The sequence below is a fragment of the Agilicoccus flavus genome (assembly GCF_014857905.1).
Classification (GTDB): Bacteria; Actinomycetota; Actinomycetes; order Actinomycetales; family Dermatophilaceae; genus Agilicoccus; species Agilicoccus flavus.
The window spans coordinates 1-56,772 of the sequence record NZ_JACYXE010000006.1 but is presented as its reverse complement, the minus strand read 5'-3'; the positions used below and the strand labels follow the sequence as shown (position 1 = coordinate 56,772).

Sequence of the window (56,772 nt, the reverse complement as noted above, 5' to 3'; positions counted from 1 at the left end):
ACGGGTACGGCGCCCCCAACGCTCCCGTCCGCCTCGCGACGCAGCACGCGCTGTTCGTCCGACCCGATCACGACGCCGGCCCCCCGACCGCGTCGCCCACCCCGCCCGGCTGACCCGCGACCGGAACACGAGAAAGGAACCGACGTGGAGGAATCCTTCGACCACGCGCACGTCGTCACGTCCTCGGACTCGGCAACGAGCACGCAGAACGAGATGACGGCCCAGATCGAGGCCCTGCACCGCGCCTACCGCGAGGGCGTCGCGGCCGGGGCGCGCGTGGAGGACAAGCCGCGCATCGACTTCGCCCCCTACCGCAGCAGCGTGCTGCGGCACCCGACGAAGGACCTGCGCCACGCCGACCCCGAGACGATCGAGCTGACGTCGCCCGCGTTCGGCACCCGCGACGTCCACCCGCTCGAGGCCGACCTGACCATCCAGCACGGCGGCGAGCCGATCGGCGAGCGGATGATCGTCACCGGCCGCGTCGTCGACGGGTCCGGCCGGCCGCTGGCGGGCCAGCTCGTCGAGATCTGGCAGGCCAACGCCTCGGGCCGGTACGTGCACAAGCGCGATCAGCACCCGGCGCCGTTGGACCCGAACTTCAGCGGGGTGGGGCGCTGCCTCACGGACGCCGACGGGAACTACTCGTTCACGACGATCCGCCCCGGGCCCTACCCCTGGAAGAACCACCACAACGCGTGGCGGCCCGCGCACATCCACTTCTCGCTGTTCGGGACCGCGTTCACCCAGCGGCTCGTCACGCAGATGTACTTCCCGGGCGACCCGCTCTTCCCCCTCGACCCGATCTACCAGGCGATCGTCGACGAGGACGCCCGGCGCCGGCTGGTGGCCACCTACGACCACGACGTCACCCGGCACGAGTGGTGCACGGGCTACCGCTGGGACATCGTGCTCTCCGGCCGCGGGCGCACGCTCTTCGAGAACGACCTCGGCGCGGACCACGACGACGACCACGAGAACGGAGACCACCGATGACCGCGACGCCCGACCTCACGCCGACCCCGGGCCAGACCGTCGGCCCGTTCTTCGGCTTCGCGCTGCCGTACGAGCGCGGCGGACAGCTCGTCGACCAGGCCCACCCCGGCGCGGTGCGGCTCTACGGGACCGTCCTCGACGGCCACGGCGACCCCGTCCCCGACGCGCTGCTCGAGATCTGGCAGGCCGACGAGGACGGCAACGTCTCCACCGAGACGGGGTCCCTCGTGCGCGACGGCTGGACGTTCACCGGGTTCGGCCGGGCCGCGGTCGACAACGTGGGCCGCTACACGTTCACGACGGTCGAGCCGGGCCCCACGCGCGAGGGCGGCGCCCGCTTCATCCACGTCTGCGTCTTCGCCCGCGGCCTGCTCGACAAGCTGCACACGCGGGTCTACCTGCCGGAGGCCGACCAGCCCGAGGGCGCCCTCGCCCACGACCGGCTGCTCGCGTCGCTGCCCGAGGCCGAGCGCGCCACCCTCCTCGCGACCCGCGACGGCCAGGGCGGACTGAGCTTCGACATCCGCCTGCAGGGCGAGGGCGAGACCGTGTTCCTCGACGTCGAGGAGCGCTGAGGCGCCCTGTGACCTCCGCCGACGCCGCCCGGTCGGCCCCCGCCGGGGCCGGCCTCGACCTCGGCCTGCTCGCGCCCGTCCGGGCGGGGGCGGCCGGGGCCGGGCTCGACGACGCCGCCGTCGCGCAGGCGCTGCTCGACGTCGAACGCGCCTGGCTGGACGTGTGCGTCGACGCCGGGTTGGCCCCGGCCGACGCCCGCGCGGCCTCCCGTCTCGGGTCGGGGGCCGACCACCGGTCGTCCGCCTGGTCCGTGGACCGGTACGACCTCGCCGGCGTGGCGGACCGGACGGCGCTCGGGGGGAACGCGCTCATCCCCCTGCTCGGCGACCTGCGGGCGGCCCTGCGCGAGGACGGTCACCCCGCGGCGGCGGCCGCGGTCCATCTCGGCGCGACGAGCCAGGACATCGTCGACACGGCCCTGGCGATGCTCGCCGCGCGCACGATCGACGAGGCGATCCCGCGGCTGGTCTCCGCGTGCGACGGGCTCGCCGCGCTCGCCGCACGCCACGCCGACGACGTGTGCGTGGCCCGCTCCCTGGGCCAGCACGCGTTGCCGACGACGTTCGGCGCCCGCGCCGCCGCCTGGCTCGAGTCGCTGTCGGCGGCGAGCGCCGACCTCGCGCAGGTCCGCGGCGAGCTGCCCGTGCAGTGGGCCGGCGCGGCGGGCACGTCCGCCGCGCTGCTCACCCGGCGCTCGCTCGCCGGATCGGAGGCGACCGACGGCCCCGGCGACCCCCTCGACGCCGACGACCTGCGCGCCGCGCTCGCCGACCGGCTGGGCCTGAGCACCGCGCCCGGCTGGCACACGTCCCGTCGGCCGATCTGGCGCCTGGGCGCGGCGATCGGCGGGGTGCTCGCGGCGGCGGGCACGTTCGGCGGCGACGTCGTCACCGGATCGCGCCGGGAGATCGGCGAGCTCGCCGAGCCGACGGCGCCCGGGCGCGGCGGCTCGTCGGCCATGCCCCATAAGCGCAACCCCGTGCTCTCCGTGCTTCTGCGGAGCGCCGCGATCGCCGCGCCGGGGCACGTCGCCACCCTCTTCGCCGCCGGCGGCGACGCCGACGACGAGCGGCCCACCGGCGCCTGGCACGCCGAGTGGGCGGCGGTGCGCGAGCTCCTGCGCCTGCTCGCCGGGGCCGCGCGCGTCGCCGAGGAGCTGGGCGCCGGCCTCTCGGTCGACCCGGCCGCCGGGCGCGCCAACCTCGACCTGTCCGTCCCGGCCGTGCTCAGCGAGCGGATCGTCCTCGTGCTGAAACCCCTCGTCGACGACGTCGCCGCCCTGCGGGCGTGCGTCGACGACGCCCTCGCCCAGGGGGTGGGGACCGACGCCGCCGAGGCGACCGCCGTGCTCCGGCGGGCCCTGCGCGGCCTGCTCGACGAGGCGGTCCTGCCCGACGCCGACCTCGACGACCTCCTCGACCCCGCCGGCTACGTCGGCGACGCCCCCCGGCAGGTGCGCGTCGCCGTCGCGGCCCACCGGGCCCGCTTCCCCGCCGACGCGACCCACACCACCGACCTCCCGGAGGACCGATGACATCCCCCCGCCTCAGCCTCGTGCGGCTGACCTCCCCCCTCCCCGACGCGACGCCCGCGCCCCTCCTGCTCGTCGGGCCGTCCCTCGGCACCTCGGTCGAGACGCTGTGGGCCCCCACCGCCGCGCTCCTCGACGGGCGGGTCGAGGTGATCGGCTGGGACCTGCCCGGCCACGGCGACTCCCCCGCCCCCGACGGGCCGTTCACCGTCGCCGACCTCGCCGCGGGCGTCGCCGACGTCCTGCGCAAGCTGCGCGACGACCGACCGGCGGACGTCACGGTGGCCTACGCGGGCGTGTCCGTCGGCGGAGCGACGGGCCTCGAGGTCGGCGTGAACCACCCCGGCGCGGCCGACGGCATCGTCGTCGTCTGCTCCGGCGCCGCGCTCGGCACGCCCGACGGGTGGCGCGAGCGCGCCGCGGCCGTGCGCGCCGACGGAACGGCCTCGATGGTCGAGGGCAGCCGCGGGCGGTGGTTCGCCCCGGGCTGGGCCGACGCCCACCCGGAGCTCGCGACCGCGCTGCTCGACTCGCTCGTCGACGCCGACGACGAGGGCTACGCCGCCACGTGCGAGGCCCTGGCCTCCTACGACGTCCGCGCCGACCTCGGGCGGATCACCGACCCCCTGCTGACCATCAACGGCGAGGCCGACCAGGTGGCGCCGCCGGAGCTCGGCCGCGCCGTCGCGGACGGCGTCGCCGCCGGGCGGGCGATCGCGCTGCCCGGTGTCGCCCACCTCGCCCCGAGCGAGGACCCGGCTGCCACCGCCGACGCCCTGCTGCGCTTCGTCACCGCCCTGCCGCAGGGGTGGCACGGGCAGGCGGCCGAGCCCACCCCGGCGGACGGGTCCGAACCCGATACCCGCGCGCAGATCCACGAGGCCGGGATGGCGGTGCGGCGGGAGGTGCTCGGCGACGCGCACGTCGACCGCGCCAACGCGAAGATCGACGACTTCACTGCGGAGTTCCAGGACCTCATCACCCGCTACGCGTGGGGGACGATCTGGACCCGGCCGGGCCTCGACCGCGTCACCCGCAGCGCGATCACGCTGACGGCCCTGATCGGCGGCGGCCACCACGACGAGCTCGCCATGCACGTGCGCGCCGCGATGCGCAACGGCATGACGCGCGACCAGCTCCGCGAGGTGCTCCTGCAGAGCGCGATCTACTGCTCCGTCCCCTCCGCCAACTCCGCGTTCCGCATCGCGCAGGAGACCCTCGCCCAGCTCGACGCCGAGACGCCCGAGCCGAACCAGCCGCAGACCACCCCGACGCCACCGACCCAGGCGCGACCAGGAGACCGACCATGACGCAGACCTTCCTCTACGACGCGATCCGGACCCCGTTCGGACGGTACGGCGGCGCGCTCGCCGGCATCCGGCCCGACGACCTCGGCGCCCACGTGGTGCGCACCCTGCTCGAGCGCACCCCCGACCTCGACCCCGAGCGCATCGACGAGGTGTGCTTCGGCAACGCCAACGGCGCCGGCGAGGAGAACCGCAACGTCGCCCGGATGGTGACGCTGCTCGCCGGCCTGCCCGTGACCGTCCCCGGCTCGACGATCAACCGGTTGTGCGGGTCGAGCCTCGACGCGGCCATCGCGTCGTCGCGACAGATCGACACGGGCGAGGCCGACCTCGTCCTCGTCGGCGGCGTCGAGTCGATGAGCCGCGCGCCCTGGGTGCTGCCCAAGACCGAACGGGCCTACCCCGCGGGCGATCTCACCGCCGTGAACACCGCGCTCGGGTGGCGCCTGGTCAACCCGGACATGCCCGCGGAGTGGACCGTGTCGCTCGGCGAGGCCACCGAACAGCTCCGCGAGAAGTACGGCATCGACCGGGAGCGGCAGGACGAGTTCGCCGCCCGCAGCCACCACCTCGCCGCCGCCGCGTGGGACGCCGGGCGTTACGACGACCTCGTCGTCGCCGGGCCGGCGCCGCGCGAGGGCGAGCCGCTCGTCCGGGACGAGGGCATCCGCCCCGAGTCCACGCCCGAGACGCTCGGCGCGCTCAAGACCGTCTTCCGCAAGACCGACGGCACCGTGACGGCCGGGAACGCCTCGCCGCTGTCCGACGGCGCGTCCGCCCTGTGGCTCGGCAGCGAGAAGGCGTCCGGTCTGCTCGGCCGGGAGCCGCTCGCCCGGGTGGCGGGCCGCGGCGCCGCCGCGAACGAGCCCCAGTACTTCGGCCACGCCCCCGTCGAGGCGGCGAACCTCGCCCTGCGCCGGGCGGGCCTCTCGTGGTCCGACGTCGACGCCGTCGAACTCAACGAGGCGTTCGCCGCGCAGTCGCTCGCGTGCCTCGACGCGTGGGACGTCGACCCGCAGATCGTCAACGCGTGGGGCGGGGCCATCGCCATCGGCCACCCGCTCGGCGCCTCCGGCGGCCGCATCCTCGGCACCCTCGCCCGGCGCCTCGTCGCCGAGGGCGGCCGGTACGGCGTCGCCGCCATCTGCATCGGCGTGGGCCAGGGCCTCGCCGTCGTCCTCGAGAACGTCACCACCACCGAAGGGAGCGACCGCTGATGGCCCGCTTCACCGACTCCGCCGCGCAGGCCGTCGCCGACGTGAAGGACGGCGCGACCGTCCTCATCGGCGGCTTCGGCGCGGCCGGCCAGCCCGTCGAGCTCATCGAGGCCCTCCTCGAGCAGGGCTCGACCGGCCTCACCGTCGTCAACAACAACGCCGGCAACGGCGAGGTCGGCCTCGCCGCCCTCATCGGGGCCGGCCGGGTCGCGAAGATGATCTGCAGCTTCCCGCGGCAGAGCGACAGCCAGATCTTCGACGCCGCCTACCGGGCCGGCAAGGTGCAGCTCGAGCTCGTCCCCCAGGGCACGCTCGCCGAGCGCATCCGCGCCGGCGGCGCCGGCATCGGCGGCTTTTTCACCCCCACCGGGTACGGCACGCCGCTCGCGGAGGGCAAGGAGACGCGCGTCATCGACGGCCGGGGCCAGGTGTTCGAGTCGCCGATCCGCGCCGACGTGGCCCTCGTCAAGGCGCTCACCGCCGACCGGCTCGGCAACCTCGTCTACCGCAAGACCGCGCGCAACTTCGGCCCCGTCATGGCCGCGGCCGCCGAGCACGCCATCGTGCAGGTCAGCAACGTCGTCGACGTCGGCGGCCTCGACCCCGAGGTCATCGTCACCCCCGGCATCTACGTCGACACCGTCGTCGAGATCCCCCACCCGTCCGCTCCCGTGAGCGCGTGAAGGAGACCGCACCGATGAACTCCACCGACACCCCCCTGGCCAAGGCGGACCTCGCCGCCCTCGTCGCGGGCGACATCGAGACCGGCTCCTTCGTCAACCTCGGCATCGGCCAGCCGACCCTGGTCGCCGACCACCTCACCCCCGAGCAGCACGTCACCCTCCACACCGAGAACGGGATGCTCGGGATGGGGCGCGCCGCGGTCGGCGACGAGATCGACCCGGATCTCATCAACGCCGGGAAGATCCCGGTCGTCGAGAACCCCGGCGCCGCCTACTTCCACCACGCCGACAGCTTCGCGATGATGCGCGGCGGTCACCTCGACGTGTGCGTCCTCGGCGCCTTCCAGGTGTCGGTGCGCGGCGACCTCGCCAACTGGTCGACCGGCGCGCCCGACGCCATCCCGGCCGTGGGCGGCGCGATGGATCTCGCCATCGGGGCCCGTCAGACGTGGGTGATGATGACGCTGTTCGGCAAGGACGGCACGCCGAAGATTGTCACCGACCTGACCTACCCCGCCACCGGGGTGACCTGCGTGAGCCGCGTCTACACCCCGGAGGCCGTCTTCCTCGTGGACCCCGAGACCGGGCTGTCGGTGCGGGAGACACACGGCCCGAGCATCGACGAACTGTCGGAGCGCATGGGGCTGGAGCTGCGTCCGACATGACCACGCGGGCGGGGGCCGACGCCGGCGACCGCGAGGCCCCGGGCGAGGGCTACGTGCAGTCCCTCGCCCGGGGCCTCGCGGTCCTGCGCGCCTTTGACGGCGACCACCCGCGCATGACGCTCAGCGACGTGGCCCGACGCACGGACCTGTCGCGGGCCGCGGCCCGGCGGTTCCTGCTCACCCTCGAGGCCCTCGGATACGTGCGCACCGACGGCCGGGAGTTCTTCCTCACGCCGCGGGTCATGCGGATCGGCTTCGCCTACCTCGCGAGCCAGTCCCTGCCCGACGTGGCGCAGCCGCACCTGCAGGCGCTGTCGGTGGCGATCGGCGAGTCGACGTCGGTCGCCGTGCTCGACGGCGACGAGATCGTCTACGTCGCCCGGCGCGCGACGAGCCGCATCATGGCCGTCTCCATCCGGGTGGGCACCCGCTTCCCGGCGTACGCGACGTCGATGGGCCGGGTGCTGCTGGCCGGGCTGCCCGACGCCGAGATCGAGGCCTACCTGGCGCGGGTCGAGCTGTCCCCGCTGACCGCGCACACCCAGACCGACCCGGGACGGCTGCGCGAGACGCTCCGCGCCGTGCGGGCCGACGGGCACGCCCTCGTCGAGGGGGAGCTCGAGCTGGGCCTGCGGTCGCTGGCGGTCCCGATCCGCGACCCCGCCGGCACGGTCGTCGCCGCCGCGAACGTCAGCTCCGACACGATCTCGTCGAGCGCGGAGGACCTGCTGGGCCACCTGGCCGCGCTGCGCGCCACCGCCGACGCCATCGAGGCGGACCTCGGCGACCAGGCGCGTTGAGGTGCCGATGTCCCGATGGCTCAGACGACGCCCATGCGGCGGGCGACGTCGATCATCCACGGCGGGGAGGTCTTGCCCTGGCGCTCGTTGATGACGACCTTCACGGCGATCGCGGCCGCGTCGCCGCGGTCGAGGCGGATGACCTTGGCGCCGTCGCCCGCGGGCTCGGGCGCGTTCGTCGGCTCGGCCGCCCCGGAGGACGCCGAGGACGTGGTGGGGGACGACGTGGGGGCCGCTCTGGGCGCGGTGGCGCGGCGCGAGGGCAGGGCCCGACCGTCGCGGGGAACCGACGCTGCAGCACTCACGTGTTCTCAGCCTCCTCCGCCGGCCCCGCGCTGGAGCGGCCCACGTCGCCCGGATCGTCGTCGGGAGGATCGAGCCCGACGGGCTCCTCGTCGTCGGTGATGACGACGGTGACATCCGCCATCGTACCGTCGGCCGGCTCGTACTCCACCCTGGCGAGGATCGAATCGGGCAGGGCGAGCAGCAGTGCGAGGTCGTCGTCGGTGGCGAGGTCGCTCTTGGCGAGGTGGGCGACGGCGAGCTGACCGATCATCCGGCCCCGCACGTTCTCGCCCATCGACCGCTCGAGCGCCCACTGCGCCCGCGACCACCACGCGGCCCGGGCGTCGGCGATCCGCTTCTGCTGCACGGTGACCACCCCGACGTTGAGGGCGACGAGCGCGGTCACGGCCGTCGCGACGGGCCCCAGCTCGCCGAGCGTCGGCGCCCGGCCCGCCGAGAACCCGAGGACGGCGAGCCCGCCCACGATGACCACGTCGATGGTGGTGAGCCCGACGTAGGTGCGCCACGACCGCAGCCGGGCCCGCGGCGGCCTCCGCCCCGCCTCGGCCGCCATGTCCGTCATCCGCCCCCACCCCTGCCCCTCGTCGATCCCGCTGCGGCGACCCTACGAGGACCCACCGACAAGGTCGCGGTGATCGGATGTGTTCTGCGACAACCTGATCCGGCCGGCGCGACGGAGACACGATCGAGATTCTCGACGTCGTACTTCTCGGAGCACGGGGGAATCTAGACTCGGACGTATGAGCGCACCGGGGGCGGACGACGTCGATCGCATCGTCGCCGCCTGGCGACGGCAGGCCCCCGGCCTGGACGTCGCCCCGTTGGAGGTGCTCTCGCGCGTCTCGCGGCTGTCCCGCCGCCTCGACCTCGCGCGGAAGGCGGCGTTCGCCGGCCACCTCCTGGAGCCGTGGGAGTTCGACGTGATGTCGGCGCTGCGCCGGGTCGGCGAGCCGTACGAGCTCTCCCCCGGCGCCCTGGTCACCGAGACGCTCTCGACGTCGGGGACGATGACGAACCGCATCGACCGGCTGACCCAGCGCGGTTTCGTGGCGCGCCGGCCCGACCCGGCCGACCGCCGCGGCATCAAGGTCCGGCTCACCCCGGCGGGTCTCGAGCGGGTCGACGCCGCGATGGCCGAACTCCTCGACCGCGAGTCGGCCCTGCTGTCGGTGCTCCCCGACGACGACCGTGACCGCCTCGCGGACCTCCTGCGGCGGCTCCTCGCCGGCTTCTGACACCGGCGCCTCCCGCCGGCGTCCCGACCCCGGCCGTCCGACGACGGCCCGGGTGACCCGGGCGTCGCGGCGGCGCAGCGCCCGGCGGCCGATACGCTCGAACCGTGGTCACCAGCCTGTACATCGCGTCCGCCGAACCCCGCGCCGGCAAGGCCGCCATCGCGCTGGGGGTGCTCGACGAGTTCGGCCGACGCCTCGGCCGCGTCGCCGTCTTCCGCCCCGTCGTCCGCAGCCGCGACGAGCGCGACAGCGTCCTCGAGCTGCTCCTCGCCCACGGCGGTGGGCAGACGACCTACGAGGAGTCGGCGGGCGTCACGTACGAGGACGTCCACGAGGACCCGGAGGGGGCGCTGTCGCGGATCGTCGCCCAGTTCCACGCCCTCGCCGCGGGACACGACGCCGTCCTCGTCGTCGGCAGCGACTACACGGACGTCGCCCAGCCCACCGAGCTCGCCCTCAACGCCCGGATCGCCGCGAACATCGGCGCGCCGGTCGTGCTCGTCGTCGGTGCCGCCTCCCGCACCCCCGACCAGGTGGCCGACGCCGTCGACATCGCCGCCGGTGAGGTCGAGGCGGGCCACGCGCGCATCATGGCGATCATCGCGAACAAGGCCGACCCGCGCTCCCTGCCCGACGTCGTCGAGGAGGTCCGGCGCCACGTCGAGCGCCGCTACGGGGGCTCCGAGCGTGCGGGTGGCCCGCCGAGCGTCTCCGCCCTGCCCGCCGACCCCCTGCTCGGCGCGCCCACCGTCCGCCAGCTCGCGGACGCCGTCGGCGCCGAGGACATCGTCGGCACCCCCGAGCAGCTCGCCGGGGAGTCGTTCGGCATCGTCGTCGCGGCCATGACCCTCCCCCGCGTCCTCGAACGCCTCTTTGAGGGCGCGACGGTCGTGTCGCCCGCAGACCGCTCGGACGTCATCCTCGGCGTGCTCGGCGCCCACGCGTCGCAGACGTTCCCGTCGCTGTCCGCGCTCGTGCTCAACGGTGACTTCGGCCTCGAGCCGCCCGTCGCGACCCTCATCGAGGGCATGGGCTCGACGCTGCCGATCTTCTCCTCGCCCTACGGCACCTACGAGACGACGCACCGCCTCGACGACGTCCGCGGTCGGGTCACGGCGGGGGCGACCCGCAAGATCGAGCGGGCCCTGCAGCTCGCTCGCGCGCACCTCGACTGCGCCGACCTCATCGACCGGCTCGAGGCGGCCACCCCCGACGTCGTCACCCCGATGATGTTCGAGCACGCCCTCATGCAGCGGGCACGCGCGCACCGGGCCCGCATCGTCCTCCCGGAGGGCACCGAGCCGCGCATCCTGCGGGCGGTCGAGATCCTCGTGGCGCGCGACGTCGTCGACCTCGTCCTGCTCGGCAAGCCCGACGAGATCGCCGCCGCGGCGGGCCCGCTGGGGGTCGACCTGTCGGGCGTGACCCTCATCGACCCGGAGGACCCGGAGCTCGTCGAGGAGTTCGCCGCCGAGTACGCACAGCGGCGCTCCCACCGCGGCGTGACGCTCGACGCGGCACGCGACCGCGTCGTCGACGTCAGCTACTTCGGGACGATGCTCGTGCTCACGGGGCGCGCCGACGGGATGGTGTCGGGCGCGGTGCACACGACGGCCCACACGATCCGCCCGGCCATCGAGCTGCTGCGCGACCCGGAACGCGTGAAGACCGTCTCGAGCGCGTTCTTCATGTGCCTGCCCGACCGCGTCCTCGTCTTCGCGGACTGCGCGATCGTGCCCTCCCCCAAGGCGGCCGAGCTCGCCGACATCGCCGTCTCGTCGGCGCAGACGGCGACGAGGTTCGGCATCGACCCGCGCGTGGCGCTGCTCTCGTACTCGACGGGCAGCTCCGGCGCGGGCAGCGACGTCGAGAAGGTCATCGAGGCCACGGCGCTGGTCCGCGAGCGCGACCCCGAGATGCTCGTGGAGGGACCGCTGCAGTACGACGCGGCGGTCGACCCGGGCGTGGCGGCGACGAAGCTGCCCGACTCCGACGTGGCCGGCCGGGCGACGGTGCTGATCTTCCCGGACCTCAACACGGGCAACAACACGTACAAGGCCGTGCAGCGCAGCGCGAACGCGGTCGCCGTGGGCCCGGTCCTGCAGGGCCTCAAGGCGCCGGTCAACGACCTGTCGCGCGGGGCGACGGTCGGAGACATCGTCACCACGGTCGTCATGACGGCCGTCCAGAGCCAACCGGCCGGCGACGCCGCCTGAGCGACCTGCCGTCCGGGGGCGACCTCGGAGAGCAGGCGCGTCGACGGACGGTCGGCCGGGTGGCCCCTGCGTCAGCCCGCGATCTCGGCGGCCTCGAGCCACTCGAGCTCGAGGGTCTCGCGCTCGTCGACGAGCTCGCGCAGGGAGTCGTTGAGGCCGAGCACGGCGGCGTGATCGGTGGCCTGCTCGACCATCCTCGCGTGGAGCCGCTCCTCGGCCTCGGCGATCTTGCCGAGGCGGCGCTCGATGCGGGTCATGTCCTTGCGCGCTGCGCGCCGCTCCTCGGGCGTGGCCGACGACTCCGGCGCGGCCGACGATCCGCCGGACTCCGACGCGGCGGAGCCCGACCCGGCGGAGTTCGACGCGGCGGACGACGCCGACGGCGCCCCGCCCCGCGCGGCGGCCTTGTCGGCGGCGCGCAGGTCGAGGTACTGCTCCACCCCGCCGGGCAGGTCGCGGATGCGGCCGTCGCCGAGGAGCGCGACCTGCCGGTCGCACATCCGCTCGAGCAGGTAGCGGTCGTGGCTGACGACGAGCAGGGTCCCCGCCCAGCCGTCGAGGACGTCCTCGAGCGACGTCAGCGTCTCGATGTCGAGGTCGTTCGTCGGCTCGTCGAGGATGAGCACGTTCGGCTCGGCCATGAGCAGGCGCAGGAACTGCAGCCGCCGCCGCTCACCGCCCGAGAGGTCCTTGACGCGGCTCTGCTGCCGGCCGCCGGTGAAGCCGAGGCGCTGCGCGAGCTGGCTCGCGCTGACCTCCTTGTCGCCGAGGCGCGTGTACTCGCGCACCTCGCTCACGGCGTCGATGACCCGCGCGTTCACGAGCCGCTCGAGCTCGCGGACCTCCTGGGTGAGGTAGGCCATGACGACGGTCTTGCCGACCTTGCGACGCCCGGAGTCGAGGCCCACGTCGCCGTGGATCACGCGCATGAGCGTCGACTTGCCGGCCCCGTTGACGCCGACGATGCCGATGCGGTCGCCGGGCGCGAGCTGCCACGTCTGCCGGTCGAGCAGCGTCCGCCCGCCGAGGCGCAGGGTCGCGTCGAACAGGTCGACGACGTCCTTGCCGAGCCGCGTCGTGGCGAACCGGACGAGCGACACCTCGTCGCGGGGCGCCGGCTCGTCCTCGATGAGGGCGGACGCGGCCTCGATGCGGAACTTCGGCTTGCTCGTCCGCGCGGGCGGGCCGCGGCGCAGCCAGGCGAGTTCCTTGCGCAGGAGGTTGTCGCGGCGCTCGGCGGTGACCGAGGCGATGCGGGCCCGTTCGTTCTTCGCGAGCACGTAGGCGGCGTACCCGCCCTCGTAGCTCTCGACGCGACCCTCGACGACCTCCCACGTCGTCGTGGCGACGGCGTCGAGGAACCAGCGGTCGTGGGTGACGACGACGAGCGCGGTGTCCGTGCGGGTCCGGCGGGTACTCAGGTGCCGGGCCAGCCAGGCGACCCCCTCGACGTCGAGGTGGTTCGTCGGCTCGTCGAGGACGAGCAGGTCGGGGTCGTCCACGAGCAGGCGGGCCAGGCTGATGCGGCGGCGCTCGCCACCCGACATCGGCCCGACGATCGCGTCGAGGCCGCCGACGTCGGGGGCCTCGACGCCGCCGAGCAGACCGTCGAGGACGTCGCGGACGCGGGCGTCGCCGGCCCACGCGTGCTCGGGGAGGTCGCCGAACACGGCCTCGCGCAGGCTCGCGGCGGGGTCGAGGTCGTCGACCTGGCTCAGCATGCCGACGGTGAGCCCGCCGGTGTGGGTGACGCGGCCGCTGTCGGGCGAGAGGCGGCCGGCGAGCACCCGCAGCAGGGTCGACTTGCCGCCGCCGTTGCGGCCGACGACGCCGATGCGGTCGCCGGACTGCACCCCGAGCGAGACGGCGTCGAGGACATGGTTCGTGCCGAGCGCGAGGTCGGCCCGTTCGACGGAGACAAGGTTGGCCACGTCGTCAGCCGCGCCGGTCCGACAGGGAACGCACGACGGCGTCCCGCCCGGTGTCGCGGCCCGGCCCGCCCGCATCGGGGCCCCGCCGGGCCCGCGAGCTCGGGACCGGCGGAGGCTCGGAGAGCACGTGCGCGCCGTGGGCGGGCCCGCAGGCGCGCTTGACCGAGCGAGCCGTGCCGGAGGCCGTGAGCGCGACGGCGAGGTCGAGCGCCCCCTCGGCGCCGTCGACGAGGAAGGCGATCGTCGGGCCCGAGCCGGAGACGAGCCCGCCGAGGGCCCCGTACTCGCGCCCGGACTCGAGGACGTCGGCGAGGTCGGGTTGCAGCGACAGGGCCGCCTCCTGGAGGTCGTTGGACAGCGCGCGGCCCAGCTCGCGGGGATCGCCGGAGCGCAGGGCCGCCATCATCGCCGGGCTCGGGGTGGGCGCCTCGACCTCGTCGCCCGCCGCCCCGCGCAGCCGGTCGCACTCGGCGTAGACGGCGGGGGTCGACAGGCCGGTGTCGCGGAACACGAGGACCCAGTGGTAGCGACCGCGCCCGAGGACGGGGGCGATGCGCTCCCCACGCCCCGACCCGATCGCGGTGCCGCCCGTGAGGGCGAAGTTGACGTCGCTGCCGAGCTGCGCGGCGAGCCCGTGCAGCGTCGACGGCTCGCTGCCGAGGCGCCACAGGTGGTCGCACGCCACCAGGGTGGCGGCGGCATCGGCGGACCCGCCGGCCAGACCGGCCGCGACGGGGATCTCCTTGGCGATGTCGACGTGGACCCGCCCGGGCACGCCGGCGTGCTCGGCGAGCAGCCGCGCGGCCCGTACGGCGAGGTTGTCGTCGGTGGACGGCACGAGGTCGGCGTACGGGCCGCTGACCTCGACCGAGAAGTCGTCGGCCGGGGTGACCGTCACGTCGTCGTAGAGGGTGACGGCGTGGAAGACGGTGGACAGGGCGTGGTAGCCGTCGTCGCGGCGCGGGCCGACGGCCAGTTCGAGGTTGATCTTGGCCGGCACCCGGACCGTCACGGATCCGACGGACGTCGACGCGAGGCTCATGTCCTCACCCTAGGGTGGCGGGCCTCCCGGGCGATCCGGGTGAACGCGGCGATGTCGAGCTGCTCGCCCCGGGTGCGGGGGTCGATCCCGGCCGCGCGGAGGATCTCCTCGGCGGCCGGGGCGCCGCCGGCCCACCCGGCGAGCGCCGCGCGGAGGGTCTTGCGCCGCTGCGCGAAGGCCGCGTCGACGCACGCGAAGACCTCCTCGCGGGGGACGTCGTGCGCGGGGGGCTCGCGGCGGTCGAGCCGCACGAGGCCGGAGTCGACGTTGGGCACCGGCCAGAAGACGGCGCGCGGCACGGTCCCGGCGAGGCGCACGTCGGCGTACCAGGCGGCCTTGAGGCTGGGGACGCCGAAGGTCTTGCTGCCGGGGCGGGCGGCGAGCCGCTCGGCGACCTCGAGCTGCACCATGACGAGGACCCGCTCGATGCTCGGGAACCGGGCGAGGAACGTGAGCAGGACGGGCACGGAGACGTTGTACGGCAGGTTGGCCACGAGCGTGGTCGGCGCCGGGCCGGGCAGCTCGGTGACGGTCAGGGCGTCGGCCTGCACGATCCGCAGGCGCCCGAGCGCGTCGGGCGCGAGCTGCGCGGCCGTGCCCGGGAGCGCGGCGGCGAGCACCGGGTCGACCTCGACGGCCGTGACGTCGGCCCCGGTCTCGAGGAGCGCGAGCGTGAGGGAGCCCAGGCCCGGGCCGACCTCGACGACGGCGTCACCGGGGCCGACGTCGGCGAGCCGCACGATGCGACGGACGGTGTTCGCGTCGTGGACGAAGTTCTGGCCCCACTGCTTGGTCGGCCGCACACCGTGCTCGTCGGCCAGCTCCCGGATGCGCGCGGCACCGAGGAGCTCGGCCGGCCGGCCCGCCGGCCCGGATCCGCCGCCGGCCCCCTCGCTCACCACGGTCCGTACAGCCGTTCGCCGTTCTCGGAGAGGGCGGCGCACAGGGTGGGCACGGCGACGTTGAGCACCTCGGCCATCGCGCGCACGGTCAGGGGCACGAGATACGGGGCGTTGTCGGCGCCGCGGTGCGGACTGGGCGTGAGGTACGGCGCGTCGGTCTCGACCTGCAACAGCTCGAGGGGGACGACCGACAACGCGTCGCGCAGCGCGCGGGAGTTCTTGAAGGTCACGGTGCCCGAGAACGACATCGTGTACCCGCGGGCGACGCACTCGCGGGCCATGGCCATGTCACCTGAGAAGCAGTGCAGCACGGTGCGATCGGGCGCGCCCTCCTCGGTGAGGATGCGCAGGACGTCGTCGTGGGCGTCGCGGTCGTGGATCTGCAGGGCGAGGCCGGTGCGCTTGGCGAGGTCGATGTGGCGGCGGAACGACTCGTGCTGCGCGGCGACCCCGTCGGGCCCGGTGCGGTAGTAGTCGAGCCCGGTCTCGCCGACGACGCGGACCCGCGGGTGGGCCGCGAGTTCCTCGATCTCGGCGAACGCGGCGTCGAAGGTGCCGTCCGCGACGTGCGCGGGGGCCTCGTTGGGGTGCAGGGCGACGCCGCCGAGCACGCGCGGGTGCGCGTTGACCAGCCGCACGGTCTCGCGGGCGCTCGGCAGCTCGCAGCCGATCTGGACGACCCGGTCGACGCCGACGGCGGCCGCCTGCGCGAGCACGTCGGCGACGTCGGGGGCCGGCGCGTCGCCCCGGCCCAGCCCCAGGTGGCAGTGGTCGTCGACGACGGGCAGCGGCAACCGGTCGGGCGCGGGCGGGGCCTCCCGGTGCCCGGGGCGATCGCCGCCGCTCACCCGTCCTCCCCCGCGGCGGTGTCGCCCGAGCCGTCGGGGCGGGCGGCGTACCGCGCGAGCTCCTCCTCGACGACGGACGGGTCGAGCTTGACGAAGATCGGGGACGGCTTGGCGACGGGCGTCTCGACGACGACGGGCACCCGTTCCCACCGCGGGGTGGCCGAGTAGTCGCCCGTGAGGATCGGGTACGTGCGCAGCTCCGCGTCGGCGACGCTCGGGTCGGCGGGGGCGTCCTCGACCGGGCCGAGGTCGGTCACGTGCTCGATCCGCGGCATGGGCATGAACTCGCCCTCGCCGCCGAACGTGGCCCAGACCCGGTTCGAGCTGTGCGGCAGGAACGGCGCGAGGACCCGGTTGAGGTCGAGGACGCACTGGGCGAGCACGTGCAGCACGGTGCCGAGCCGCTCCCGCTCGTCGTCGCCCTTGAGCTTGAACGGCGCGGTGTCGGTGACGTACTTATTCACCTCGCCAACGACGCGCATCGCCTCGCCGACGGCGGCCCGCTGCCGGTGCCGCCCGATGAGGTCGCCGACGGTGTCGAAGGCGCCGGCCACCGTGTCGAGGATCCTGCGGTCGATGTCGTGCAGCTCACCCGCCGCCGGCACCTCGCCGAAGTTCTTCGCGATCATGCTCGCGGTCCGGTTGACGAGGTTGCCCCAGCCGGCGACGAGCTCGGAGTTCGTCCGCTGGACGAACTCGGCCCACGTGAAGTCGCTGTCCTGCGTCTCGGGACCGGCCGCGCAGATGTAGTAGCGCAGGGCGTCGGCCTGGTAGCGGGCGAGCATGTCGCCGACGTAGATGACGACGCCGCGGCTCGAGGAGAACTGCTTGCCCTCCATCGTCATGAACTCGCTCGCGACGACCTCGGTGGGCAGGTCGAGCTCGCCGAAGACGCCCGGGGTGCCGCCGAGCGCGCCGCGGCCCGCGTAGGCGAGCAGCTCGGCGGGCCAGATCTGGGAGTGGAAGGTGACGTTGTCCTTGCCCTGGAAGTAGTAGCTGACCGCCTCGGGGTCGTTCCACCACTCCCGCCACCGCTGGTCGTCGCCGATCCGGCGCGCCCACTCGATGCTCGCCGACAGGTAGCCGATGACGGCGTCGAACCACACGTACAGCCGCTTGGTGGGCTGGTCGCGCCACCCGTCGAGCGGGATCGGGATGCCCCAGTCGATGTCGCGGGTCATGGCGCGGGGGCGCATCTCCTTGACGATGCCCTGGCTGAACCGGATGACGTTGGTGCGCCACAGGCCGGTGGCCTCGCGGTCGTCGAGGAACGCCTGCAGCGCGTCCGCGAGCGCGGGCAGGTCGAGGAAGAAGTGCTGCGTCTGCACGAACTCGGGCGTCTCGCCGTTGATCTTGCTGCGCGGCTCGACGAGGTCGGTCGGGTCGAGCTGGTTGCCGCAGTTGTCGCACTGGTCACCGCGCGCATCGGGGAACCCGCAGATGGGGCAGGTGCCCTCGATGTAGCGATCGGGCAGGGTGCGTCCGGTGCTCGGGCTGATCGCGCCGCTCGTCGTCCGCTCGACCATGTACCCGTTGGCGTGGCAGACGCGGAAGAGCTCCTGCACGACCGAGTAGTGGTTGACGGTCGTCGTGCGCGTGAACAGGTCGTAGGACAGGCCGAGGTCGTGCAGGTCCTGGACGATGACGGCGTTGTTCTTGTCCGCGAGCGCCCGGGCGCTCACCCCCTCCTTGTCGGCGGCGACGAGGATCGGGGTGCCGTGCTCGTCGGTGCCGCTGACCATGAGCACGTCGTGGCCCGCCATCCGCATGTACCGGCTGAAGACGTCGGAGGGGACGCCGAAACCGGCGACGTGGCCGATGTGGCGGGGGCCGTTGGCGTACGGCCAGGCGACGGCGGAGAGGACCTTGCTCATGGTGTCCGAGTCTAGGTGGAGCCACCGACGAGCTCCGAGCGGGTTTTGGGGGTCGGGAGGACGAGACGGATGCCGGGTGCGTGTGGCGCCGCACGCGCCCGGGCCCGACGCGGACCCCGGGTCGCGGGAAGGATGACGGAAGGCGCGGCAGAATCGTCGACACCTGCCCCCTGCCCACCCCGACGGCCGCACGACGGAGGATCTCGACGACCTCGACACCGCCACTTCTCGCCGACGCGGGAGCTCGCGCCCGGTCGCGCGACCCAGATCTGGATCGCCGACGTCGACGCGCAGGAGCTGTCCCTCGTCCACACCGACGACGACCTCCTGCTCGAGGCGCCGAACTGGACCCCCGACGGCGCCGCGCTCGTCCTCAACGGCGACGGCGCCGCCTGGCGCCTCGAGCTCGCGACGTCGGCGCTGAGCCGGATCCCCATCGAGGTGCCGCCCCTCAACAACGACCACGTCATCCACCCCGACGGCGACACGCTGCTCCTCTCGGCGATGGACGGGCACCTCTATCGCGTCGCCCTCGGCGGGGGCCCGGCGCAGCGCCTCACGCACGACGACGCGCGGGCGCACTTCCTGCACGGCGTCTCACCCGACGGCACCACGCTCGCCTGCGTCGAGATCGCGGACCGGGACTTCGCCGACCCTGGGCGGCTCGCCCTCATGGACATCGACGGCGGGAACCGTCGCCTCCTGCACACCGGCGACGGGCACGTCGACGGCCCGGAGTTCGACCCGAGCGGGGAGTGGATCTACCTCAACACCGAGGCCTTCACCCGCGAGCCCGGGCACGCCCAGCTGGCCCGGATCAGGCCGGACGGCACCGGTTTCGAGCGGCTCCTGGACACGCCCCGAGTCGACCGGTTCCCGCACGTGTCCCCCGACGGCCGCCGCGCCACCTACCTCAGCTTCCCGGCGGGAACCCTCGGCCATCCGGCGGACCTCGCCGTCGAGATCCGCGCCGTCGACCTCGGCGCCTGGGACGAGCCGCTCCTGCACATCGCCCTGTCCGGGGGCCAGGGCTCGCTCAACGTCGACAGTTGGGCACCCGACGGGCGACGCTTCGCCTTCGTCGCCTACCCCTCCGCGGGCGAGGAGGGCGCTCGGGTCGTCGCCCGTCGTTGAGGCCGCCCGGCGCGACGGGTGTGCTCAGGCGTGCGCCGGGAAGGAGGCGACCGGCGCGGGGGCGGCGTGCGCCTCCTCGGCGTCGGCGTTCGCCGCGGCGAGACGCACCGACTCGTCGCGGTGCGGCGCGAGCGCGAGCCACGTGTGGTTGAAGACGAGGTTGAGCACGAACGCGCTGACCGCGGCGAGCACCACTCCGTCCGAGAGGATCGTCGTCGACCAGGACGGGAACCGGTCGAACATCCCGGGCGAGAACTTCGGCAGCAGCCCGAGGCCGACCGAAACGGCGACGATCGTCGCGTTCGTCGAGTCGGCGAGTCCGGCCCGGCGCAGCGTCTGGATGCCGACGACGGCGATGGTGCCGAAGAGCATGAGCGCGGCGCCCCCGATGACCGGCCCGGGCAGGGCGGCGACGACCGCGCCCATCTTGGGGATGAGACCAAGGACGACGAGGAGGACGCCGGCCAGGGCCGTGACGTAACGGCTGTGCACCCGCGTCGTGCGCACCGCGCCGACGTTCTGGTTGAACACGGTGTCGTAGAAGGAGTTCATGATCCCGCCGAGGACACCCGAGAGGCCGTCGGCGGCGAGGGCGCGGGCGATGTCGCCGCGGGTCAGCCGCTTGCCGGTGATCTCGGAGAGGGCCATGAGGCTCGCGAGCGTCTCCGCGAAGATCACCGTCATGACGATGCCGCAGGAGATGACCCCGGCGATGGGGAACGTGGGCGCGCCGAAGTGGAACGGGCGGACGACGCCGAACCAGTGCGCGCCCCCGACCCGGCCGAAGTCGAGCAGGCCCATCGGCCAGGCGACGAGGACGCCCGCAGCGATGGCGACGAGCAGCCCGGCCTGGGACCAGAACCCGCGGCCGAGCGTGACGAAGGCGAGGGCGACGACCAGGACGAGCGCGGCGAGCCCGATGCGGCCCATGTCGCCGTACGTGGGGGCCGTCCGCACCGACCCGACGATGAGTCCGCCCGCCACGGAGACGAGCGAGACCCCGACGACGACGAGGACCGTGCCGGTGACGAGCGGCGGGAAGTAGCGGATGATCCGCGCGAACGGGTAGGCGAGCGCCATGCCGATGAGGCCGCCGGCGAGCATGCAGCCCCACACGGCGGGCAGTCCGTGTTCGTGGGCGATCGCGATCAACGGCGCGACCTGGACGAACGTCGCCCCGCCGATGATCGGCAACCGGGCCCCGAGCACGGAGCGCACGCCGAGGCTCTGGACGACGGTGATGATGCCGGCGATGAGGAGGTCGGCGTTGATGAGCATCGCGATCGTCGCCTGGTCGAGGCCGAGGGCCGCGCCGAACGCGAGCGGGACGGCCACGCTCCCGGCGTACATGATGAGCAGGTGCTGGACCCCGAAGGTCGCCGTGGCACCGGGTGACAGACGTTCGTCGACCCGATGGGTCGCGGCGGCGGAGTGTGTCATGAGGTCAGTGGACATCCGGCTCGTATCGCCCGCGTTCGGCCGGCGTTGCGCCCCGGTTTCGATCCCCTCACGAGGCGTCGGCGACCACGCCGGCGCGGACGCATCACCCACATTCGGTGGTCGGCGCCGCCGCTGATGCGGTAGGACGGACAAGGCGTGGGGGACCGCTCGCGGCAACGAGGCCGCGGCCAGTCCGCTCACCGGAAGGACCGATCGATGCCCGTGTCCCGACGACAGTTCGTGCTGGGCGCCACCGCGGTGGCCGCCCTCCCGCTCGGCGCCTGCTCGCGGCGCGACGCCGCCGCCGTCGGCCCGGAAGGCCTGCCCAACCAGCTCGTCTGGTCGACGTACAACGTGGGCACCGGCACGTACAACGACCTCGCCGCCGTGGCGACGACGCTGACCGGCCGGCACGGCGTGCAGGTGCGGCTCATGACGTCCGACACGGGGATCGGGCGCCTGGCCCCCCCTCGTCAACGGCACCGCCGACTACGCCCGCGCGGGGGACGAGTACTACTACGCGTTCGAGGGCGCCGACGAGTTCGCCTCACCGCAGTGGGGGCCGCAGCCGGTCCGGCTCGTGTGGACGCCGCCCGGCAACTACGGGGTGCTCGTGCGGCGCGACAGCGGCATCGAGAAGGTCGCCGACCTCAAGGGCCGGGCGTACCCGAACCTCACGGCGAGCACGTCGATGAACCGCAAGCTGGAGGCGATCCTCAACTACGGCGGGCTGACCGGGGCCGACGTCACCAAGGTCCCGGTCTCGTACGGCGAGCAGATCGCCGCGCTCAAGGCCGGGCGCATCGAGGCGATGTACCAGAACGTCGTGGGCTCGAACGTCGAGGAGCTCGCCTCCCAGTACCCGGTGCGCTGGCTCGACCTGGGCGGCGGCGACCCGCGCCGCTACGCGACGTGGGAGACGCTCGCGCCGATGGTGCGCCCCGGCGAGTTCTCCGGCGCCGCCGGGATGTCGCCCGGCGAGAAGGCGGTCAACATGCAGTACACGATCCCGCTCACGGCGCGCGCCGACACCCCCGCGGCGCAGGTCCTCGCGCTGTGCCGAGCGCTCCAGGCGGACTTCCCCCACTTCCGCGCCGCGACCCCGGACGCCAAGCGCTTCGACCCGAAGGCGCTGCTCATGGAGCCGCTCGTCGTGCCGTTCGACGACGGCGCCGTCACCTACCTGCGCGAGATCGGCCGGTGGACGCCGGCGCTGCAGCGGCGCAACGCCGCGCTCGTCGACCGCGAGCGCCGCATGGCCCAGGGCTGGCCGGGCGTCCGCGACGGCAACCCGCCGGAGCAGCTCGGCACCGCGTGGGCGGCGTGGAAGAAGACCAACCTGCCGCCGCTGCCGGAGACGACCTCGACGGGAGCGCGCGCATGAACGCCACCGCGGCCGCCCTGGGCGAGACCACCACCGATGCCTCCGACCCCGCCGAGACCGGCAGGCCGCCGCGGGTCACGCGCGGCTGGACGATCGTCGTCGTCCTCACCGCGCTCGGCGTGCTGCTGACGATGAGTCAGATGTTCTTCTGGAACGTGAGCGGGCTGGCCGTCCTCAGCAACGCGTTCCTCTACCTGCTCCTCGCGTGCTTCCTCCCGGTGCTCTTCCTCACGTTCCCGGCGCGCGGCTCCGGCCCGACGCAGGACGAGGGGTCGGCGGCCCCGATCGCCTGGTACGACGTCGCGCTCGGCCTGCTGACGATCGTCGTGTGCGTCTACTTCGCATGGAACGGCGTGACCCTCAAGGAGTTCGGCTGGGAGTTCATGGCGCCGATGCCGGCGACCGTCGCCGCCTTCGCGCTGTGGGGCATCGTCCTCGAGGCGCTGCGCCGGGCCGCGGGCCTGATCGTCACATCGCCGCGGTGTTCTCGCTGTACCCGCTCTTCGCGGCCGACCTGCCGTTCGCCTTCCTCCAGGGCATCACCTACGACGTGCAGACCCTGGCGCAGGTGCACGCGATGGGCTCCGAGAGCATCCTCGGCCTGCCGATGCAGACCGCCGGCACGATCCTCATCGGGTTCCTGCTGTTCGGGGTCGTCCTGCAGCACACCGGGGGCGCCGACTTCTTCTACCGCCTGTCGATGGCCGTGTTCGGCCGGTTCCGGGGCGGCTCCGCCAAGGTCGCCATCGCCTCGTCGGCGTCGATGGGCATGATGTCGGGCTCGGCCGTCTCGAACGTGCTGACGACCGGCCCGATGACGATCCCCGCGATGAAGCGCGAGGGCTTCTCCCCCACCGTCGCGGGCGGGGTCGAGGCGACCGCCTCGGCGGGCGGCTCGATCACGCCGCCGATCATGGGCACGGCCGCCTTCCTCATGGTCGCCTTCGTCGGGGTGCCGTACACGCAGATCCTCGTGGCGGCGACGATCCCCGCGATCCTCTACTTCCTCGGCATCTATCTGCAGATCGACGGGTACGCGGCGCGTCGGGGCCTGCACGGCGCGCGCCGCGAGGACCTGCCGACCTTCGGGCGCGAGCTCGTGCGGGGCTGGCCGTACATCGTGGCCCCCGTCCTGCTCACGGGCCTGCTGTTCGTCACCCGGTCGGAGACGCAGGCGCCGTTCTGGGTCGTCGGGTTCCTCCTCGTCGTCGCGACGGTGCTGCCGGGGATCCGCTTCGGCCGCCGCGAGATCCGCGAGCTGGCGGTCGACGCCGGGCGCACGCTCAGCCAGATCGTCGGCATCATCGCGGGGGTCGGGCTCATCCTCGGCGGGCTGACGGCCACCGGCGTGAGCCTCTCGCTGGCCCGCGACATGGTGGCGCTCGTGGGCGACAACGTCGTCCTCATGCTCATCGCGGGGGCCGCGGCCTGCTTCGTCCTCGGGATGGGGATGACGATCTCCGCCGCCTACGTCTTCCTCGCCATCGTCATGGTGCCCGCGGTCGTCGCGCTCGGCATCGACCCCATCGCCGCGCACCTCTTCGTCATCTACTGGGCGTCGGTCTCCTACATCACGCCGCCGGTCGGCCTCGCCGGCTTTGCGGCCGCGGGCATCGCCAAGGCGCCGGCGATGGCGACGTGCTTCGCCGCGATGCGGCTCGGGGCGGTCAAGTACGTCGTCCCGTTCGGCTTCGCGCTCAACCCGGCCCTCGTCGCGCAGGCCCCGCTGCCCCAGGTGCTGCTCGCGTTCGCGCTCAGCCTCGTCGCGGTCTACGCGATCGCCGGGGCCATCGAGGGGTGGGTCGTCGGCGTCGACGGGCAGATGCCGATCCCGGTCCGGGCCGTCCTCGGCGTGGCCGGCTTCGTCCTGTTCCTGCCGCCCGGGTGGCTCACCGCGATCGGCCTGGCCGCGGTGGCCGCCTGCGTCGTCGCCGGACGGTTCCTGCGGCGCACCACCTCCCGAAAGGACGCCTCGTGACCCCGACCTCCCACGAACCACCCGTCGCAGCCGTGACCGGCCTGGAGACCGATGCCGACTTCGTCGGCCTCGACGAGCAGCTCGACGAACGCGAGCTGGCCGTCCGTGACGCGGTGCGCCGGTTCGGCCGCGACCAGGTGTTGCCGATCATCGACGAGCACTGGGAGGCGGCGAGCTTTCCGTGGGAGCTGCTCCCCGGGCTCGCCGAGCTGGGCATCATCGGCACCGTCATCCGCGGCCACGGCTGCCCCGGCCTGAGCCGGAAGGCGGCCGGCGTGGTCGGCCGGGAACTCGCCCGCGCCGACGGCAGCATCAACACGTTCCTCGGCGTCCACTCGGGGCTGTCGATGGGCTCGATCGACCTGCTCGGCGACGACGACCAGAAGCAGCGGTGGCTGCCGCCGATGGCGCGGCTGGCGAAGACGGGGGCCTTCGTGCTCACCGAACCCGACCACGGCTCCGACTCGGTGTCGCTCGAGACGTCGGCGCGCCGCGACGGCGACCACTGGGTGCTCGACGGCCACAAGCGGTGGATCGGCAACGGCGACACTGCGGACGTCGTCGTCGTCTTCGCGCGCAACGCGCAGGACGGGGAGGTCAACGCGTTCGTCGTCGAGAAGGACGAGGACGGCGCCCACCCCGCCGGGTACCGGCCGGAGGTCATCACCGGCAAGATCGGCAAGCGGGCGATCCGCCAGTCCGACATCGTGCTCGACGGGGTGCGGGTGCCCGATTCGGCCCGCCTGCGCCGATGCGCGTCGTTCGACGACGTCAACCGGGTGCTCGCCGCGACGCGGGGCGGGGCCGCCTGGGAGGCGGTCGGGCACGCGATGGCCTGCTACGAGATCGCCGCCGACTACGCCCGCCGTCGGGAGCAGTTCGGCCGGCCCATCGGCGGGTTCCAGCTCGTGCAGTCGAGGCTGGCGAACATGCTCGCCGAGCTGACGGCGATGCAGCTGCTCGTCTACCGGATGGCCGACCTCGCCGAGCGCGGGGAGCTGAGCGTCGCCCAGGCCTCGCTGGTCAAGATGACCGCCGCCCAGAGGGCCACGTGGATCTGCCGCGAGGCGCGGGACCTGCTCGGCGGCAACGGGCTGCTCCTGAGCCACCACGTGGCCCGGCACATGACCGACATGGAGGTCGTCGCCACCTACGAGGGCACCGACTCCGTCCAGGCGCTCATCGTCGGCCGCGACATCACGGGGATGTCGGCGTTCACGTGAGGGGCCTCGCGGCGGTCGGACCGAGACCCGGTCAGACCGAGACCGTCGTGAGGGCCGCGATCCGGGCGACGGCGAACGCGTACCCCTGCACCCCGCACCCGACGATGATCCCGGAGGCGATCGAGGACAGGTAGGAGTGGTGCCGGAACTCCTCGCGGGCGTGGACGTTGCTGATGTGCACCTCGATGATCGGCCCCTCGACCGTCTCGAGGGCGTCGCGCAGGGCGACGGACGTGTGCGTCCACGCCCCGGCGTTGACGATGAACCCGACCGCGCTCGTGCGCAGCTCGTGGACGGCGTCGATGATGACGCCCTCGTGGTTGGACTGACGGGCGTCGACGGTGAGGCCGAAGCGCTCGGCCTCCCGCGCGCACAGCGCCTCGACATCGGCGAGGGTGTCGCGGCCGTACACCTCCGGCTTGCGGACGCCGAGGAGGTTGAGGTTCGGTCCGTTGAGGACGGCGATCGTGCCGGCCATGGTCGCTCCTAGCGGTCGGCGGGAGGGTCGCGGCCAGGGTATCGAGGTCGGACCCGGGGGTGCGACGCCGGCGCGATGACGACCGGATCGGACGACGCGCAGCCCCGGCCCTGACGCCCCGGGAGGCGGCCGTGGTGGTCGCGATGATCGACACGGGCCGGAGCGACGACGCCGTCCGGGCGCAGGACCGGGCCCGGTGGCGCGCGCGCCGACTCGCCGGGATCGCGGTCGGATGCACGCATGGGGCGGTGTCCGGTCGCGTCGATACGTGGATATCAGCTCATTCTTTTGCAGCCGGCCGACACCACCATTCACGACGGTGACGCACCGCTCCGGGTCATATCTCGCCCCCTTTTCCGAGCGGGGTGACGTTTCTCCTTGTTCGTCATCCGCGGCCGGTCCCGAGACTTCCGGAGGCGCGGGTGGTTCAGATCCCCGGAAAGGCCTTTCGCCCCGTTTCGACGCATCGAGATCACGAGACGTGCTGTGGTCAATGCGGCGACGCGCCGTCGGACGGGCGACGCGAGCCCGCGCGCCGAACATCGCCGTGGCCTCCCACGTCGAGCGGCGGGCGACGTGCCCCGTGATCGTCGCGTTCCGCGACGAGGGCCGCGGGTCGCCGGTTGTGCGGGCCTGAACGCGCGTGGCCGGTCGTCGGCGTCGCCCGACCCCTGTCGACAGGTGATCCCTCGCCCCATGTCTCAGAACCCGTCCTGGACGACCTCTCCGACGGTGCCATCGACCGTGGCACGAGCGCCTGGTTTCTCGCCGTCCGACCGGCCCCGAACCACACCCGAACAGTGCGCCGTGACCGAACACCGTCTGAACAGCGCCGGGGCCTGACCCTTCGCGGGGAGGCGGGTCCGGCAAGCGCCTCGCCTCCGGCGCCGTGACACCCGAGGTCTGCCACTGAACCCGCCATGTCCCTTTCTGGCCACGGGCAGCCTCGCCATAGCCGTGGTCGGCGTTCGCGGCCTTCGATCCTCCCGTCTTTCCTCTCCGCCTCTCGAATCAGAAGTCCGGGACGCATGTCCACGTCGTCACCCGGGTCACGCCTGGATGACGCGAACACCGCTCCACAATGCCGCTCGAATTGGCCCATCATTGTGCCTGGAATGGTAGACTCGGATCATTCACCAGCCGCACCGTGACGCGACGAAACGGAGGTCATGTCATGTCCGAACCGACGTTGACGACGACATTCGTCGAGCCCTCTACGAGCGCACTCGAGGTGCAATTGCGCACCACTCTCCTGGCGTGCCTGATCATGTCGGCCGTGCCGCCGGAGCGCGGGGCGGCCATCCCCGGCACGGACGTGTTGGGGGTGGACGTCGACCGGCTGCGCGGCCTCCTGGACCGTGAGGAGCGGCCCGCGCCCGGTGGGGCCACCGCCGGTCCGGCCGAGTCTCGGCAGGACTGCGACGAGCGCAGCGAGTCGGGCGGCGCCGGTCCCACGGTCGAGCCCCGATCGGACTCCGACGAGCGGGGCGGCTGCGGTCCTCGCGGGGACGCCGACGGGTGGTACGCCGAACTGCGCGAGCTGGACGCGACCTCGGCGCGGATCGAGTTGCGCCGCGCGGAGGTCCTGGGCCGGCTCATCGCGACGCAGACCGCGGCGGACCTCGCGGGCGAGCCCGAGGCGGGTCCGGCGCGGCGGCGGGAGGTCGCGGCGCAGGCGCGGTCGGCGGTCGTGGATTCCGCGGTCGCGTCGTGCGGTGGGCGGCGGGGGCCGTGGCTGGGCCGCGCCGGCCTCGCCCAAGCGGCACCGACGGTGGCCGAGCCGCTGCGCGCGGCCGTGACAGCCGGGGAGCTGACCTTCGAGCAGGCCTGCACCGTCGTCGAGGAAGTCGACGCCCTCGAGGTGCCGACCGACGTCCGAGCCGTGATCGCCGCGGCCGTGGCCGCGTATGCGGCGCGGCGGCGGGCACGCACGGGCGCCCCGGCGGGGCAGCGGGAGTTCCGCGCCTGCCTGCGCCGGCAGACGATCCGGCATGCGAGCAGCCGCACCCGACGCTCGGCCGCCGCGGCCCGGCGGGCCGTGTGGATCCGCACCGAGGACGACGGCGCCGCCTCCCTCGGCATCCGCGGCGGCGACGCCCGCTGCGCCGGCGCCTACCGCCGCATCGACGCCATCGCCCGCGCCCTGCGCGGCGGCGGCGACCGGCGCACCCTCGACGAACTGCGCTCCGACATCGCCCTCGACCTGCTCCTGTTCGGTCGACCCGCCCCCGACGCCCCCACCAGCACCGACCACCCCGACCACCCGGCCGCCGGCTGGCCCACCGCTGTGGTGGACGTCGTCATCTCCGCCGCCGCCCTGCTCGGCGCGACCGACGAACCCGGCCTCGTCGAGGGGATCCCCGTCGCCGCCGAGACCATCCGCGCCCTCGCCCACGGCCGCGACGCCCGCTGGCGGCGCATCGTCACCGACCCCGCCACCGGCTACGCGATGAACGCCGCCGTCAACACCTACCGGGCGCCCGCCGACATGGCCCGCGTCGTCCGCGCCCGCGACGGTCGCTGCCGCGCCCCCGGCTGCGACCGACCCGCCCACACCACCGACCTCGACCACGTGAACGAACGCCGCGACGGCGGTGTCACCAGCGCCGACAACCTGCAGAGCCTCTGCCGACGGCACCACTCCAAGAAGACCCGCCACCACTGGGCCGCCACCCTCACCCCCGACGGCACCGTCGCATGGCGACTCCCCGACGGACGCACCTACACGACCTACCCGTACGACTACACCGACATCGGCGTCGACGCCCCCGTCCCTGTCGACGTCCCCGCTTCACGGAAGGCGCCAGAGCCGGCGCCGACGACCGCGGCCGAAGGTGACGTCGACGCGGACGAGTCCCGCGACCCGCTCGACACGTGGCTCCACGGCCGCGAGGCGTACCTGCGCGACGAGATCACCGCCCTCCGCGCCGCCCTCGCCGACGAACGCACCGCCCACGCGGCCTCGCGCCGGGCGGTCGAGGACGACCGCCGCGGACACCCGCCGTTCTGAGGACGGCCCGCCGGGCACCTGCGTCAACCGCGCGACAAGCCCAGTGCCACGCCGACGACCACGATCAAGGATCCGGTGGTGGCGGCGCACGCGAGGGCGCGACAGCCACGCCCGCACCTGGTCGACGGCGAGGATGACGACCGCGAACCGAAGCATCCCCTCGACGCTGTGCACCGCCTCCTGACGCGGCTCCCGCAGGGGTGCTCTGCTGGTACACCCCTGGACCGGCCCTGGTCCCCGTCCCACCGATGCGGTCCACTGGAGTGGCTCCACGCTGATACCCGCCGCCCCGCCCCGCCTCACTCCGCCCCGCCCCGCCACGCCCCGAGAAGGATCCGATGACCGACCACGCGACCCCCACCCCGGGCGCCCCCACCGACGGCTCCCCCACCCCGGGCTCCCCCACGCTGCGCGCCGAGGGGACCGCCCCGGTGGCCCTCTCGATGGTCGTGCTCGCCACCGTCACGCTCGTCAGCTCCATCGCCCCCCTCGCCACCGACATGTACGTGCCCGCGTTCCCGCACGTCGGCCGGGACCTGGCGGCGAGCGCGACGCAGGTGCAGCTCACCCTGACGACGTTCTTCGTCGGCATGGCCCTCGGCCAGCTCGTCGGCGGGCCCGTCTCCGACGCCCGGGGCCGGCGCCGCCCGCTGCTCGTCTCGCTCGTCGTCCTGACCGTCGCCTCGATCGTCTGCGCGTTCAGCCCGTCGATCGGCCTGATGATGGCGGCGCGCTTCGTCCAGGGGCTCAGCGGCGGGTCGGCCATGGTGACCGCGCGATCGGTCGTCGTCGACCTCGCCCACGGCGCCGGCCTCGTCCGCAGCCTCAACCTCATCCACGGCGTCGGCGGCATCGCCCCGATCGTCGGCCCCCTGCTCGGCGGGATCATCCTCCAGTTCACCCACTGGCGCGTGTCGTTCTGGGTGGTCGCCGCCCTCGCCGGCGCCATGATCGCCGCGGTCGCCGTCGGCGTCCCGGAGTCGCTGCCGCCGGAGCGCCGCCACCGCGGCGAGCTCGGCCAGCTGCTCGGCGCCGCCGGCACCGTCCTGCGCCACCGCGGGTTCGCCGGCTACCTCGTCGTCATGGCCTTCTCGATGGGCGTGACGTTCGCGTACGTCGCGACGTCCGCGTTCATCCTCCAGTTGATGAACGGCGTCAGCCCGATCATGTACTCCGTCGACTTCGCCGCCAACGCCGTGGGCCTCACCCTCGCCACGCTGTTCGCGGCGCGGCTCGCGGGGCGGGTCCCCACCCGGAAGGTCATCGGAGTTGGGCTCGCCCTCACCGGCGCCGCCGGGCTGCTCCTGCTCGTGGGGGCGGTGTGGTTCGACACGCCCCTCGCCGTCGCGCTCGTCGCGTTCTTCGTGCTCATGAGCGCCCAGGGCTTCATCGGCCCCAACGCCGGCGCCCTCGCCTCCACCCAGGTGCCCGATCACCCCGGCACGGGGTCGGCCGTCCTCGGCTTCCTCCAGTGGTGCATGGCCGGGGTCGTCGCCCCGCTCGCCGGTCTCGGCGGCGAGCGGACGGCCGTCCCCATGGCGGTCATCATCGTCGTCCTCGTCGCCGTCTCGGCCCTCGCGATGCGCATCGCCCGGCCCGCCCCCTGACGGGGCGGACCGGGCGAGGCGTGAAAGGGGCCGAGCCGGGCTCAGTGAAGCATCGAGCGGCGCAGGTCCTTGTTGAGCGTCGAGATGACGTCGAGCGGGATGTCCTTCGGGCAGGCCGCCGAGCACTCACCGATGTTCGTGCAGCCGCCGAACCCGTCGGCGTCGTGCTCGGCCACCATGGCCTGCACGCGCGTCCACCGCTCCGGCTGACCCTGTGGGAGCTCCGCCAGGTGGGTGATCTTCGCGCCGACGAAGAGCATGCCCGAGGCGTTGGGGCACGCGGCCACGCACGCGCCGCAGCCGATGCAGGTGGCGACGTCGAACGCGCGGTCGGCCCGCTTCTTCTCGACCGGCACCGCGTGCGCCTCGGGGGCCGAACCCGTGTTCGCCGAGATGAACCCGCCCGCCGCGATGATGCGGTCGAACGCGGTCCGGTCCACGACGAGGTCGCGGATGACCGGGAACGCGTCGGCCCGCCACGGCTCGATGGTGATCGTCTCGCCGTCGGCGAAGCTGCGCATGTGCAGCTGGCACGTCGTCGTGTTGGCCTCGCCGTCGCGCCCGCCGGTGTTGCCGTGCGGGCGGCCGTTGATGACGAGACCGCACATGCCGCAGATGCCCTCGCGGCAGTCGCTGTCGAAGGCGACCGGCTCGACACCGCGCTCGTTGAGGTCCTCGTTGAGGACGTCGAGCATCTCAAGGAACGACATGTCCTCGCTGATGTCGTCGAGGTCGTAGTCGACGAGCTTGCCCTGCGCGGCGGGGCCGTCCTGGCGCCAGATCCTGACCTTGATTCTCACTTGTAGCTCCGCTGCTTCAGCTCGATGAACTCGTACACGAGGTCTTCCTTGTGCAGGATCGGCGCCTCGTCGTCGCCGTCGAAGGCCCAGGCCGCGACGTAGGCGAAGTCGTCGTCGTGCCGCAACGCCTCGCCGTCCTCGGTCTGGCTCTCGGCCCGGAAGTGCCCGCCGCAGGACTCGCGACGGTGCAGGGCGTCGATGCACATGAGCTCGCCCAGCTCGATAAAGTCGGCCACGCGGCCGGCCTTCTCGAGCGACTGGTTGAGCTGGTCGTTGGTGCCGAGCACGCGCACGTTGGTCCAGAACTCGGCCTTGAGGGCCCGGATCTGCTCGATCGCGTACTTGAGGCCCTCCTCCGTGCGCTCCATGCCGCAGTACTCCCACATGATCTGGCCGAGCTCCTTGTGGAAGGAGTCGACCGAGCGGGTGCCCTGGCAGGAGAGGAACGTGTCGATGCGGCTGCGCACCGATTCCTGCGCCTCCACGACCGCCGGGTGATCCGGGGCGACCTTGGGGTACGGCCCGCTCGCGAGGTAGTCGCGTATCGTGTTCGGCAGCACGAAGTAGCCGTCGGAGAGGCCCTGCATGAGCGCCGACGCGCCCAGGCGGTTCGCGCCGTGGTCGGAGAAGTTGGCCTCGCCCGCCACGAACAGGCCCGGGATCGTCGACTGGAGGTCGTAGTCGACCCAGAGGCCACCCATCGTGTAGTGCACCGCGGGGTAGATGCGCATCGGCACCTCGTACGGGTTCTCGCCCGTGATCCGCTGGTACATGTCGAAGAGGTTGCCGTACTTCGTGCGCACGGCGTCCTCGCCCATACGGCCGATCGCGTCGGCGAAGTCGAGGTAGACGCCGCGGCGGCCCTGGCCCTCGACCTCGGGGCCGACGCCGCGGCCCTCGTCGCACATGTTCTTGGCCTGGCGGGAGGCGATGTCGCGCGGCACGAGGTTGCCGAAGCCCGGGTAGATGCGCTCCAGGTAGTAGTCGCGGTCCTCCTCGGGGATCTGCCGCGGGTCCTTGTCGCAGTCCTCCTTGCGCTTCGGCACCCAGATGCGGCCGTCGTTGCGCAGGGACTCGCTCATGAGGGTGAGCTTGGACTGCTTGTCGCCGTGCACCGGGATGCACGTCGGGTGGATCTGCGTGTAGCAGGGGTTCGCGAAGTAGGCGCCCTTGCGGTAGGCGCGCCACGTGGCGGTGACGTTGCAGCCCATCGCGTTCGTCGAGAGGAAGAAGACGTTGCCGTACCCGCCGGAGGCGAGGACGACCGCGTCGGCCATGTGCGTCTCGATCTCGCCGGTGACCATGTCGCGGGCGATGATGCCGCGCGCCCGGCCGTCGACGACGATGAGCTCGACCATCTCGTGGCGGGCGAACATCTGGACCGTGCCGGCCCCGACCTGGCGCTCGAGGGCCTGGTAGGCGCCGATGAGGAGCTGCTGACCGGTCTGGCCGCGGGCGTAGAACGTGCGGGACACCTGCACGCCGCCGAAGCTGCGGTTGTCGAGCAGGCCGCCGTACTCGCGGGCGAAGGGCACGCCCTGGGCGACGCACTGGTCGATGATGTTCGCGCTCACCTCGGCGAGGCGGTAGACGTTCGTCTCGCGCGAGCGGTAGTCGCCGCCCTTGACGGTGTCGTAGAAGAGACGGAAGACGGAGTCGCCGTCCTCCTTGTAGTTCTTGGCGGCGTTGATCCCGCCCTGCGCGGCGATCGAGTGGGCGCGACGCGGGCTGTCCTGGTAGCAGAACGACTTGACGTTGTAGCCGGCCTCGCCGAGGGTCGCCGCCGCCGCGCCGCCGGCGAGGCCGGTGCCGACGATGATGACGTCGAGCTTGCGGCGGTTCGCCGGGTTGACGAGCTTGGCGGCGAACTTGCGCTCGTTCCACTTCTTGTCGATCGGGCCGGCGGGCGCCTTGGAGTCGAAGAGGGGCTCGCCCTCGCGGTAGACGCCGTGGACCAGGCCGGAGACGGACCCGGAATCGGAGTCGGGTCCGGTGGACGGGGCGGCCGTGTCGGGGTACGTGGTGGTGTCGGTCATGTGAATGAGCCCCTTACTTGATCGCGCCGAACAGGATGCCGAGCGGCGGGATGAGGAATCCGCCGGCCACGACGACGGCGAGGACGATGCCCGCCGCGTTCGCGGTCCTGCGCGCCCGCGCCGTGGAGGTGTAGCCGAGCGTCTGGCAGGCGCTCCACACGCCGTGCCGCAGGTGCATCGCCAGCGCGATGAGCGCCACGACGTAGATGAGGGTCAACCACCACACGCCGAACGCGGCGACCACCCGGGCGGCCGGCGAGGAGAACTCGCCGCCGACGTTGATCTGCAGCCAGGTGAACTGGAACAGGTGGAAGACGACGAACGCGAGCAGCGCGACCCCGCCCCACCGCATCCACCGCGAGGACACCGTGGCCGCGGCCGCGGAGCGCACGGCGTACTTGTGCGAACGCGCCTCGCCGGCGCCCTTCCACAGGGTGAAGGCCGAGTAGACGTGCGCCACCAGCGCCAGCAGCAGCAGGATCCGGAAGATCCACAGGGCGCCCCCGTACGGCAGCATCGGCTCGCCGAGGATGCGCAGGTGGTGGGCGTACTCGTCGAAGGCGGCGCGCCCCGAGAGGATCTTGAGGTTGCCGTACATGTGCAGCAGTACGTACAGGACGAAGAAGAGCCCTGACACCGCCATCATCAGCTTCAGACCGATGGTCGAATGCATCGGTGAGATCGGCTTCTTCTTCTGCAATGTCGTCGTAGCCACGAGGGAATTGTGCCCTGTTCTGCGCGGGGGAGGTGGGGTTGAGCGCTCACTGTGACCGGATGGTCATCCGGCCGGGTACGCGGTGAGGCCCGTGGGCCCGGCTCACCGTCGGCGGGGAGAGGCGTCAGTGCGCCTCGTTCGGATCGGCGTCGGCGTCGGCGCGCGTGGCGTGCACGGTGCCGTGGACGTGGTCGGGCGGGCCGTACAGCGAGTACACCCGCAGGTCGTCCTCGCCCACGTTGACGACGTTGTGCCAGGACCCGGCCGGGACGAGGACGGCCCAGTCGCCGGAGACGGTCCGCTCGAAGCTCAGGTCGTCCTTCGAGGGCCCCATCCGCACGCGGCCGGTGCCCTGCTCGACGCGCAGGAACTGGTCGTGGTCGTCGTGGACCTCGAGACCGATGTCACCGCCGGGCGGGATCGACATCACCGTCACCTGCAGGTTCGTGCCCGTCCACAGCGTCGTGCGGTAATTCTCGTTCTCGAGCGTGGCCTTCTCGATGTCGACCACGTACGGGGCGGGTCCCTCGTCGACCATGAGACGTCACTCCTTCGTTTGCGGGTCCTGCCGACCAGGGTACGACCGCGCCGGAACCCGCCCGAACGAAGGACGACCTAACCCCCTGATCCCCGGTTCCCCCGCCGGCTCAGGCCATCGCCCTGTCCACCGGCGTGCACGGCAGGCCGAACGCCTCCGCGACGGCGGCGTACGTGATCTCGCCGGCGTGGGTGTTGAGGCCTCGGGCCAGGGCCGGATCCGCCGCGCACGCCCGGCGCCACCCCTGGTCGGCGAGCCGCACCGCGTAGGGCAGCGTCGAGTTCGTCAGCGCGTAGGTCGAGGTGTTGGGCACGGCGCCGGGCATGTTCGCGACGCAGTAGAACGTCGAGTCGTGGACCCGGAACGTCGGGTCGGCGTGCGTCGTCGGGCGCGTGTCCTCGAAGCACCCGCCCTGGTCGACGGCGATGTCGACGAGCACAGACCCCGGCTTCATGCCCGCCACCATCTCGTTCGTCACGAGCTTGGGGGCCTTGGCGCCCGGGATAAGGACCGAGCCGATGACGAGGTCGGCGTCGGCCACCTGCTGGCGCACCGCGAGGGTCGAGCTCGCGAGCTGCTTGATCCGGCCCTGCCAGCGCCAGAACACCATGCGCAGCTTGTCGAGGTTCGTGTCGAGGATCGTCACGTCGGCGCCCATGCCGAGGGCGATGTTCGCGGCGTTCTGGCCCGCCACTCCCCCGCCGAGCACGACGACCTTCGCGCTGGCCACGCCGCCGACCCCGCCCATGAGCACACCCCGACCACCCTGCGCGCGCATGAGCGAGTGCGCGCCCACCTGCGGCGCGAGGCAGCCCGCCACCTCCGACATCGGGTAGAGCAGCGGGAGCGCCCCCGAGTCGAGCTGCACCGTCTCGTAGGCGATCGCCGTCGTCCCGGCGGCGAGCAGCGCGTCGGTGCCGGGGCGATCCGCGGCGAGGTGGAGGTACGTGAACAGGAGGAGGTCGTCGCGCAGGCGGTGGTACTCCTCGCCGATCGGCTCCTTGACCTTGAGGACCATCTCGGCCTCGCCCCACACCTCATCGGCGGTGTCGAGCAGCGTCGCGCCCTGCGCGACGTACTCCTCGTCGGCGATGGACGAACCGAGGCCGGCGCCGCGCTGCACGAAGACCTGGTGGCCGTGGTCGACGAGCTCGTGCACCCCGACGGGGGTGATCGCGACCCGGAACTCGTTGTTCTTGACCTCTGTGGGCACACCGACCTTCATGACCCGACTCCTTCGTCGTGGCGGGAGGGCCGCGTCGCTCACGCGGCCGCAGGGCGCGGGCGCACCCGGTTCACACGCTAGTGCTGCGTCACCCGCCTCGCAGGCGGTTGCCGGGAACCGTGGGGGCCCGGCCGGTGTCACCGGGCCGCGACGGCCCGCGCGTACAGCTCCTTCGAGGGCAGCCCGGTGGCGGCGGCCACGTCCCGGCACGCGTCCTTGAGCCGGACGCCGTCCGCGACGAGGGCGGCGACGCGGGCGTCGGCGTCCGCCGGGTCGGCGGCGCGGCGCGGCGCGCCCCCGACGACGAGGGTGATCTCGCCCCGGACCCCGTCCTGCGCCCAGGCGGCGAGGTCGGCGAGCGGCCCGCGCACGACCTCCTCGTACGTTTTCGTCAGCTCGCGGCAGACGGCGCCCGGGCGATCGGGGCCGAAGAACTCCGCGAGGTGGGCGAGCGAGGCCGCGAGCCGGTGCGGCGCCTCGAAGAAGACCATGGTGCGACGCTCGTCGGCGAGCTCGCGCAGGACGCGCGTGCGCTCCCCGCCCTTGCGCGGCAGGAACCCCTCGAAGCAGAACCGGTCGACCGGCAGCCCCGACACCGCGAGCGCCATGAGCACCGCGCTCGGACCGGGCACGCACGTGACGCGCACCCCCGCGCGGACCGCGGCGTCGACGAGCCGGAACCCGGGGTCGGACACCGAGGGCATCCCCGCGTCGGTGACGACGAGGACGCGGCGCCCCGCGACGAGCGCCTCGAGCAGCTCGCCCGTCCGGACGTGCTCGTTGTGCTCGTGGTAGCTGACGACCTCTCCGCCGACGGTCACCTCGAGCGCGGCCGCGAGCCGGCGCAGGCGGCGCGTGTCCTCGGCGGCCACGACGTCGGCCTCCGTGAGCTCGCGCCCCAGCCGGGGCGCGGCGTCCGCCGGGTCGCCGATGGGGGTGGCCGCGAGGACGAGGACACCGGCGTCGGCACCGGGCCGATCCGACGGCGTGATCGGCGACGGGGTGGAGCTGGGGACGGGCATGCCTCCGATCCTCGCAGGCAGGGGCCTCGCACCGGCACGGACGGGGCACGGGCGGCGCGGCGGAGCCTGCGCGGCCGGTCGATGGCCCCGACCTACGATGGAGCCCATGACCGAGACCGATCGGCTCCGGGCCAGGCTGCTCGGCCCACGACCGACCGATCGCCTCGCCGGATGGATCGTCCCGATCCTCATCGCCGCGTGGGCGGGCGTCGTCCGCTTCTGGAACCTCGGCTTCCCCGGCACGCTCGTGTTCGACGAGACGTACTACGTCAAGCAGGCGTGGTCGCTCGTGGAGTTCGGCCACGAGAACAAGGTCCTCGAGAAGTACGCGGCCAAGGGCGCGACGCCGGGCGTCGACGACGTGTGGGCCGCCGGCACGTCGGCCGTCTTCGACCAGGCCGCCGACTTCGTCGTCCACCCGCCCGTCGGGAAGTGGGTCATCGCCTCGGGCGAGCTGCTCTTCGGCGTCGACTCGAGCGTGGGGTGGCGGTTCTCCGTCGCCGTGCTGGGGACCCTGTCGGTGCTGATGATGGCCCGCACCGCGCGGCGCATGTTCGGGTCGACGACCCTCGGCGCCGTCGCCGGCATCCTCCTCGCCGTGGACGGGCAGCACTTCGTCCTGTCGCGCACGGGCCTGCTCGACATGTCGGTCATGTTCTTCGCGTTCGCCGCGTTCTGCGCCCTCGTCGTCGACCGCGACGCCATGCGCGAACGGCTCGCCGTGCGCGTCGGCGCCCTGCGGGAGTCCGGCGCCGGGCCCGACGACCGGCGGCTGCGGTACGGCCCCGCCCTCGGGGTGCGGCCCTGGCGCCTGCTCGCCGCCGTCAGCCTCGGGCTGTGCATCGGCACGAAGTGGTCGGGCCTGTACTTCCTCGCCGCGTTCGGGCTGCTCACCGTGTTCTGGGACATGGGGGCGCGCCGCGCGGCCGGCATCCGCCGGTGGTGGGTGGCGAGCGTCCTGCGCAGCGCCCCCGTGGCCGCCCTCGCCATGTGCGGCACGGCCGGCGCCGTCTACGTGGCCACGTGGGCCGGCTGGTTCGCGACCGACGGTGGCTGGGACCGGCACTGGGCCACGTCCAACCCGGCGAGCGGGGCCGCCGCCCTCGTGCCCGACGTCGTCCGGTCGTTCGCGCACTACCACGGGGAGATGTGGCGCTTCCACGTCGGCCTGCACACGCCGCACGTCTACCAGAGCAACCCGTGGTCGTGGATCGTGCAGGGCCGCCCGACGTCGTTCTACTACGTCGGCACCGACACCGGGTGCGGCGCCGAGAAGTGCTCACGCGCCATCACCGACCTCGGCAACCCCCTCGTCTGGTGGGCCGGGGCGCTGTCGCTCGCCGTCCTCGTCGGGTGCTGGGCGTGGCGCCGGGACTGGCGCGCCGGCGCGATCCTCGCCGGCTACGCGGGCGGCTACCTGCCCTGGTTCCAGTACCAGGAGCGCACGATCTACACGTTCTACTCCGTGGCGTTCGTGCCGTGGGTCGTGCTCGGCGTGACGTACTGCCTCGGCCTCGTCGTCGGGGCCCCCGACGCGTCGCGACGGCGGCGACGGATCGGCCTCGCCCTCGCGGGGGCCTACGTCGTCGCCGCCGTCGCGGTCTTCGTCTTCTTCTGGCCGGTCTACACCGGTGAGCTCATCCCGTACGAGCACTGGTCCTGGCGGATGTGGTTCCCGAGCTGGATCTGAGCGGGAGCCGCCCACGCGTCACCGCGAGTTCGTCATCGCCATGACGTCGAGCGCCGCGTCGAGGGTGGCCTCGTCGATCTCGCCGCGCTCGACGAAGCCGAGGTCGAGGGTCGCCTCGCGGATCGTCAGGTTCTTCTTCACCGCGTGCTTGGCGATCTTCGCGGCGTTCTCGTAGCCGATGTGCCGGTTGAGCGGGGTGACGATCGACGGCGACGACTCCGCGAGCGCCCGGCACCTCTCCTCGTTCGCCGTGATGCCGTCGACGCAGCGGGTCGCGAGCTGCGTGGACGCCGCCGCGAGGAGGGTCATCGACTCGAGCAGGTTGCGGGCCGAGACGGGCAGCATGACGTTGAGCTCGAAGGCGCCCGAGGCGCCCGCGTAGGTGATCGTCGCGTCGTTGCCGATGACCTGGGCGCACACCTGCAGGGTCGCCTCGCACAGCACCGGGTTGACCTTGCCGGGCATGATCGAGCTGCCGGGCTGCAGGTCGGGCAGGGCGATCTCGCCGAGCCCGGCGAGCGGCCCGGACCCCATCCAGCGCAGGTCGTTGCAGATCTTCGTCAGCGACACCGCGAGCACCTTGAGCGCGCCCGAGGCCTCGACGAACGCGTCCTGGCTGCCCTGGGCGGCGAAGTGGTCGTCGGCCTCGACGAACGGCAGCCCCGTGTGCTCGGCGACGAGCTCGATGACGCGCTGCGGGAAGCCGTCGGGGGTGTTGATACCCGTCCCGACGGCGGTGCCGCCCAGCGGGAGCTCCGCGAGCCGCGGCAGGGTCGCCTCGACGCGGGCGATGCCGTGCCGGATCATCGCGGCGTACCCCCCGAACTCCTGCCCGAGGGTGACGGGCGTCGCGTCCATGAGGTGCGTCCGCCCGGCCTTGACGACGTGGGCGAACTCGCGCGACTTCGCCTCGAGGGAGGTCGCGAGGGTGTCGAGCGCGGGCAGCAACGTCCTGCTCGCCGTCTCGTAGGCGGCCACGTGGATCGAGGACGGGAAGACGTCGTTGCTCGACTGCGACGCGTTGACGTGGTCGTTGGGGTGCACGCGTGAGCCGAGGCGCTCGGACGCGAGGGAGGCGACGACCTCGTTCGTGTTCATGTTCGAGCTCGTGCCCGAGCCGGTCTGGAAGACGTCGACGGGGAAGTGCTCGTCCCAGTCGCCGTCGATGACCTCCTGGGCGGCCGCGACGATGGCGTCGGCCATCGGGCGCTCGAGCACCCCGAGGTCGGCGTTCGCGAGGGCCGCGGCCCGCTTGACCTGGCCGAGCGCGGCGATGTGGTGGCGGGTCAGGCGCGTGCCCGAGATGGGGAAGTTCTCGACGGCGCGCTGGGTCTGCGCCGCGTAGCGGGCGTCGTGCGGCACTGCCACCTCGCCCATCGTGTCGTGTTCGATGCGGACGTCGGAGTCGGTCATCCCCTCACTTCATCGCACCGACGGCGGCGCCGCAACGGCGGGGGTCCGCTCGGCCACGAAGGGGGCGCACAGGTCGGCGTCGGCCCGCAGCGCGAGGCGGAGGGCGACGGACTCGGGCACGTCGAGGACGACGACGGAGCCCGACCCGGCGGCCGTGAGCGCGGAGGCGGTGACGAGCCCGGCGCGGCGCTGCCACGGCGTGCTCGTGAACGACCAGCCGATGGTGCCCGACAGGTCGAGCACGCTGCGGCGGCGCGGGAAGACCCCCGACCGGCTCACGAGGTGGCCGTCGACCACGTCGTGCCCGAGCGAGGCGGCCCGGCCCGCGGCGACCGGCACCGCGGCGAGGACGAGGAGAGCCGGCGCCGCCACGAGGAGCGCGGGCAGGCCCCACCACCAGGCGAGTCCCGCGAGCCCGGCCGCGAGCACCGCGGCGGGGGCGAGGGCGCGGGTCCAGCACCGGCGGGTGGCGGCGGGGCCGTGGGGGCGCAACGGGCCGTCGGCCACCCCCGCGACCCCGAGGACCCGCTCGAGCGTGGCGGCCACGAGCGCCCGCGGCGCCGCCGGCACGAGCACGTCGGCCGACGCCGAGGACTCCCCCGGCAGCCCCGTCGTCAGCAGGAGGGCGCGGGACCCGCGCACCGGGCGCATCGCCGCGGGATCGAGCAGCACCGCCCCGCGGACCCGTTTCTCCTCCACCGTCGTCGACCGCGTCGTCAGCAGACCGCGCACGATGCGCAGGGTGCCCCCGGCGTGCCGGGTCAGCCGATAGCCGCCGAACGTGGCGGCGTAGACGATCGTCGACAGGAGCGCCGGCACCGCGAGGAGGGCCAGAGCGCCGACGGCCGCGAGCACCCACCACGAGAACGACACGAGCTCGCCGACGTTCTCGTAGGCCTGCGTCGCGAACGTCCAGAGGAGCTGGTCGAAGGCCTGCAGGACGAAACCGAAGACCGCCGCGACGGCGACGAGCCCCGACATCGTGAACGGCGCGAAGCGCAGCCACGACCAGCGGAACCGCGCGAGCTCGGCCTCCTGCGGGCCGGCCGCGCGGCCGGTCTCGGCGGTGCCGGTGGCGTCCGAGGCCGCGCGGGCCGCGTCGTCCGCGGCGGCGTCGGCCGCCGCGTCCGGCGCGACGTGACGCGCGTGCAGCAGGGACTCGCGCAGCGCCTCGGCCTGCGCCCGCGGCAGGCCGTCGAGGACGAACGGCTTCGCGGCCCCCGTGCCGACCTGGACACTCGCGATGCCCAGGAGCCGGTGCAGCGGGGACGCGGTGACGTCGACCGTCCGCACCCGGTCGAGTCGCGCGGTGAGGACGTTGCGCTGGACGAGGCCGCCGCGGAGCTGGAGCTGGTCGGGGGTGACGCGGTAGAACGTCACAGCCCACCGCACGGTGCCGAGCACGACGGGCACGACGATGAGGAACGTCGCCCACCACGACCAGCGTCCCGACGCGAACCCGGCGACGAGGATGCCGGCGAACGCCGGCAGCGACGAGACGATCTCCTTGATCGGCTGGACGAGCAGCATCCGGCGGCTCAGGCGGAGCCACGGGGTCTCGTGCGGGGGATTCGCCGTCCGGGGGGTCGCCGTCGGTGGCTCGGGATGGGAGGCGGGTGCGGGTGGCCGGGGCGAGGGCTCCGCCATCACGTGGCGTCCCCGCGGTGGCGCGCCGCCACCCGCGTGAGGTCGGCGACGAGCCGGTCGACCTGATGCTGCGGCAGCGCCGCGATGCGCAGGGGCCCGGCGGCCGACGCCGTCGTGACCGTCACCGTGCCGAGCCCGAAGAGCCGCTCGAGGGGGCCGCGCTCGCTGTCGACGGTCTGGACGCGGGCGATGGGCGCGATCCGGCGGTCCTGGCGCCACCAGCCGGTCTGCGTGTACACGGCGTCGGGCGTGACCTCCCAGCGGTGGACGCGGTAGCGCCACAGCGGCATGACGATGACGTGGACGAGGGCGAGCACGACGACGACCAGCAGGGCAGCGGTCTGCGCGGTCCGGTGGCCGTCGTCGACGACGGTCCAGCCGACGACGCCGACGAGCGGGAGGAGCCAGCCCAGCCCGGCCGACAGGCGCCACAGGTTCACGGCCTGCGGGGCCACACGGTGGGCGGGCGGCCGGAGCGTCGGGTCGCCGTCGGCGTCGGCGCGCGTGGTCTTCCGGGCCGGGACGGTCGTCGACGGGGCCGCGCCGGGCCAGGAGTCGCCGCCGCGGGGCCGGCTGCCCGCCGACGCGCTCGACGGGCTCACCGAGCGGCGCCCGGCCGCCCCCGGCCACGACTCGGGGGGTCGCAGCTCGTCCTCCAGGCTGCCGGCGGGAACCTGCTGGTCTGCGTCGGACGACATGGTCCTAGCGTCGCACGGGCATCCCCACGTGGGCGGGCACACCTGCCGGGAGTGCCCGGCCCGTTGATGTCACTCGGTGCGTCCGCGCCGCCCCGGCCGGCCGGGAGCGGCGACAGAAACGGCTGAGGCCGCCCGAACGGATTCGGGCGGCCTCAGCCGGTTTCAAAGCCTCTGGTGGACCTCGGTAGAGAGTTTGAGAACCCCTACTCGGCATTGAAAACGGTGGTGTCCCGCAGGTCGCGTGGCGTATACAAGCGTTCTTGGCGGCCTTTGGAGCCGTCGGTTGTGGACTCGCGGGGTCGGATGGTGCGTGCAGTTGGGATAGCTCAAACCTTTCTGCGCCCGGCGCAGGTCGACGAGCTGGTGGCCCTGTATCGGGAAGGCGCGACCCTCGTTGAGTTGGGCGAGCGGTTCAGTGTTCACCGCCGCACAGTGGCTGCCCATCTTGTCCGCCGGTCGATCCCGATCCGCAGGCGCGGCCTCGATGAGTCCGACGTGACTGAGGCGGTCGAACTCTACGAGGGTGGTTCGACGCTGATAGAGGTCGGCTTGCGGTTCGGGGTGAGTCAACAGGCGGTCCGGCGCGCGCTCGACGTGGAAGGAGTCACGATCCGTCCGGGCGGCCGGCGCGCTCGGGTCAGTGCTTGATGCGCCTGACCCGGGAGGAAGATTCGTGGATCGTGGCGATCTGGATATCGAGCAGCGTGGTCGTGTCGCCGAGGGGCTGCGGTTCTCGGTCGGCGGTGTAGATGATCACGCTGGCGTCGTGGAGGTCCGCCATGATCTGCGGAACGACCCGGCTGAGCCGGTCCAGGCTGTAGGTCGCCGCAATTAGTCGCCGCAATTATCGGAGTGCTCCCGCCGATACGGGTTCCTGATTCATCGAGTGGTCGTGGGTGACCTGCTCAGCGTGTGCGCGGCGCCGCGCGACTGCTTCCTGGGTCCGGGCACGGACCAGGAGGGCGAGGCTGACCGGTCCCATGATGACGAACTTCATCGCGTTCCAGATCGCCCAAAATACGACGAGGTGAAGCCAGCCGGGGCCGCCATCATCGATGAGGCGGGTGCAAATGCTCGCGATCAGGAGGTAGGGCGCGGCGATCAGCATTGCCGGCATGCCCCATCTGAGACCGCGTCGCCTGCGGATCGCGTCGAGCAGCCGGTTGCTCGGCATGTAACGGCGCAGGTAGTAGCGGCTGTGGACACTGATCGTCCAGAAAAGGCGGAACATGGCGGGCCTCTCGTCACACGTGCTCTCCGTCGAGAAGGCAGTACGTGTATGAGCGCCCGTGGTGGGCCGTCCCGGAGGACCCGCAGATGAGAAGAACCTGCCTCACGCTCTACTGTACTCCCGATCATGGGGTACAGGGGGCTTGTCTGCGTTTGGTTGCTGGCGATTTGATCCTTCAGCGCAGGCTGCAATGTCGCGGACCGAGTACGACTAGCCTGCCAGGTCTTCGACGTTCTCGCGGGCGGCCTCCAGGCTGTACTGCTCAACGGCTCTGGTCATTGAGCGTCGCGGGCAGGCTGACTATGAAGGTGGTCCCGAGGCTGGAACCTGCGCTTGCGGCGGTGATGCTGCCGCCGTGGGCGTCGACGATGGCTTTGCTGATGGTGAGGCCGATGCCGGAGCCGGTGCGGTCGCGAGTGCGTGCCGAGTCCCCGCGGTAGAACCGTTCGAAGGCGTGCTCTAGCTGCTCGGGTGTCATGCCTTCGCCGTTGTCGGTGACGTTGATGCCGACTTCCGCCCCGTCGCGTTGGGCGGCGACGGTGACGGTCGCCCCGGGTGGCGTGTGCCGGAGGGCGTTGGTCAGGAGGTTGGTCAGGACCTGCCCGATGCGGTGCCGGTCAACCTGCACGGCGAGGCCTGCTGCCGCCGTGGGGTCGATGACGAGGCTGACGCCCTGGGCGGCGTAGCGCTCTCGCATTCCTTCGTGGGCGGCCCAGAGCAGGTCGGCAACGGCGTGGTCGTGCAGATCGAGGTCGAGGCGGCCTTCTTCGGCTGTGGAGACCTCGTCGATGTCGTCGGCCAACCGAGTGAGTCGCTCGGTCTGCTCGGTCAGGGCGGTGCGGGAGTCGGGTCCGAGGGAGGCGATGCCGTCGTGCAGGCCCTCGTGGTAGGCGCTCAGGGTGGCGATCGGGGTCCGCAGCTCGTGCGCGAGGTCGGAGAGCATCCGCCGGCGGGTGTCCTCGACCCCTTCGAGCCGGGCCGCCATGGTGTTGAACGCGGTTGCGAGGGTCTCCAACTCGGTGCCGGAACCGACCAGTGGGACCCTCGTGGCGTAGTGGCCTCTGCTGAGCTCTCGGGCGGCGTGGGTTACTTGGTCCAGGGGGCGTCGCAGACGCCGGGTGAGGAACCAAGTCACTGCGGTGGCGGCCAGCAGGGAGATGAGCAGCCCCACGCCGACCGAGATGAGTGAGGCGTCCCGGTAGGCCATCTCGATATGGGCCAGCTCGGGCGAGTTCGACGGGTGGCCGGCTTGGAGGAGGTGGTCGTGGAAGATCGGGGGGCCGATGATCGTGGCGACCAGTCCGGCGGTGAGGGCGCCGGCAACGAGGACGATCGACTGCCCGGCCAGCAGTCGGGACGCGAGGCCGTGGGACGCATGGGCGCCGGGTGAGGTGTTCATCCCTTGCCCATCCGGTAGCCGATGCCGCGCACGGTGCTGATGTAGCGGGCCGTGTCCGGGTCATCGCCGAGCTTTCGGCGGAGGTGGGCGATGTGGACATCGACCAGGTGTTCATCACCGACCCAGTCGTCGCCCCAGACCTCGTCGATCAGCTGGCGGCGGGAGAAGGCCATGGTGGGCCGTTCCGCGAGTGTCATCAGTAGGTCTCTTTCCGTGGGGGTGAGCGCCACCGGATCACCGGCGAGGTGGACCTGCTGGCCGGCCGAGTCCACATGAAGTTCCCCGAACACCCACACCGGCTCCTGATGGGCACGGGACGTGCCAGTGCGGGGTCGGCGCAGGACGGTCTGGACCCGCGCGACGAGCTCGCGAACGCTGAACGGTTTGGTGACGTAGTCGTCGGCGCCGACGGACAGCCCGATGAGGGTGTCGATCTCATCCTTGCGGGCGGTGACGACGATGACGTAGCAGTCGGTGAAGGTGCGGATCTGGCGGCACACCTCGATGCCGTCGAGTCCGGGTAGACCGAGGTCGAGGATCACCACGTCGGGCGTCTGATCGCGGACCGCCTGCACCCCGTCCGGTCCGGTGTGCACGACGCGAGCCTGGTACCCGGCGCGGGACATGTAGGCGCCAATCATCCCGGCGAGAGTCTTCTCATCCTCGATTATGAGAACACTTGGTCCGGGGGTTGGGTGTGTGGTGCTCACACTCCACATTCTCTCCCACCGTTCTCGCCCACCCGTGCTGTCGCCGCCCCCTCGTCGGTCGCGCGTCGCAGATCTTCGTCAAACCTCAACTCAGCGACAGTCTGACCATGACCTACACCGCACACGATGGATCGTGTCGACACCACCGGGTTCACGACGACGGCAACGGCAAGGGAGCACGCTCATGATGTGGGGCTACGGCATGGAGTGGTGGATGTGGCTGGTCATGGGCGGGGGCACTCTCACGTTCTGGCTCGTCATCGTCCTGGTCATCCGGGCACTGCTTCCCGGACGCGATCGCACGACCGCCGGGGCTGACCGCCCGGACCTGCTGACCCTGCTCAAGGAAGGCCTGGCCCGTGGCGAGGTCACCCCCGAGGAGTACGAACAGCGTCGCCGTCTGATCGCCGACGGCCACTGACTCTCTCTCCCCGACCCGGAAAGGCATCATGACCTCGCCCCTACTGTCCCGCCGCAACGTCCTGCTCGGCGGCCTGGGTGTCGCCGCGACCGCGGCCCTAGCCGCCTGTACATCATCGCCCGGGTCTACCGGTACGCCGTCCCGTACGTTCGGCACGCCGACCCCGATCCCGCCGTCCCCGGGGCAGAAACTGATCGAGAAGACCCTCACAGCGAAACCGGTCACCCTCGACCTGGGCGGACGGCAGGTGTCGACCTGGGCATACGGAGACGTCGCCCCCGGGCCTTTGGTCCGGGCGACCGCGGGTGACTTCCTACGGCTCACGCTGGACAACCAGCTGCCCGCGGACACCACCATCCACTGGCACGGCATCCGATTGCGCAACGCCGCCGATGGGGTCCCTGGCCTGACCCAGGACCCGGTCAAGCCAGGCGCCCAGTACGTGTACGAGTTCACCGTCCCCGACCCCGGCACCTACTTCTTCCACCCGCATGTCGGCGTCCAGCTCGACCGCGGCCTGTACGCACCGATGGTGATCGACGACCCCAACGAACAAGGCGGATATGACGCCGAGTGGATCGTCGTCCTCGATGACTGGATCGACGGGACCGGCACCACCCCCGACGCCGTGCTCAAGAAGCTCATCGCCGACGGCGGCACCGCATCCTCCGGCGACATGGGCGGGATGGACCACGGCTCGATGGGCCGGATGTCGATGGGTGCCGGGCCGTGGGGCGACGCCGGCGATGTCACATACCCGTTCTTCCTGGTCAACGGCAGACCCCCCACCGATCCCGAGGTCCTGACCGCCAAACCCGGCCAGAAGGTCCGGCTGCGGATCATCAACGCTGCCTCCGACACGATCTTCACCGTCGCTTTGGGCGGGCACCGGATGACCATCACGCACACCGACGGGCATGCGGTCCAGCCGAGCGAGGTCGATGCCTTCTACATCGGGATGGGCGAACGCTACGACGCGGTCGTCACCCTCAAGGACGGGGCTTTCCCGCTGGTGGCCAGGCCGTTCGGCAAGACCAGCGGCGGCCAGGCCATGGCCCTGGTCCGCACCGCGGGCGGTGCCGCGCCCGGTGCGGATGTCACCCCACCCGAGTTGTCCGGGCAGGTGCTGATCGGTTCCCAGTTGCAGCCGGCGGAGTCCGCGAAGCTGCCCGCCAAGGCACCGGATGCGACCGTCGACCTGAATCTCCAGGGCTCGATGAAGCCCTACCGGTGGGGCATCAATGGGGCCCCGTTCGGGAAGAACGAACCCCTCACCGTCACGGCCGGGCAACGGCTGCGGATCAACGCCGTCAACATGACGATGATGACCCACCCGCTGCACCTGCACGGTCACACGTTCGCGCTGCCCTCTGGTCTGCGCAAGGACACCGTCCTGATGGCGCCGATGCAGTCCTTCGCGATCGACCTCGATGCCGACAACGCGGGCGACTGGATGATCCACTGCCACAACATCTACCACGCCGAGGCTGGCATGATGATCGCCCTGGAGTATGCCAAGTGAACGGGCCAGTGCTGCGGGCGCTGTCAGCCGGTGCCCTGGTCCTCGCCTTCGGTGGTCTGTCCGCCTGCGTGGCTACGACCGCGCCGGACGCATCCGGCTCGCGACCTGCCGGGACGGCTTCAAGCCCTCCATCGGAAGCGGATGAGTCGAACGCGCCGATCGCCATCACTCACATCCACGCCGTTGCGCGAGACCCGGAGACTGGCGAGCTACTGCTGGCCACCCACGAAGGGCTCTTCCGTCATGTCAAGGGCGAGCTGAGCCAGAACGGGCCGACCATCGACCTGATGGGCTTCGCTGTCGGGCCCAACGGCACCTTCTACGCCTCCGGCCATCCGGGCATCGGGGTCGATCTGCCTCAGCCGGTCGGGCTCATCACCTCCGCCGATGGCGGCCTCAGCTGGCAGGTCACCTCGCGAGGTGGAGAATCCGACTTCCATGCCCTCACCGTCGGACCCAAGGGCGTGACCGGATTCGACGGGACCCTGCGCACCAGCACGGACGGCCGCTCTTGGACAGACCGCAGCATCGCCGCCCCACCCCGGGCACTGGCCGCCTCACCCACCTCCGGGACTCTCCTGGCCACGACCGCTGCAGGCCTGCTCATCAGCACTGACGACGCAGCGACCTGGCAGAAGCTCACGCCACCGGAGACCGCGGTGCTGGTCGCGTGGGCAGACGAGCAGACCATCGTCACCACCACCAGCGCTGGACGCTTGGCGACAAGTGACGACGCCGGCACGACCTGGACCCTGCACCCCGACACCATCGGCACCGCCGATTCCCTGTTCGCCGAGCGCACCACTGACGGCAAGGTCGAGATCATCGTTGTCGTCGACGGGAAGGTCCTTCGCACCACCGATGCCGGAGCAACCACCGAAGTCGTCGTCCAGTGACCCGGCCGACATCTTGACCCACCCTTCATCAACCCAAGGCCATACCGCCACATCGGGCGACGAGTCTGAAGACACAGGGCAAACGGCCCGGGACGAACATACGAAGGAGACCCACCATGGCCACGCGGCACTCACCGTCCAACGACTACGCACAGTTCACGCAACCTACCCAGACACCCACACCCGAGACCCCGGCTCCCAGCCCCGGGCACGGTCACGGCTGGCTGATGTGGCTCATGTGCGTGCCCATGCTCGTCGTCATCGGAATGCTCATCCCCGCCGGCGGCCTCGGCGCCGGCGGCCTCCTCTACGCCCTGGGCTGCCTCGCCATGATGGGCGCCATGATGCTGTGGATGAACCACGGAAACAGGGGAAACCCATCCTGACGGACGCCCACGACCCGACCTTGCCCTAGTTCTCACCAGGCCACGGCCTCTGCGCCCCGACACAGAAAACAACCCGCTGCTGTGCATATACCCCGGCGGGGTATATGGTGTTAAATGGTCCGAGTCCAGGAAGAAGCGGATGATCACCACAAAGACACATATTCGGCTGCCCGCCATGAACCTGCGGCAACTGCGAGGGAACCGTCCGAGGCGGATGTCGCCCAGTTGGCCGGTGTCCGCTCATCAAGGTGGAGGCCCAGACGGGCGAACTGGTCCCATCAGCGTCGACAGCCAGAACGAAGGACACCGCATGACCTTCGCGACACCCAGGGCGCTGGCCGCCACGCTCGCCGCCCGGGCATGGACACCGATGGACGCGCTCGCGCAGGAGAGCCAACCGTGATGAACCACGAGCACCACTACGACCAATCCACCGCGACGGAGCCGCTCACAGATCCCGTGTGCGGCATGAACGTAAACGCCTCGACAGCACCCGTCCTCGACCACGACGGTCAGCAGTACCACTTCTGCTCGGAGCATTGCCGTGACCGATTCCACGCGGACGCCGCCGCGTTCATCGGTCCCGCAGCCGAACATGCAACAATGCCCGCCGCCAGCCACGATGCGCCCATCAGCGGCGAGGCGACGGAGTGGACCTGCCCTATGCATCCAGAGATCCGCCGCCCCGGGCCCGGGTCCTGCCCCATCTGTGGGATGGCCCTGGAGCCGGTGACCGTCACCGCCGATACCGGCCCCAGCCCCGAGCTAGCCGACATGACTCGCCGGTTCTGGGTCGCCACCGCGCTGACGATCCCCACCGTCGTCCTTGAGATGGGACGCCACTTCATCCCGTGGCTGCACGACCTCATCCCGGCCCGTACCTCGGTGTGGCTCCAGCTGGCGCTCGGCACACCCGTCGTGCTGTGGGCCGGGTGGCCCTTCTTCGTCCGCGGCTGGGCCTCGGTCCGCACCCGCAACCTCAACATGTTCACCCTGATCGCGATGGGCACCGGAATCGCGTGGCTGTTCAGCGTGATCGCCACCTTCACGCCGGGTGTCTTCCCCGACTCCTTCCGCGGTGACGCGGGCACCGTCGACGTCTACTTCGAAGCCGCCGCCGTCATCACCACCCTGGTCCTGCTGGGGCAGGTCCTGGAGCTGCGCGCCCGCGAGCAGACCTCCGGCGCCATCAAAGCCCTGCTCGATCTCAGCCCCAAGACCGCCCGCCGCATCACCGCCGACGGCGACGACGAAGAGATCCCCCTCGACACCGTCCAGCTCGGTGACCGCCTCCGGGTCCGCCCCGGGGAGGCGGTACCGGTCGACGGAACCGTGGAGGATGGCCGCTCCGCCGTCGATGAGTCCCTGGTCACTGGTGAGTCCATGCCGGTCACCAAGAACAGCGGCGACACCGTCATCGGCGGCACCATCAACGGCAGCGGCGCCCTGGTCATGCGCGCCGAGAAGGTCGGACGCGACACCATGCTCGCCCGAATCGTTGCCATGGTCGCCGACGCGCAACGCTCCCGCGCCCCGATCCAGCGGATGGCCGACAAGGTGGCCGGCATCTTCGTGCCCGCCGTCATCACCATCGCCGTGGTCGCGTTCATCGTCTGGGCACTGGTCGGCCCGGACCCGAAGCTCGCCCACGCCCTCATCGCCGCCGTGGCGGTCCTGATCATCGCCTGCCCCTGCGCGCTCGGGCTGGCCACCCCCATGTCGATCATGGTCGGTGTCGGTCGCGGCGCAGGCCTGGGCGTCCTGATAAAGAACGCCGAAGCCCTCGAACGCATGGAGAAGGTCGACACCCTGGTCGTTGACAAGACCGGCACACTCACCGAAGGACGACCCACCGTCACCGGCATCGTCACCACCGGCAGCGACCGTGATGACAACGAGCTGCTGCGCATCGCCGCCGGCGTCGAACGCGCCTCCGAGCACCCACTCGCCATGGCCATCATCGAAGCCGCCACCCAGCGAGGGCTGCACATTCCAGACGTGACCGACTTCGACTCACCCGTCGGGCGCGGCGTCCTGGGGACCGTCGACGGCCACCGGGTGACCATCGGAAGCGCGACGTTCCTCAACTCTGAGGGCCTCGACACGAGCCCGCTCGCCGCCCGCGCCGACGAGCTCCGCGGCGACGGTGCGACCGTCATCCACATCGGAATCGACGACCACTCCGCTGGTATGTTCGCGATCGCCGACCCCATCAAGGAAACCACCCCCGCCGCCCTGAAGGCTCTGCGCGCGGACGGCATCGACGTCGTCATGCTCACCGGCGATAACCGGGTCACCGCCCAGGCAGTCGCCAAGACGCTCGGCATCGATCACGTCGAGGCCGAAGTGCTGCCCGACCACAAGAGTGACATCGTCACCAAGCTCCGCGGCGAAGGTCACGTCGTCGCGATGGCCGGCGACGGCGTGAACGACGCGCCAGCCCTGGCCTCCGCCGACGTCGGCATCGCCATGGGATCAGGCACGGACGTCGCCATGGAAAGCGCCGGCATCACCCTGCTCAAGGGCGACCTCACCGGGATCGTGCGCGCACGTCTTCTCTCCGAGAAGACCATGGCCAACATCCGGCAGAACCTGTTCTTCGCCTTCGTCTACAACGCCCTCGGCATCCCCATCGCCGCCGGCGTCCTCTACCCCGTCTTCGGGCTCCTGCTCTCACCCATCATCGCCGCCGCCGCCATGGCCCTCTCCAGCGTCAGCGTCATCGCCAACGCCCTACGACTGCGCGCTCAAACCATCGGTGGTGATGAAGACGATCGACGTTGAGCTGCTCGTCGTCCCGGACTGCGCCAGCGAGGCAGCCGCGGTGCGGCTGATCACGGCTGCCGTGAGCCAGTGCGGGACAGACGCGCGAGTACACCGCTCCATCGTCGTCAGCGATGAGCAAGCCCAGCAACGGGGATTCACGGGGTCACCGACAATCCTCATCAACGGCGCCGACCCCTTCGCCCGTCAAGGAGCAGCGCCCGCTCTGGCCTGCCGGCTCTACCCGACCGCAGTCGGGCTGCGTGGTGTACCCGAACTCCGGAACGTGATACAAGCGCTCCAGCGTGCGGCAGGGGTGGCCACCTCAGCTGGCGATCACGGCGGCGATATCGCGAGGGGCGGTGCGCAACGTACGGGTTGAGGCACCTCGGGTGTGAGCGGTGCACGTGTGGCGCGCTGCGTCGACGCTTACGCGCGTCGCCCTCGGGAGGATGCCCGATGCCGCCCGGCACCAGGTGCATCGTGGAGCGTCGCGATCAGGGGCATACGCAACCAGATCGAACTCTTTGAAGGCGCGCACACTATTATCCCGCTCGGAGTCCATTCCACACCCCAATCAACACGTGTCGGCAAGGCACTGTGGGGCAGGCCTAGATCACAGGCTCGGGCCGAGAAAGACTTGCTCGACCGGCGAACGCTCGACATTCGCTGTGTGTTCACGAGAGATGTCCCTTGCCTTGTCGAGTGCTGTTCTGGCACGGGCGGCGTCGATCTTCTGGGCGGTTGACTGAGGGGGCGATCCGAGGGGTGTGTCGTCGGTGATGCGATACCGGTCCCGGTAGGCCGCGACTGTGCGGGCATGTCGCCGCCATGCTGTTGCCTTCCGCGAATCGCGAGGAGGCACGCCGAGCGGTTTCGTCCAGGCTTCCCGGGCGTCGCGTGCGGCGTCGAGTACCGCGTCGGTGCGGGCCTCGATCAGTTCACGCCGCTCATCAAGTGCTCGGCGCATGTCCGTGTACATCGGGCCGTCGGCGTGCGGGACGAGGCCGGCGATTGATGGCGCTCAGGTGAATCTCCCCAGTTCTGCTCACTGAAATTCCCCACCCCGTGGGCCCATCCGGAAGCGGGTGGGGCTCCTTCGAAGATGGCGGTCTCTGACCACACGCCATCTCACGAAGGAGCCCTCGCTTCCCATGCTGACACGGGAGGAAGACATCGACGTCCACGCACTACGTCGCCAGGGAATGAGCATCTCGGCGATCGCCCGGCACCTGGGCCGGGACCGCAAGACCATCCGCGCCTACCTGGCCGGCGGCCGGGTCGCCGGCGAACGCAAGCCCGCCGAAGCCGATCCGTTCGAGGCGTTCGTCGACTATGTCCGTGCACGCCTCACCGAGGATCCGCATCTGTGGGCGGTGACCTTGTTCGACGAGGTCGCCGGGCTCGGCTACGACCGGTCGTATCCGACCTTCACCCGCCAGCTCCGCGCCAGGGGTCTGCGGCCGCACTGCGAGCCTTGCTCGGCGACGAAGGGTCGGGCGAACGCGCCGATCGAGCATCCGCCGGGTGAGGAGACCCAGTGGGACTGGCTCGAGCTGCCGGACCCGCCTGAGCACTGGGGGTGGGGCAAGAACGCGCACCTGCTGGTCGGTGCGCTCGCGCACTCCAGTCGCTGGCGCGGCACCCTGGCGGCGGCCGAGGACCAGGCCCATCTGGTCGACGCCCTGGACAAGACCACCCGCAAGCTCGGCGGGCTCACGAGGAAGTGGCGCTTCGACCGGATGAGCACGGTCTGCCATCCCGAGTCGGGGAAGGTGACCGTGACGTTCGCTGCGGTCGCCAAGTACTACGGCGTGCAGGTCGCGATCTGCCCGCCGCGGCGGGGCAACCGTAAGGGCGTGGTGGAGAAGTCCAACCACACCGCCGCGCAGCGCTGGTGGCGCACACTGCCGGACGACACCACCGTCGAGGAAGCCCAAGCCTCGCTCGACAGGTTCTGTGAGCTGCGAGGTGATGCCCGGCTGCGTCCCTCCGCCGTTGACCGGGCGGCCCGCGTGCTCACCATCGCCGAACAAGAACCACTCGCACCGGTGCCCACGGCGCCGTTCCCCGCCACGATCAGCGAGGAACGGACCGTGTCCGCCCAGGCGCTGGTCGCCTGGCGCGGGAACTTCTACTCCGTCCCACCCGAGCTGGCCCGCGCCCGCGTCGTCGCCTGGCAGCGGCTCGGCGCCCAGCATCTCGACATCGCCACCAGCAGCGGGATCGTGATCGCCCGCCATCAGCTCGCACCCGACGGCGCCGGGGTGATGGTCCGCGACCACGGTCACGTGATCGCGCTTGAGCAGCTCGTCCTGGCCGGCCACGACACCAGCCGTCCGCACCGCCGCAAGGAGCGCATCCCGCCCGGACCCGCCGCCCGGGCAGCGGCTGACGCCCTGCGGGCCCGCCAACAACCTGACCCGGTCTCCGCCGTCAACGACGACGTGGTGATCGATCTCGCCAAGTACGACCGAGCAGCCAACGGAAGGAACACCCTCACATGACCACCCCGATCAGCGCCGACTCCCCGGCCGTGCCGATGACCGGCGCCCAGGCCAGCCTCTACCAGCAGCTGCGTGGCCACCTCGCCGCGTTGAAGCTCACCGCGGCGGCCGAGCACCTCCCCAGCGTGCTGGCCGAAGCAGAAGCCGAGCAGTGGTCGATGACCGCGACCCTGGAAAACCTGCTGGCCCGTGAGGTCGAGGCCACCGAAGCACGCAAGCTCGCCGGCCGGCTGCGGTTCGCCTCCCTGCCGACACCGGCCACGCTCGCCGACTTCGACTTCGACGCCGCCCCCGGCATCGACCGCAAGCTCGTCGACGAGCTCGCCACCTGCCGCTACCTGGAGTCCGCGACCAACGTCTTGTTGATCGGGCCGCCCGGGGTCGGGAAGACCCACCTCGCGGTCGGGCTCGGCCGGGCAGCCGCCGAAGCCGGCTACCGGACCTACTTCACCACCGCCGCCGACCTCGCCGCCCGCTGCCACCGCGCCGCGATCGAGGGCCGCTGGGCCACCACCATGCGGTTCTTCGCCGGCCCCACGCTCCTCGTCATCGACGAGCTCGGCTACCTCCCGCTGCCCGGCGAAGCCGCCTCGGCGCTGTTCCAGGTTGTGTCCCAGCGCTACCTCAAGACCAGCATCGTCTTGACCACCAACCGCGGGGTCGCGTCCTGGGGCGAAGTCCTCGGCGACACCACCGTCGCCGCCGCCATGCTCGACCGGCTCCTGCACCGCTCCGTGGTACTCAACCTCGACGGCGATTCCTACCGCCTACGCGACCACCACGCCAAGAACGAAGCACTCCGTCACGCAGCGACAGGCACCCGCCGACCGCTACAGTGACACCCGCCCAGGGTGGGGACATTCGATGAGCGCCCCTGGGGAATTTCGCCGAGCGCCATCACGATCAACCGCGGTGCCTTGCGGGTGCGGCCCGACCCTGCCGGCCGTGCGGTCGCGCGTTCGACGCGGTGGTGAAGGACGGAAGCGATGTCGTCAGCATCACCGAACCCGCGCGCGACGACGAGGCGCGGGAGCAGTCGGTCCATGTCGTGGTGATTCGCCTCGGCCCTTCGCAGCTCGGCGGTGAGTGCGCCGAACGTTTCCGAGTCGAGCACGGTGTCGACTTGCTCGGCGGTGAGCCCCGATGCACGAACCAGGCTCGCCCAGCGGCCGCGTTGCGCAGCGGCGGCGATCGTCTCGTACTCCGCAGCGAGTTGGGCGATGGAGCCCCACTGCTCGTGTTCGGCGGTGATGGTCTCGTGCGCGGACAGCTCAGCGCCGACGTGCTGGAGCACCCCGTTCAGCACGCTCCTGCCGGTGGCATCCGGGTTCTCGCCCGGATGCGACTCCGTGTGAGCATCGTCAATCCGGTCGAGGATCACATACGCACGGTTGGAACGCATGCCTCTTGTCATCGCGACGTAGAAATTCTCCCGCGTCGTGGTGGGCTCGACCAGAACGTGGGCGGTGTCGACGGTGACGCCCTGGGCGCGGTGGGCGGTGACCGCGTACCCGAGATCGACGTGCTCGGCCACATAGGACGCCGGGAGGAGGATCGAGCCGCCGAACCTGCGACCGGTCTTGCGGATGGTGATCGAGCCGTCGTCGCGGACGTTGGTGATGGTCCAGGTGTCGCCGTTGCGTACCCACTCCTTGCTGTTGCGGAGGCGGCGGTCGTTGCGGCGGGTGATGATCGTGTCTCCGACTGCGGCGGCGGTGCCGCCGTTCAGCTCCACCTCCCGGCCCGGTGTAAAGGTGCCGTCGAGGATCAGGTCCGCGCGGGCGCGCTGGTTGAGGGTGGTGACGTCGTCGCGGGTCTCGGCGATCAGCACCGACACCAACCCCGCATTCCGGTCGGCGCGCCAAGCGGCATAGGCAGCATCCGTCATCGCCTCGGCGTCACCGTCGCGGATGCGGCCGTGGTCGAGGTAGGTGTCGATCGGGACTGCTGCACGGTCGGGTGACATCTGATCTGGCTTGCCTGCGGGTGGGCCTGGAAGGATGCCGACATGCCCAGACCGTTCCCTGCCGAGTTCCGTGAGGACGTCGTGCGCGTGGCCCGTAACCGTGAACCGGGGGTGACGCTCTCGCAGATCGCGAAGGACTTCGGGATCCACGAGATGACCTTGAACAAGTGGATGCGCAAAGCCGATGTGGAAGATGGCAACCGTCCCGGTGTGACGGCCTCGGAGTCCAGTGAGCTACGCGAGTTGCGTCGCCGGAACCGCCTGTTGGCCCAGGAGAACGAGGTATTGCGTCGCGCGGCGGCGTACCTGTCGCAGGCGAACCTGCCGGGAAAATGATGTTCCCGCTGGTCCGTGACCTGGCCGTCGACGGGATCCCCGTCGCGGTGACCTGCCGGGTGCTCAAGCTGTGTCGTGTCCAGTACTACCGGTGGGTCGCGCGGCCGGTCACAGACCGCGAGCTCATCGAGGCCTACCGCGCGAACGCGCTCTTCGACGCCCACGCCGACGATCCCGAGTTCGGCTACCGCTACCTCCATGAGGAAGCCGGTGACGCCGGCTCGAGGATGGCAGCACGCACGGCGTGGCGGATCTGCCGGGACAACCGGTGGTGGAGCGCGTTCGGGAAGAAGCGCGCCGCCAGCGGCAAGCAGCCTGGCCCGCCGGTGCACGACGACCTCGTCCGACGGGACTTCACCGCCGCGCGGGTCAACGAGTTGTGGCTGACTGACATCACCGAGCACCGCACCGACGAGGGCAAGCTGTACCTGTGCGCGATCAAGGACGTCTACTCGGGCCGGATCGTGG

Annotated in this window: 48 protein-coding genes and 3 pseudogenes (1 of these 51 only partly in view); 28 read left to right on the top strand and 23 right to left on the bottom strand. The window is 72.0% G+C overall.

Annotation, left to right across the window (positions count from 1 at the left end):
* The 9 genes from ICW24_RS10250 to ICW24_RS10205 all read left to right on the top strand — a co-directional run.
* A protein-coding gene (locus tag ICW24_RS10250; RefSeq protein WP_226345623.1) for a bifunctional sugar phosphate isomerase/epimerase/4-hydroxyphenylpyruvate dioxygenase family protein crosses the window boundary here: on the top strand, window positions 1-113 show its 3' portion. The gene continues 1,789 nt to the left of window position 1, outside the view; 113 of the gene's 1,902 nt are visible here — the last part of the coding sequence; the start codon falls outside the window, past its left edge; its stop codon occupies window positions 111-113.
* Window positions 114-213: 100 nt separating this feature from the next.
* The gene (gene pcaH, locus ICW24_RS10245; protein ID WP_226345786.1) at window positions 214-996 is read left to right on the top strand and encodes a protocatechuate 3,4-dioxygenase subunit beta; all 783 of its coding nucleotides are present in this window, start codon (window positions 214-216) and stop codon (window positions 994-996) included.
* The gene (gene pcaG / locus ICW24_RS10240; protein ID WP_226345622.1) at window positions 993-1,571 is read left to right on the top strand and encodes a protocatechuate 3,4-dioxygenase subunit alpha; all 579 of its coding nucleotides are present in this window, start codon (window positions 993-995) and stop codon (window positions 1,569-1,571) included. The genes pcaH and pcaG overlap by 4 nt, the downstream gene beginning before the upstream one ends.
* An 8-nt stretch (window positions 1,572-1,579) precedes the next feature.
* Window positions 1,580-3,106 (top strand): lyase family protein, encoded by a 1,527-nt coding sequence (locus ICW24_RS10235; protein WP_226345621.1) that lies wholly within the window; start codon window positions 1,580-1,582, stop codon window positions 3,104-3,106.
* Window positions 3,103-4,413 carry a bifunctional 3-oxoadipate enol-lactonase/4-carboxymuconolactone decarboxylase PcaDC gene (gene pcaDC / locus ICW24_RS20000; RefSeq protein WP_443588046.1) on the top strand — a complete coding sequence of 437 codons (1,311 nt, stop codon included), beginning with the start codon at window positions 3,103-3,105 and terminating at the stop codon, window positions 4,411-4,413. Before ICW24_RS10235 ends, pcaDC begins: the two co-directional genes overlap by 4 nt.
* Window positions 4,410-5,627, top strand: coding sequence for a thiolase family protein (locus ICW24_RS10220; RefSeq protein WP_226345620.1), 1,218 nt, complete (start codon window positions 4,410-4,412; stop codon window positions 5,625-5,627). Before pcaDC ends, ICW24_RS10220 begins: the two co-directional genes overlap by 4 nt.
* Window positions 5,627-6,310 carry a 3-oxoacid CoA-transferase subunit A gene (locus ICW24_RS10215; RefSeq protein WP_226345619.1) on the top strand — a complete coding sequence of 228 codons (684 nt, stop codon included), beginning with the start codon at window positions 5,627-5,629 and terminating at the stop codon, window positions 6,308-6,310. Before ICW24_RS10220 ends, ICW24_RS10215 begins: the two co-directional genes overlap by 1 nt.
* A gap of 14 nt (window positions 6,311-6,324) precedes the next feature.
* Window positions 6,325-6,975 carry a CoA-transferase gene (locus ICW24_RS10210; RefSeq protein WP_226345618.1) on the top strand — a complete coding sequence of 217 codons (651 nt, stop codon included), beginning with the start codon at window positions 6,325-6,327 and terminating at the stop codon, window positions 6,973-6,975.
* Window positions 6,972-7,775: an IclR family transcriptional regulator domain-containing protein gene (locus ICW24_RS10205; RefSeq protein ID WP_226345617.1), complete on the top strand. Its 804-nt coding sequence runs from the start codon at window positions 6,972-6,974 to the stop codon at window positions 7,773-7,775. Before ICW24_RS10210 ends, ICW24_RS10205 begins: the two co-directional genes overlap by 4 nt.
* Window positions 7,776-7,795: 20 nt before the next feature.
* Here the strand turns inward: ICW24_RS10205 and ICW24_RS10200 are convergent, their stop codons facing one another.
* Together ICW24_RS10200 and ICW24_RS10195 are read right to left on the bottom strand one after the other, a co-directional pair.
* On the bottom strand, window positions 7,796-8,080 hold the full coding sequence (locus ICW24_RS10200) for a hypothetical protein (protein ID WP_226345616.1): 285 nt from the start codon (window positions 8,078-8,080) through the stop codon (window positions 7,796-7,798).
* Window positions 8,077-8,643, bottom strand: a complete 567-nt coding sequence (locus ICW24_RS10195) for a hypothetical protein (protein ID WP_226345615.1) — start codon at window positions 8,641-8,643, stop codon at window positions 8,077-8,079. The genes ICW24_RS10200 and ICW24_RS10195 overlap by 4 nt, the downstream gene beginning before the upstream one ends.
* A 178-nt stretch (window positions 8,644-8,821) precedes the next feature.
* On the opposite strand from ICW24_RS10195, the gene ICW24_RS10190 reads away from it, so the two are divergent.
* Together ICW24_RS10190 and pta are read left to right on the top strand one after the other, a co-directional pair.
* Window positions 8,822-9,316: a MarR family winged helix-turn-helix transcriptional regulator gene (locus ICW24_RS10190; RefSeq protein ID WP_226345614.1), complete on the top strand. Its 495-nt coding sequence runs from the start codon at window positions 8,822-8,824 to the stop codon at window positions 9,314-9,316.
* 104 nt (window positions 9,317-9,420) lie between these two features.
* Window positions 9,421-11,532: a phosphate acetyltransferase gene (pta, locus tag ICW24_RS10185; protein WP_226345613.1), complete on the top strand. Its 2,112-nt coding sequence runs from the start codon at window positions 9,421-9,423 to the stop codon at window positions 11,530-11,532.
* Between the two features lie 71 nt (window positions 11,533-11,603).
* On the opposite strand, the gene ICW24_RS10180 is transcribed toward pta, so the two are convergent.
* Genes ICW24_RS10180 through metG form a run of 5 tightly spaced genes read right to left on the bottom strand, consistent with a single transcriptional unit; the run spans window position 11,604 to window position 18,129 of the window.
* A complete protein-coding gene (locus ICW24_RS10180; RefSeq protein WP_226345612.1) occupies window positions 11,604-13,463 on the bottom strand; it encodes an ABC-F family ATP-binding cassette domain-containing protein in 1,860 nt (619 codons plus the stop codon).
* Window positions 13,464-13,467: 4 nt separating this feature from the next.
* Window positions 13,468-14,505, bottom strand: coding sequence for a 4-(cytidine 5'-diphospho)-2-C-methyl-D-erythritol kinase (locus ICW24_RS10175; RefSeq protein WP_226345611.1), 1,038 nt, complete (start codon window positions 14,503-14,505; stop codon window positions 13,468-13,470).
* The gene (gene rsmA, locus ICW24_RS10170; protein WP_372360572.1) at window positions 14,502-15,407 is read right to left on the bottom strand and encodes a 16S rRNA (adenine(1518)-N(6)/adenine(1519)-N(6))-dimethyltransferase RsmA; all 906 of its coding nucleotides are present in this window, start codon (window positions 15,405-15,407) and stop codon (window positions 14,502-14,504) included. The genes ICW24_RS10175 and rsmA overlap by 4 nt, the downstream gene beginning before the upstream one ends.
* Window positions 15,401-16,255, bottom strand: coding sequence for a TatD family hydrolase (locus ICW24_RS10165; protein ID WP_226345609.1), 855 nt, complete (start codon window positions 16,253-16,255; stop codon window positions 15,401-15,403). The genes rsmA and ICW24_RS10165 overlap by 7 nt, the downstream gene beginning before the upstream one ends.
* The gene (gene metG, locus ICW24_RS10160; RefSeq protein WP_226345608.1) at window positions 16,252-18,129 is read right to left on the bottom strand and encodes a methionine--tRNA ligase; all 1,878 of its coding nucleotides are present in this window, start codon (window positions 18,127-18,129) and stop codon (window positions 16,252-16,254) included. Before metG ends, ICW24_RS10165 begins: the two co-directional genes overlap by 4 nt.
* Before the next feature lie 132 nt (window positions 18,130-18,261).
* Here metG and ICW24_RS10155 point away from each other — a divergent pair, with 132 nt between their 5' ends.
* Window positions 18,262-19,263, top strand: a complete 1,002-nt coding sequence (locus ICW24_RS10155) for a TolB family protein (protein ID WP_226345607.1) — start codon at window positions 18,262-18,264, stop codon at window positions 19,261-19,263.
* Between the two features lie 24 nt (window positions 19,264-19,287).
* Here the strand turns inward: ICW24_RS10155 and ICW24_RS10150 are convergent, their stop codons facing one another.
* Window positions 19,288-20,703, bottom strand: a complete 1,416-nt coding sequence (locus ICW24_RS10150; protein ID WP_226345606.1) for a nucleobase:cation symporter-2 family protein — start codon at window positions 20,701-20,703, stop codon at window positions 19,288-19,290.
* Window positions 20,704-21,229: 526 nt separating this feature from the next.
* On the opposite strand from ICW24_RS10150, the pseudogene ICW24_RS10145 reads away from it, so the two are divergent.
* The 3 genes and pseudogenes from ICW24_RS10145 to ICW24_RS10135 all read left to right on the top strand — a co-directional run.
* Window positions 21,230-22,087: pseudogene (locus ICW24_RS10145) on the top strand (TAXI family TRAP transporter solute-binding subunit); the annotation flags it as partial.
* Between the two features lie 481 nt (window positions 22,088-22,568).
* Window positions 22,569-24,065 (top strand): TRAP transporter permease, encoded by a 1,497-nt coding sequence (locus tag ICW24_RS10140; RefSeq protein ID WP_307781326.1) that lies wholly within the window; start codon window positions 22,569-22,571, stop codon window positions 24,063-24,065.
* Window positions 24,062-25,288 (top strand): acyl-CoA dehydrogenase family protein, encoded by a 1,227-nt coding sequence (locus ICW24_RS10135; RefSeq protein ID WP_226345605.1) that lies wholly within the window; start codon window positions 24,062-24,064, stop codon window positions 25,286-25,288. Before ICW24_RS10140 ends, ICW24_RS10135 begins: the two co-directional genes overlap by 4 nt.
* Window positions 25,289-25,319: 31 nt before the next feature.
* On the opposite strand, the gene aroQ is transcribed toward ICW24_RS10135, so the two are convergent.
* A complete protein-coding gene (gene aroQ / locus ICW24_RS10130) occupies window positions 25,320-25,766 on the bottom strand; it encodes a type II 3-dehydroquinate dehydratase (RefSeq protein ID WP_226345604.1) in 447 nt (148 codons plus the stop codon).
* 1,174 nt (window positions 25,767-26,940) lie between these two features.
* Here aroQ and ICW24_RS10125 point away from each other — a divergent pair.
* Together ICW24_RS10125 and ICW24_RS10120 are read left to right on the top strand one after the other, a co-directional pair.
* Complete coding sequence (locus ICW24_RS10125; protein ID WP_226345603.1) at window positions 26,941-28,776, top strand: HNH endonuclease signature motif containing protein; 1,836 nt, start codon at window positions 26,941-26,943, stop codon at window positions 28,774-28,776.
* Between the two features lie 338 nt (window positions 28,777-29,114).
* Window positions 29,115-30,383: a multidrug effflux MFS transporter gene (locus ICW24_RS10120; RefSeq protein ID WP_226345602.1), complete on the top strand. Its 1,269-nt coding sequence runs from the start codon at window positions 29,115-29,117 to the stop codon at window positions 30,381-30,383.
* A gap of 41 nt (window positions 30,384-30,424) precedes the next feature.
* On the opposite strand, the gene ICW24_RS10115 is transcribed toward ICW24_RS10120, so the two are convergent.
* The 6 genes from ICW24_RS10115 to rsmI form a co-directional block, all read right to left on the bottom strand.
* Window positions 30,425-31,183, bottom strand: a complete 759-nt coding sequence (locus ICW24_RS10115; RefSeq protein WP_226345601.1) for a succinate dehydrogenase/fumarate reductase iron-sulfur subunit — start codon at window positions 31,181-31,183, stop codon at window positions 30,425-30,427.
* Window positions 31,180-33,219, bottom strand: coding sequence for a fumarate reductase/succinate dehydrogenase flavoprotein subunit (locus ICW24_RS10110; protein ID WP_226345600.1), 2,040 nt, complete (start codon window positions 33,217-33,219; stop codon window positions 31,180-31,182). The genes ICW24_RS10115 and ICW24_RS10110 overlap by 4 nt, the downstream gene beginning before the upstream one ends.
* Window positions 33,220-33,232: 13 nt before the next feature.
* Window positions 33,233-33,934 carry a succinate dehydrogenase cytochrome b subunit gene (locus ICW24_RS10105; RefSeq protein WP_372360571.1) on the bottom strand — a complete coding sequence of 234 codons (702 nt, stop codon included), beginning with the start codon at window positions 33,932-33,934 and terminating at the stop codon, window positions 33,233-33,235.
* A 124-nt stretch (window positions 33,935-34,058) separates the two neighbouring features.
* Complete coding sequence (locus ICW24_RS10100) at window positions 34,059-34,472, bottom strand: cupin domain-containing protein (RefSeq protein WP_226345599.1); 414 nt, start codon at window positions 34,470-34,472, stop codon at window positions 34,059-34,061.
* Window positions 34,473-34,581: 109 nt separating this feature from the next.
* Window positions 34,582-35,697: an alanine dehydrogenase gene (gene ald / locus ICW24_RS10095; RefSeq protein WP_226345598.1), complete on the bottom strand. Its 1,116-nt coding sequence runs from the start codon at window positions 35,695-35,697 to the stop codon at window positions 34,582-34,584.
* Window positions 35,698-35,834: 137 nt separating this feature from the next.
* Window positions 35,835-36,719, bottom strand: coding sequence for a 16S rRNA (cytidine(1402)-2'-O)-methyltransferase (rsmI, locus tag ICW24_RS10090; protein ID WP_226345597.1), 885 nt, complete (start codon window positions 36,717-36,719; stop codon window positions 35,835-35,837).
* Window positions 36,720-36,825: 106 nt separating this feature from the next.
* Between rsmI and ICW24_RS10085 the strand changes: the two genes are divergently transcribed.
* A complete protein-coding gene (locus tag ICW24_RS10085) occupies window positions 36,826-38,409 on the top strand; it encodes a dolichyl-phosphate-mannose--protein mannosyltransferase (protein ID WP_226345596.1) in 1,584 nt (527 codons plus the stop codon).
* Window positions 38,410-38,427: 18 nt separating this feature from the next.
* On the opposite strand, the gene ICW24_RS10080 is transcribed toward ICW24_RS10085, so the two are convergent.
* The 3 genes from ICW24_RS10080 to ICW24_RS10070 all read right to left on the bottom strand — a co-directional run bounded on the left by ICW24_RS10080 (window position 38,428) and on the right by ICW24_RS10070 (window position 42,167).
* Window positions 38,428-39,822 (bottom strand): class II fumarate hydratase, encoded by a 1,395-nt coding sequence (locus tag ICW24_RS10080; protein ID WP_226345595.1) that lies wholly within the window; start codon window positions 39,820-39,822, stop codon window positions 38,428-38,430.
* Window positions 39,823-39,831: 9 nt separating this feature from the next.
* Window positions 39,832-41,352: a PH domain-containing protein gene (locus ICW24_RS10075; RefSeq protein WP_226345594.1), complete on the bottom strand. Its 1,521-nt coding sequence runs from the start codon at window positions 41,350-41,352 to the stop codon at window positions 39,832-39,834.
* 116 nt (window positions 41,353-41,468) lie between these two features.
* Complete coding sequence (locus ICW24_RS10070; protein ID WP_226345593.1) at window positions 41,469-42,167, bottom strand: PH domain-containing protein; 699 nt, start codon at window positions 42,165-42,167, stop codon at window positions 41,469-41,471.
* Window positions 42,168-42,470: 303 nt separating this feature from the next.
* Between ICW24_RS10070 and ICW24_RS10065 the strand changes: the two genes are divergently transcribed.
* On the top strand, window positions 42,471-42,815 hold the full coding sequence (locus ICW24_RS10065) for a helix-turn-helix domain-containing protein (RefSeq protein WP_175558328.1): 345 nt from the start codon (window positions 42,471-42,473) through the stop codon (window positions 42,813-42,815).
* A gap of 196 nt (window positions 42,816-43,011) precedes the next feature.
* Here the strand turns inward: ICW24_RS10065 and ICW24_RS10060 are convergent, their stop codons facing one another.
* The 3 genes from ICW24_RS10060 to ICW24_RS10050 form a co-directional block, all read right to left on the bottom strand.
* The gene (locus ICW24_RS10060; protein WP_226345592.1) at window positions 43,012-43,398 is read right to left on the bottom strand and encodes a sulfate permease; all 387 of its coding nucleotides are present in this window, start codon (window positions 43,396-43,398) and stop codon (window positions 43,012-43,014) included.
* Window positions 43,399-43,660: 262 nt separating this feature from the next.
* Window positions 43,661-44,797 carry a sensor histidine kinase gene (locus ICW24_RS10055; RefSeq protein ID WP_226345591.1) on the bottom strand — a complete coding sequence of 379 codons (1,137 nt, stop codon included), beginning with the start codon at window positions 44,795-44,797 and terminating at the stop codon, window positions 43,661-43,663.
* Entirely contained in the window at window positions 44,794-45,516 is a 723-nt protein-coding gene (locus ICW24_RS10050) for a winged helix-turn-helix domain-containing protein (RefSeq protein WP_372360570.1), read from the bottom strand. Before ICW24_RS10050 ends, ICW24_RS10055 begins: the two co-directional genes overlap by 4 nt.
* A gap of 175 nt (window positions 45,517-45,691) precedes the next feature.
* Between ICW24_RS10050 and ICW24_RS10045 the strand changes: the two genes are divergently transcribed.
* The 6 genes from ICW24_RS10045 to ICW24_RS10020 all read left to right on the top strand — a co-directional run bounded on the left by ICW24_RS10045 (window position 45,692) and on the right by ICW24_RS10020 (window position 51,877).
* A complete protein-coding gene (locus ICW24_RS10045) occupies window positions 45,692-45,928 on the top strand; it encodes an SHOCT domain-containing protein (RefSeq protein WP_226345589.1) in 237 nt (78 codons plus the stop codon).
* Between the two features lie 28 nt (window positions 45,929-45,956).
* Window positions 45,957-47,450, top strand: a complete 1,494-nt coding sequence (locus ICW24_RS10040; protein WP_226345588.1) for a multicopper oxidase family protein — start codon at window positions 45,957-45,959, stop codon at window positions 47,448-47,450.
* Window positions 47,447-48,346: a F510_1955 family glycosylhydrolase gene (locus tag ICW24_RS10035; protein ID WP_226345587.1), complete on the top strand. Its 900-nt coding sequence runs from the start codon at window positions 47,447-47,449 to the stop codon at window positions 48,344-48,346. Before ICW24_RS10040 ends, ICW24_RS10035 begins: the two co-directional genes overlap by 4 nt.
* Window positions 48,347-48,462: 116 nt before the next feature.
* The gene (locus ICW24_RS10030; RefSeq protein WP_226345586.1) at window positions 48,463-48,732 is read left to right on the top strand and encodes a hypothetical protein; all 270 of its coding nucleotides are present in this window, start codon (window positions 48,463-48,465) and stop codon (window positions 48,730-48,732) included.
* Between the two features lie 402 nt (window positions 48,733-49,134).
* The gene (locus ICW24_RS10025; RefSeq protein WP_034254538.1) at window positions 49,135-51,516 is read left to right on the top strand and encodes a heavy metal translocating P-type ATPase; all 2,382 of its coding nucleotides are present in this window, start codon (window positions 49,135-49,137) and stop codon (window positions 51,514-51,516) included.
* Entirely contained in the window at window positions 51,497-51,877 is a 381-nt protein-coding gene (locus tag ICW24_RS10020) for a hypothetical protein (protein ID WP_205621909.1), read from the top strand. Before ICW24_RS10025 ends, ICW24_RS10020 begins: the two co-directional genes overlap by 20 nt.
* Window positions 51,878-52,111: 234 nt before the next feature.
* On the opposite strand, the gene ICW24_RS10015 is transcribed toward ICW24_RS10020, so the two are convergent.
* Window positions 52,112-52,477: a hypothetical protein gene (locus ICW24_RS10015; protein WP_372360569.1), complete on the bottom strand. Its 366-nt coding sequence runs from the start codon at window positions 52,475-52,477 to the stop codon at window positions 52,112-52,114.
* A gap of 172 nt (window positions 52,478-52,649) precedes the next feature.
* Between ICW24_RS10015 and ICW24_RS10010 the strand changes: the two genes are divergently transcribed.
* Both ICW24_RS10010 and istB read left to right on the top strand, forming a co-directional pair.
* Window positions 52,650-54,002: a Mu transposase domain-containing protein gene (locus tag ICW24_RS10010; protein WP_226345585.1), complete on the top strand. Its 1,353-nt coding sequence runs from the start codon at window positions 52,650-52,652 to the stop codon at window positions 54,000-54,002.
* The gene (gene istB / locus ICW24_RS10005; protein WP_226345584.1) at window positions 53,999-54,841 is read left to right on the top strand and encodes an IS21-like element helper ATPase IstB; all 843 of its coding nucleotides are present in this window, start codon (window positions 53,999-54,001) and stop codon (window positions 54,839-54,841) included. The genes ICW24_RS10010 and istB overlap by 4 nt, the downstream gene beginning before the upstream one ends.
* A gap of 62 nt (window positions 54,842-54,903) precedes the next feature.
* Here the strand turns inward: istB and ICW24_RS10000 are convergent.
* Window positions 54,904-55,941: pseudogene (locus ICW24_RS10000) on the bottom strand (MobF family relaxase); the annotation flags it as partial.
* A 69-nt stretch (window positions 55,942-56,010) separates the two neighbouring features.
* On the opposite strand from ICW24_RS10000, the pseudogene ICW24_RS09995 reads away from it, so the two are divergent.
* Window positions 56,011-56,772 (top strand): annotated as a pseudogene (locus tag ICW24_RS09995) (transposase); the annotation flags it as partial.

Excerpts from the sequence above, each read along its gene's own strand:
- ald (WP_226345598.1), bottom strand. The coding sequence starts at position 35,697 with ATGAAGGTCGGTGTGCCCACAGAGGTCAAGAACAACGAGTTCCGGGTC.
- ICW24_RS10085 (WP_226345596.1), top strand. The coding sequence starts at position 36,826 with ATGACCGAGACCGATCGGCTCCGGGCCAGGCTGCTCGGCCCACGACCG.
- ICW24_RS10070 (WP_226345593.1), bottom strand. The coding sequence starts at position 42,167 with ATGTCGTCCGACGCAGACCAGCAGGTTCCCGCCGGCAGCCTGGAGGAC.
- pcaG (WP_226345622.1), top strand. The coding sequence starts at position 993 with ATGACCGCGACGCCCGACCTCACGCCGACCCCGGGCCAGACCGTCGGC.
- istB (WP_226345584.1), top strand. The coding sequence starts at position 53,999 with ATGACCACCCCGATCAGCGCCGACTCCCCGGCCGTGCCGATGACCGGC.
- ICW24_RS10150 (WP_226345606.1), bottom strand. The coding sequence starts at position 20,703 with ATGACACACTCCGCCGCCGCGACCCATCGGGTCGACGAACGTCTGTCA.
- ICW24_RS10020 (WP_205621909.1), top strand. The coding sequence starts at position 51,497 with ATGAAGACGATCGACGTTGAGCTGCTCGTCGTCCCGGACTGCGCCAGC.
- ICW24_RS10100 (WP_226345599.1), bottom strand. The coding sequence starts at position 34,472 with ATGGTCGACGAGGGACCCGCCCCGTACGTGGTCGACATCGAGAAGGCC.
- ICW24_RS10205 (WP_226345617.1), top strand. The coding sequence starts at position 6,972 with ATGACCACGCGGGCGGGGGCCGACGCCGGCGACCGCGAGGCCCCGGGC.
- ICW24_RS10110 (WP_226345600.1), bottom strand. The coding sequence starts at position 33,219 with ATGACCGACACCACCACGTACCCCGACACGGCCGCCCCGTCCACCGGA.
- pcaH (WP_226345786.1), top strand. The coding sequence starts at position 214 with ATGACGGCCCAGATCGAGGCCCTGCACCGCGCCTACCGCGAGGGCGTC.
- ICW24_RS10075 (WP_226345594.1), bottom strand. The coding sequence starts at position 41,352 with ATGCTGCTCGTCCAGCCGATCAAGGAGATCGTCTCGTCGCTGCCGGCG.
- ICW24_RS10015 (WP_372360569.1), bottom strand. The coding sequence starts at position 52,477 with ATGTACACGGACATGCGCCGAGCACTTGATGAGCGGCGTGAACTGATC.
- ICW24_RS10175 (WP_226345611.1), bottom strand. The coding sequence starts at position 14,505 with ATGAGCCTCGCGTCGACGTCCGTCGGATCCGTGACGGTCCGGGTGCCG.
- ICW24_RS10190 (WP_226345614.1), top strand. The coding sequence starts at position 8,822 with ATGAGCGCACCGGGGGCGGACGACGTCGATCGCATCGTCGCCGCCTGG.
- ICW24_RS10040 (WP_226345588.1), top strand. The coding sequence starts at position 45,957 with ATGACCTCGCCCCTACTGTCCCGCCGCAACGTCCTGCTCGGCGGCCTG.
- ICW24_RS10125 (WP_226345603.1), top strand. The coding sequence starts at position 26,941 with ATGTCCGAACCGACGTTGACGACGACATTCGTCGAGCCCTCTACGAGC.
- ICW24_RS10080 (WP_226345595.1), bottom strand. The coding sequence starts at position 39,822 with ATGACCGACTCCGACGTCCGCATCGAACACGACACGATGGGCGAGGTG.
- ICW24_RS10060 (WP_226345592.1), bottom strand. The coding sequence starts at position 43,398 with ATGTTCCGCCTTTTCTGGACGATCAGTGTCCACAGCCGCTACTACCTG.
- rsmI (WP_226345597.1), bottom strand. The coding sequence starts at position 36,719 with ATGCCCGTCCCCAGCTCCACCCCGTCGCCGATCACGCCGTCGGATCGG.
- ICW24_RS10155 (WP_226345607.1), top strand. The coding sequence starts at position 18,262 with ATGACGGAAGGCGCGGCAGAATCGTCGACACCTGCCCCCTGCCCACCC.
- ICW24_RS10065 (WP_175558328.1), top strand. The coding sequence starts at position 42,471 with ATGGTGCGTGCAGTTGGGATAGCTCAAACCTTTCTGCGCCCGGCGCAG.
- metG (WP_226345608.1), bottom strand. The coding sequence starts at position 18,129 with ATGAGCAAGGTCCTCTCCGCCGTCGCCTGGCCGTACGCCAACGGCCCC.
- ICW24_RS10210 (WP_226345618.1), top strand. The coding sequence starts at position 6,325 with ATGAACTCCACCGACACCCCCCTGGCCAAGGCGGACCTCGCCGCCCTC.
- ICW24_RS10215 (WP_226345619.1), top strand. The coding sequence starts at position 5,627 with ATGGCCCGCTTCACCGACTCCGCCGCGCAGGCCGTCGCCGACGTGAAG.
- ICW24_RS10030 (WP_226345586.1), top strand. The coding sequence starts at position 48,463 with ATGGCCACGCGGCACTCACCGTCCAACGACTACGCACAGTTCACGCAA.
- ICW24_RS10220 (WP_226345620.1), top strand. The coding sequence starts at position 4,410 with ATGACGCAGACCTTCCTCTACGACGCGATCCGGACCCCGTTCGGACGG.
- ICW24_RS10050 (WP_372360570.1), bottom strand. The coding sequence starts at position 45,516 with ATGTGGAGTGTGAGCACCACACACCCAACCCCCGGACCAAGTGTTCTC.
- ICW24_RS10055 (WP_226345591.1), bottom strand. The coding sequence starts at position 44,797 with ATGAACACCTCACCCGGCGCCCATGCGTCCCACGGCCTCGCGTCCCGA.
- ICW24_RS10025 (WP_034254538.1), top strand. The coding sequence starts at position 49,135 with ATGAACCACGAGCACCACTACGACCAATCCACCGCGACGGAGCCGCTC.
- ICW24_RS10010 (WP_226345585.1), top strand. The coding sequence starts at position 52,650 with ATGCTGACACGGGAGGAAGACATCGACGTCCACGCACTACGTCGCCAG.
- ICW24_RS10195 (WP_226345615.1), bottom strand. The coding sequence starts at position 8,643 with ATGACGGACATGGCGGCCGAGGCGGGGCGGAGGCCGCCGCGGGCCCGG.
- ICW24_RS10120 (WP_226345602.1), top strand. The coding sequence starts at position 29,115 with ATGACCGACCACGCGACCCCCACCCCGGGCGCCCCCACCGACGGCTCC.
- pcaDC (WP_443588046.1), top strand. The coding sequence starts at position 3,103 with ATGACATCCCCCCGCCTCAGCCTCGTGCGGCTGACCTCCCCCCTCCCC.
- ICW24_RS10045 (WP_226345589.1), top strand. The coding sequence starts at position 45,692 with ATGATGTGGGGCTACGGCATGGAGTGGTGGATGTGGCTGGTCATGGGC.
- aroQ (WP_226345604.1), bottom strand. The coding sequence starts at position 25,766 with ATGGCCGGCACGATCGCCGTCCTCAACGGACCGAACCTCAACCTCCTC.